The sequence below is a fragment of the Pseudomonas sp. MYb541 genome (genome assembly GCF_037479595.1).
GTDB lineage: Bacteria > Pseudomonadota > Gammaproteobacteria > Pseudomonadales > Pseudomonadaceae > Aquipseudomonas > Aquipseudomonas canadensis.
Genome location: NZ_JBBGYS010000006.1, coordinates 110,655 through 168,325 on the forward strand (window position 1 = coordinate 110,655; position 57,671 = coordinate 168,325).

Here is a 57,671-nt window from a genome sequence, read left to right on the forward strand (position 1 = left end):
TATTCCGACTGCTGGGTGGATGACGCCCGTCTCGTCGTGCTGAACGCCATGGCCGCCCGCGAAAAAGGCGCGCACATCCACACGCAGACCCGTTGCATCAGCGCCCACCGCAGCAACGGCATGTGGGAAATGAACATGGAACGCGCCGATGGCAGCCTGTTCTCGATCCGTGCTCGCGCACTGGTGAACGCCGCCGGCCCATGGGTCGCCAAGTTCATCAAGGACGACCTGAAGCTGGATTCGCCTTACGGCATCCGCCTGATCCAGGGCAGCCACCTGATCGTGCCGAAACTGTACGAAGGCGCTCACGCGCACATCCTGCAGAACGAAGACCAGCGCATCGTCTTCACCATCCCGTACCTGAACCACCTGACTATCATCGGCACCACCGACCGTGAATACACCGGTGATCCGGCTGCAGTTGCGATCACCGAAGGTGAAACGGACTACATGCTGAAAGTGGTCAACGCTCACTTCAAGAAGCAGCTGAGCCGCGACGACATCGTCCACACCTACTCCGGCGTGCGTCCGCTGTGCAATGACGAATCGGACAACCCGTCGGCCATCACCCGCGACTACACCCTGGCATTGTCCGGCGGCACGGGCGAGGCGCCGATCCTGTCGGTGTTCGGCGGCAAGCTGACCACGTATCGCAAGCTCGCTGAATCGGCGATGGCACAACTGGCGCCGTATTTCACTCAGATGCGCCCAAGCTGGACCGCCAAGGCCAGCCTGCCGGGCGGCGAAGACATGACCACGCCGCAAGCCCTGGCCGAGGCCATCCGCAGCAAGTTCGACTGGGTGCCGACTGAAATCGCACGCCGCTGGTCCACCACCTACGGCAGCCGTACCTGGCGCCTGCTGGAAGGCGTGCAGTCGCTGGCGGACCTGGGTGAGCACCTGGGCGGCGGCCTGTATACCCGCGAGGTTGATTATCTGTGCGCCGAGGAATGGGCGACGCAACCTCAGGACGTGCTGTGGCGTCGCACCAAGCTGGGTCTGTTCACTACTCCGGAAGAACAGGCCAACGTGCAGCGTTACCTGTCCACCGTTGAGCAGAACCGCAGCAAGATCGAAGCCGCCTGACGGACCAGTACTATAAAAGCCCCTGCGCCGAACGGCTCGGGGGCTTTTTTTCGCATTCGGTTTTCCGAACGCCACAGTGCCATCAATTCGGTTTGCCGGATCCAAGGCTTGAAAGAACGTCGTCATATAAAGTTAATTTTCTTACAAAACAAGCAGTTAACCTTTTATATCGAGCCTGGCACGACTCATGCTCTACACTCTTGGACGATTGCCTGGGACGCCTCAGGAGCCGTCATGGGCATTCGCTGTACAAGAGAGCCGTTTAGCCGGCTTCATAAAAAAAACAAATGTCGAGGAAGTATTGATGCGCATCGTTCCCCATATTCTGGGCGCAGCTATCGCTGCTGCTCTGATCAGCACTCCAGTTTTCGCCGCCGAACTCACCGGCACGCTGAAGAAGATCAACGAATCCGGCACCATCACTCTCGCTCACCGCGACAGCTCCATTCCCTTTTCCTACATCGCGGATGGTTCGGGCAAACCCGTGGGCTACTCCCACGACATTCAGTTGGCCGTCGTCGAACAACTGAAAAAAGACCTGAACAAACCCGATCTGAAGGCCAAGTACAACCTGGTGACTTCGCAAACCCGTATTCCGCTGATCCAGAACGGCACTGCGGACCTCGAGTGCGGTTCCACCACCAACAACGCCGAACGCGCCCAGCAAGTTGATTTCACCGTCAACATCTTCGAAATCGGCACCCGTCTGCTGGTCAAGAAAGACAAGGATGGCAAGCCGAGCTACGCCGACTTCGCTGACCTGAAAGGCAAGAACGTCGTGACCACCGCTGGCACCACGTCCGAGCGCATCATCAAAGCGATGAACGCCGACAAGCAAATGGGCATGAACGTCATCTCCGCCAAAGACCACGGCGAATCCTTCCAGATGCTGGAAAGCGGCCGCGCCGTTGCCTTCATGATGGACGACGCCCTGCTGGCCGGTGAAGAAGCCAAGGCCAAGAAGCCGGGCGACTGGGTCATCACTGGTACTCCGCAATCCTTCGAAGCCTACGCGTGCATGGTGCGTAAAGACGACCCAGCCTTCAAGAAAGCGGTCGATGACGCCATCGTTGCCCTGTACAAATCAGGCGAAATCAACAAGATCTACAGCAAGTGGTTCGAGAGCCCGATCCCACCAAAAGGCCTGAACCTGAACTTCCCGATGAGCGACAAGGTGAAGGAGCTGATCGCCAACCCAAGCGACAAGCCAGCGCCTGACGTAAAAATCTGATACCTGACTAAGCTTATCTCCTGAGGGAGCCACCCTCCCTCAGGCGTCTGTTACTACCTGCTGGCTTTATTTTGGAACACTCGACCTGGCGGTTTTCGAGCCGATCGCGTGTGCCTGGCGTTCTCCGTCAGGCGGGAAAGGATCTTCCCCAAGCGGGTGCTTGTACATCGATCGACTTCGAGGGGAGACCCTAATGAATTACAACTGGGACTGGGGCGTGTTCTTCAAGTCCACTGGCGTGGGCAGCGAGACTTATCTCGACTGGTACATCGCCGGCTTGGGCTGGACCATCGCCATCGCTGTCGTGGCATGGATTATCGCCTTGCTGCTGGGGTCCATTCTGGGCGTCATGCGCACCGTGCCAAACCGCATCGTATCGGGCATCGCGACCTGCTACGTGGAACTGTTTCGTAACGTGCCGCTGCTGGTTCAGCTGTTCATCTGGTACTTCCTGGTACCTGACATGCTGCCGCAGAACCTGCAGGACTGGTACAAACAAGACCTCAACCCGACCACCTCGGCCTACCTGAGCGTTGTCGTGTGCCTGGGCCTGTTCACCGCCGCCCGTGTGTGTGAGCAAGTGCGTACTGGCATCCAGGCGCTGCCACGCGGCCAGGAATCCGCCGCGCGCGCCATGGGCTTCAAGCTGCCACAGATCTACTGGAACGTGCTGCTGCCACAGGCCTACCGGATCATCATTCCGCCGCTCACCTCGGAATTCCTCAACGTCTTCAAGAACTCCTCCGTGGCGTCCTTGATCGGCCTGATGGAACTGCTGGCGCAAACCAAACAGACCGCCGAGTTCTCGGCCAACCTGTTTGAAGCCTTCACCCTGGCCACGTTGATCTACTTCACCCTGAACATGAGCCTGATGCTGCTTATGCGCCTGGTCGAGAAGAAAGTCGCAGTGCCCGGCCTGATCTCCGTGGGGGGTAAATAATGGACTTCGATTTCAGCGGCATCATCCCCGCTATCCCAGGCCTGTGGAACGGCATGGTCATGACCTTGCAGTTGATGGTCATGGGCGTGGTCGGCGGCATTGCGCTGGGTACGGTCCTGGCGCTGATGCGCCTGTCGTCCAGCAAACTGCTGTCGCGCGTTGCCGGCGCTTATGTGAACTACTTCCGCTCGATACCGCTGTTGCTGGTAATCACCTGGTTCTACCTGGCGGTACCGTTCGTGTTGCGCTGGATCACCGGCGAAGACACGCCGATCGGTGCGTTCACCTCGTGCGTCGTGGCCTTCATGATGTTCGAAGCCGCGTACTTCTGCGAAATCGTGCGGGCCGGCGTGCAGTCGATCCCCAAAGGCCAGATGGCGGCGGCACAGGCAATGGGCATGACCTATGGCCAGACCATGCGCCTGATCATCCTGCCCCAGGCGTTCCGCAAGATGACCCCGTTGCTGCTGCAACAGTCGATCATCCTGTTCCAGGATACCTCGCTGGTCTACACCGTGGGCCTGGTGGACTTCCTCAACTCCGCCCGCTCCAACGGCGACATCATCGGCCGCTCCAACGAGTTCCTGATCTTTGCCGGTGTCGTCTACTTCATCATCAGCTTTTCCGCCTCGCTGCTGGTCAAGCGTCTGCAAAAAAGGTTTGCCGTATGATCTCTATCAAGAACATCAACAAGTGGTATGGCGACTTCCAGGTGCTGACCGATTGCAGCACTGAGGTTAAAAAAGGCGAAGTGATCGTGGTGTGCGGGCCGTCCGGTTCGGGCAAATCCACCCTGATCAAGTGCGTCAACGCGCTGGAGCCGTTCCAGAAGGGCGACATCGTGGTCGACGGCACCTCCATCGCCGACCCGAAGACCAACCTGCCGAAACTGCGTTCGCGCGTGGGCATGGTGTTCCAGCACTTCGAGCTGTTCCCGCACCTGACCATCACCGAGAACCTGACCATCGCGCAGATCAAGGTGCTCGGCCGCAGCAAGGAAGAAGCCACCAAGAAAGGCCTGCAACTGCTCGACCGCGTCGGCCTGTCGGCACACGCCCACAAGCACCCTGGCCAACTCTCCGGCGGTCAGCAACAACGCGTGGCGATTGCCCGCGCCCTGGCCATGGACCCGATCGTCATGCTGTTCGATGAACCAACCTCGGCCCTCGACCCGGAAATGGTCAACGAAGTACTCGACGTGATGGTGCAACTGGCCCACGAAGGCATGACCATGATGTGCGTGACCCACGAAATGGGCTTCGCCCGCAAAGTGGCCGACCGCGTGATCTTCATGGACGCCGGCAAGATCATCGAAGACTGCCCGAAAGAAGAATTCTTCGGCGACATCAGCGCCCGCTCCGAACGCGCGCAGCACTTCCTTGAGAAAATCCTGCAGCACTAAGCACTACATAGCGCCAACTGTGGAAACCGGGCCAATGTGGCAGGGGCTTGCCCCCTCCCACATTGGACCGCACAGGCTGGCAGCTCTGGTTGACCCAAGGCATCTGTGATGAAATGCGACCCCAACCAATTTCGCGCCGCACCGCCATCACTTGCCGTGAAACCACGTCTGATCCGCCAACTGTTCCTGCCGCCGTTGATCATCGCCCTGATGATCGGCCTGGGTTATATCGGCTTCTGGATCAGTGAGTACTATGGCATCCGCACCCTCAGCGACACCGGCGAACGCCAGCTGGAGCTGCATGCCCGCACCGTCGAAAGTGAACTGAGCAAATACACCTACCTGCCCAGCCTGCTGGAACTGGAGTCCAGCGTCTCCACGCTGCTGGCCGACCCGAACCAGGAAACCCGCAAGACCGTCAACGATTACCTCGAAGGCCTGAACCGACGCAGTCGCAGTCGGGCCATCTACGTGATGGACACCACTGGCCGCGTGCTGGCCACCAGTAACTGGCGCGATGCTGACAGTTACCAGGGTGAAGACCTGTCCTTCCGTGCTTATTTCCAGAACGCCGTGCGTGGCCAGCCTGGCCGTTTCTACGGCATCGGCAGCACCAATGGCGAACCCGGCTACTACCTGGCACACGGCCTGGAAGAGCACGGCAAGATCATCGGCGTCGCCGTAGTCAAAGTGCGCCTCGAAGCCCTCGAAGAGCGCTGGCAGCGTGCACGCCTCGAAGCCTTTGTGAGCGACGAGAACGGCATCATCATCCTTTCCAGCGACCCGGCCCGCCGCCTCAAGGCCGTGCGCCCGCTGAGCGATGACACCAAGGACCGCCTGGCCCACAGCCTGCAATATTACTGGGCGACGTTGAACGAGCTGGAACCCCTGGCCCGCGAGCGTCTCAACGAAGGCACCGAGAAACTGACCTTCCCGGCCAACAGTGAAGTGGTCAACGACGAGCACGAAGTCAGCTACCTGGCGCAAACCCGCCCGCTGAATGACACACCGTGGAATTTTACCCTGCTCACGCCGCTCAACGACCTGCGCCGCGCCGCGATCAACCAGGGCATTCTGGTGGCCGTTGCGTTTGGCTTGGTCGCATTTTTGCTGATCGCCTGGAATGAGCGGCGCAAGGTCATCGCCACCCGCCTCGCCGCCCGTGAAGCCTTGCAAGAAGCCAACAGCCAGTTGGAACGGCGAATTGCCGAACGCACCGCCGACCTGCGCGCCAGCAACGAACGGCTCAAGGGCCAGATCCGTGAACGACGCCAGGCCGAAGAAACGCTGCGTCGCGCCCAGGATGAGCTGGTGCAGGCCGGCAAACTGGCCGCTATCGGCCAGATGTCCACCAGCATTGCCCATGAATTGAACCAACCACTGGCAGCGCTGCGCACCTTGTCCGGCAATACCGTGCGCTTCCTTGAGCGCGGTGCCCTGGACACCGCCAGCGCCAACCTCAAGACCATCAACGAACTGATCGACCGCATGGGCCGCATCACCGCCAGCCTGCGTTCCTTCGCCCGGCGCGGCGACGATCAGGGCGAAGCCAGCCTGGCCAAAGCGGTCGACGCGGCTTTCCAGGTTCTCGGCGCACGCATGGACAGCCTGCCACTGACCCTGCACCGCGACTTTTCCCACGCCCAATTGCAAATCGATCAGACGCGCCTGGAGCAGATCCTCGTCAACCTGATCGGCAATGCCCTCGACGCCATGCAAGCCCAACCGGCTCCCGAACTGTGGCTGGACGGCAGCAGCAGCGAGGGCAAATACCGCCTGCACGTGCGCGACAATGGCCACGGCATCGACCCCGAGGCGCGCAAGCATTTGTTCGAACCGTTCTTCACCACCAAGCCCGGCGAGCAAGGCCTGGGCCTGGGCCTGACGCTGTCCGCCAGCCTCGCGGCGGCCACCGGCGGCAACCTTGCCGTGGAGCACCCGGCCAGTGGTGGAACGGCCTTTGTCTTGTGCCTGCCGTTGGCGGGCGCTCAAAAAGCTGAGTCGACATGAATACAGACGCTAAAGCCATTAAAGACGAACTCACGGTGCTGATCGTCGAAGACGATCCTCATGTGCTGCTCGGCTGCCAGCAGGCGCTGGCCCTGGAAGACATTCCCAGCGTCGGCGTGGGCAGCGCCGAAGAGGCGTTGAAGCGCATCAGCGAGAACTTCGCCGGCATCGTGATCAGCGACATCCGCTTGCCAGGCATTGACGGCCTGGAGTTGCTCACCCGCCTCAAGGCCCTGGATAAAAGCCTGCCGGTGGTGCTGATCACCGGGCATGGCGATATCTCCATGGCTGTCGGCGCCATGCGCAACGGCGCCTATGACTTCATGGAAAAACCCTTCTCCCCCGAACGCCTGGTCGACGTGGCGCGCCGCGCCCTGGAACAGCGTGGGCTGGCGCGGGAAGTCTGGTCGCTGCGCCGCCAATTGGCCGAGCGCGATTCGCTGGAAGGCCGCATCATCGGCCGTTCGCCGGCCATGCAAAACCTGCGCGAGCTGATCGCCAATGTCGCCGACACCTCGGCCAACGTGCTGATCGAAGGCGAGACCGGCACCGGCAAGGAACTGGTTGCGCGCTGCCTGCATGATTTCAGCCGGCGCCACGCCCACCAGTTCGTTGCCCTGAACTGCGGCGGCCTGCCGGAGAACCTGTTCGAAAGCGAGATTTTCGGCCACGAAGCCAACGCCTTTACCGGTGCCGGCAAGCGTCGCATCGGCAAGATCGAACACGCCCACGAAGGCACGTTGTTCCTCGATGAAGTGGAAAGCATGCCGATCAACCTGCAGATCAAACTGTTACGGGTGTTGCAGGAACGCACTCTGGAGCGCCTGGGTTCGAACCAGAGCGTGGCCGTGGATTGCCGGGTGATCGCCGCCACCAAGTCGGACCTTGATGAACTGAGCCGTGCCAATCAGTTCCGTAGCGACTTGTACTATCGCCTCAACGTAGTGACGCTGGAACTGCCACCGTTGCGCGAGCGCCGCGAAGACATCCTGCAACTGTTCGAACACTTCCTGCAGCAGTCGTCGCTGCGTTTTGACCGCAGTGTTCCGGAGCTGGACAACCAGACCCTGTCGAGCCTGATGAGCCACGACTGGCCGGGCAACGTGCGTGAACTGCGCAATGTCGCCGAACGCTTCGCCTTGGGCCTGCCGGCCTTCAAGAAAAGCGGCTCCAGCAGCGGCAGCCAAGGCCTGGCCTTCACCGAAGCGGTGGAAGCATTCGAGCGCAACCTGCTCAATGATGCCTTGCAACGCAGCGGCGGCAACCTGACCCAGGCCAGCCAGGAACTGGGGATGGCCAAGACCACGCTGTTCGACAAAGTCAAAAAATACGGGTTGAGCCACTGATGGATCTGGTATTGAAGGCCGCCCTGGGCGCGGCCGTGGTGTTGATTCTGGCCGCGCTGGCCAAGACCAAGAATTATTACATCGCAGGCCTGGTGCCGTTGTTTCCGACCTTTGCGTTGATCGCCCACTACATCGTCGGCAAAGGCCGTTCGGTGGACGACTTGAAGACCACGATCCTGTTCGGAATGTGGTCGATCATTCCGTACTTCGTGTACCTGGCGACGTTGTATGTGATGGTGGATCGGATGCGGTTGGAGGCTTCGTTGGCTGTGGCGGCCGTAGCGTGGTTGATGGCCGCGACGGTGTTGGTCACGGTATGGGTGCGTCTTCATACCTGACACACCACAACTCAAATGTGGGAGGGGGCTTGCCCCCGATGGCGGTGTATCAGATACAGAAAAGCTGTCTGACCCACTGCAATCGGGGGCAAGCCCCCTCCCACATTTTTAATCCGAGTGGGGTCAGCGCACGATTTTGTCGACCTGGATACCCAGCTTTTTCAGGCGATACCAGAAGCTGCGCTCCGATATCCCGATCTTCGCTGCCGCCGCTGCCTGCACGCCGTTGCTCTCCTGCAACGCCGCGAGTATGTAGGCCTTCTCCACCTCCGCCAGCGCCGCATCCAGGTCCTGGGGAATACCCGGCCCGTCGCTGAGGATCGCCGTCACATCGCCTTCACTCGGCTTGGACGCAAACAGGTAACCCGGCAAGTCGATGTCTTCGATCACCGGCGACGCCGCCACGATGGTCGCGCGTTCTACGCAGTTCTGCAGTTCCCGGATGTTGCCCGGCCAGTGATACGCCGCCATGGCCTGCAACGCCTCTGGGCTGAAGCCAGTGATACGTTTGCCGGCCGTGGCGCTGAGTGTCTGGGCGAAGTGACGGGCCAGGGGTGCGATGTCTTCCACCCGTTCGCGCAAGGCCGGCAGGGGAATCGGGAACACGTTGAGGCGGTAGTACAGGTCTTCGCGAAATTCCTTGTTGGCGACTGCCTCCAGCAGGTTCTTGTTGGTGGCGGCGATCACTCGCACGTCCACTTTGCGTTCACGGGGATCGCCCACCGGTTCGATCACCCGTTCCTGCAACGCACGCAGGATCTTGGCCTGCAACGCCAGGGGCATATCACCCACTTCATCGAGAAACAGCGTGCCCTTGTCCGCCTGCTGGAAGCGCCCTACCCGGTCGGCCACGGCGCCGGTAAACGCGCCTTTGCGATGGCCGAACATTTCGCTTTCCAGCAACCCTTCCGGGATCGCCGCACAATTGACCGCCACGAAGGGTTTGTCAGCGCGGCTGCCATGCTTGTGGATGGCACGGGCGACCATTTCCTTGCCGGTGCCACTCTCGCCGGTCAGCAGGATGGTAGCGCTGCTGTCGCGCACCGAGTCCACCGCTTGCAGCACTTTGCGAAACGCCGGGCTGTCGCCCACCAGGCTGTCGAACTGGGCGTGTTCGTCCAGCTCGGCACGCATGCGCGCGTTGTCGCGCATGATGTCGCGAAATTGCAGGGCCTTGGCCACCGTGATGTCCAGCTCGTCGATATCAAACGGCTTGGCGATGTAGTCGTAGGCGCCGTTGCGCATCGACTGCACGGCGTTTTTCACCGTGCTGTAGGCGGTCATCACGATCACCGGCACATGGGGGTAGCGCACCTTGATCTCGGCCAGCAGCGCCGGCCCGTCCATGCCCGGCATGCGCCAATCACTGATCACCAGGTCGATGTCTTCCTGCTCCAGCACCTTGAGCGCGTGCAGGCCGTTGCCGGCGATAAACACCTGCACATCGTTCTGGCCCAGGGCCGACGCCAGCAGGTCGCAGAGCTTGGGTTCGTCGTCGACTACCAGAATGTTATGCGTCATGACTGTCCTCTTCGTCTTCGCCACTCGCCGGAATGTACAGGCTGAAGGTGGCGCCGGCATCTTTCTCACTGGCACATTCGATGCTGCCGTCGTGACTTTCCATGATCGAATAGACTTTGGCCAGGCCCAAGCCGGTGCCCGACGCCTTGGTGGTGACGAATGGCGTGAAGATACGTTCGACCATTTCCGCCGCAATGCCCTGGCCGGTGTCAGTGATGCTGATCAGCGTATTCTCGCCCACGGTACGAATGCCCAAGGTCAGGCGTCCGCCCTCGGGCATCGCGTCGATGGCGTTGAGAATCAGGTTCAGGCACGCCTGCTTGAGCTGCTTGGCATCCGCGTAGAGGGTCGCCCCCGGCGCCTGGTCATCGACGTGTGCGTCGATGTTATGGGTGGCCAATTCCGGTCCGCAGAAGCCGAGGATTTCCTCCACCAATGGGCGCGCAGGCTGCACCACGCGCAACGGAGGGTTGGGCTTGGCAAAGTCGAGAAATTCGGTGATCAGGTCGTTGATGCGGCTGACTTCGCTGATCACGTATTCCAGGTGACGCTTATCAGTTTCCGCCAGGTCAGCGCGACGATGCAGCAACTGTGTCGCCGTCTTGATGATCCCCAGCGGGTTGCGGATCTCGTGGGCCAGGCCCATGGCGACTTCACCCAGGGCGTGCAGGCGATCACGCCGGCGCAACTGGGCTTCGAGGTGATGCAACTCGCCCAGGCGTTCGGTCATATGGTTGAAGGTGCTGCTCAACTGCGCCAGTTCGTCGCCGCCGCTGACCACCACGCGGTGCGCGTAATCGCCGGAAATCACCGCATTTACGCCTTGGGACAGGTCGCGCAACGGCTTGGTCAGGCGCCGCGACACCAACACCCCCGCCGCCAACGACAGTGCTGAACTGAGCAGGAAGATCAGCACAAACAGATTGCTCTGGTTCACCAGCCCCACCAGGCTGGTATGGCGCAACAGGCCGCTGAAAATCACGCCTTGCAAGTCACCGGCATCGTTGAAGATCGGCCAGTACAAACCGCTGTAGTTGCTGGTGAACTGCTCGCTGGGCTGCTTGGTGGCGCGCATCGCGGTTTCGATGTTCTTGGGGATACGCGACGGGTGATCCTCGAAGCGTTGGGTCGAGAATATTTCGGAGAACCCGCCGGGATTGGCCAGGTACAGGCGCAGGTCGAGGGAGTGCACATCGGCCACGCTGGTGAGGAAACTGCTGTCCAGGTAAGTCCCGACCAGCAACTCGTAATCGACGCCGTCCTGTGAGGTCTCGAAGGTCGAGACCACAATGCCGGTGGACGCGCCCCCCACCTGTACGGTCTGCAACACGGTGTTTTTGGCCAAACTGATCTGCTTGACGATGTCGGCGGCGGCGGTACTGAACACGATTTTCTGGTCACTGGTGCGGATCAGCGCGACGACGTCGATATCGGTGGCATCGGCTATGTCGGCGGTCAGCCGGTCGTGTTTGGCCGCTTGCTTGCTCGCAGGCGGGCTGGTGTAGCGCAGAAACAACTTGGCCATGCGCGCGTTGTCGTGAAGGATGTCGCCAATCTCGTCCTTGACGATCTTGGTCGACTCTTGCAGCCAGATGCGCACGTTGCTGTCGAAGATCTGCGACAGCGTAGTGGCGGCCAACTCCGCCGCGATCATGGTCGGAATCACGCTGACCAACCAGAACGCCAGCACCAGCTTGCGCTGGACGCTCCAGCGCGAAATGGCAAAGGGGCGGGCTTTCTGGCGGGTCTTGGTGATCATCAGGTTTCGCTTATCGCAGCAGCCATGGCAGGGTCGGAACGATCCGGTCGAATAAACAGTTTTACAAGCTTGAGCAGGCCGTTGACCAGCCGGTTGCGGTGGCGGAAAAACACGCTGTTGCCCTGGAACTCGCAGCCCAGGCGCAGCTTACTGGCATACCCGGCCTGGCCGCACTCATACACGGCAATATTGTGTTGAATACAGTAGTCCACATTGGTCAGCCAGCTACGGAAGTACAGGTTGTAGTCGCGGGTGAACGCCACGTCATGCCCGAAAAACTTGTCCACCAGCCGGTGTTCGTCCACCAGGATCAGGTTGAACGCCACCAGTTGCTCGTCCACCCAGTAAAGAACACAGACCGCCCGCTCATCAAGCCGTTCCAGCACTCCGGTGAAGTAGCCGGCGGGCAGCCGCTCGAACTGCAGCTCGGCACGCGTGAGCGTGGCTTCGTACAGGCGCATGACCTCGGGCAGCACGTCGTCGATAGTGCGCCGCCACTCCACTCGCGGCCCCGGCGCGCGCAGTTTGCGGCGCAGGTCCTTGCGCGTGGATTTGCCCAGGGAGCCCAGGTAGGCGTCCACCGAGCCGTAGGGCAGCGGCAACACGCCCGTGGGCAAGCTCGGCATGCTCTGGAAGCCCGCCGCGCGGCAACTCTCGATCCAATGCGGGTCTTTGCTCGGCGCATCCTTGACCGCCACCAAGCCGATACCAAAGTCATCGGCATCCTGGCGCGCAGCTTCCAACAGGTGCTTGAGCAGCAGCGGGCGGCGCACATCCGCCACACCGCTGGCAAAGCCGACGTCGCAGCGTTCGGCCACCGGCGAACCGAGGGCGTACAGCCCCAGTTGCAAAAGCCCCGGCCACAGTCGTTCCACACGCTCGGTCAAGCGCTTGCCGGCGCCCGACACCGTGGTGTCGAGGCGATAATGGGTGATGAACGCCGCGGCCACAGCCACCAGCGTTCCATCTTCGTAAACCGCCAGGTAACGCCACTGGAAATCACTGATGGCGGCGTTTTCCACGGCGACGTAATAGTCCCAGTCCTCCAGGGCTCCCGGGAAACAGTCGTTCCAGGCACTGCGCTGGATGGCCCGGATGGTCGGGAAGGCTTGGGTGGTAATCACTTCGGTCCCTTATTTCTGTAGTGAGCGGGCTTGTCGAATCGTCGCACCGCCCGCGCTGGGGGGCGAAGCCGCCCCATTTCCGGAGCTGAGTTTTTCCAGTTAAACCGCAATTGCAGTTTTTAGGGCGGCTTCGCCACCCAGCGCGGGCGATGCGGCGACCCGACAAGCCCGCTCACTACATAGAGCTCGCTCGCTGATGAACTCCGCGCTCAACTCGATCACCCGGCGGTATTGCAAATCGACGGTGATCATGTGGTAGCAGTTGTCCAGCAGGATCTTGGTCACCGGGCCACCGAGGTGGCGTTCCACATAGTCAGCGTTCCAACGGCTGGTGATGTCGTCCTCGATGGAGTGCAACACCAGCGCCGGCACCTTGATCGACGGCATGCGTTTTTTGACCTCGGCGTTCATCCAGTGCAATTCGCGTACGGTCACGCCTTCCATCGTCAACAAGCCCGCTTCGCTGCTCTCACCTTCTTTCATCTGTCGTTCAACGATGGCGCGCAGGCGTTCGTTCTTGATGCCGTAAGGTGGTTTTTCGGTAAACCGGAACAGGCGCACGCCAAAAGGAATGCGGATCAGCAGCGGCGTGATGAACGCCATTTTGTTGATGCTCCAACCGTCGTACTTGAGCGTGGTGGAGTACATCAATAACCCGGCGACCTGGCCCGGATGCTCCGAGGCCAGGTACATCGACATCACCGCGCCCATGGACAAGCCACCGACGAACACCTGTTCGTGGCGCTGTTTCACACCGACGAAGGTCTTGCGCACGCCTTCGTACCAGTCGCGCCAGCCTGTGGCCTGCAGGTCGCTGTTGTCACCGCAGTGCCCGGCCAGGGTGGGCACGTACACCGTGCAATTGCCCACCTTGGCCAGGCCCTTGGCAACCTGGCGCAATTCCGTCGGGGTGCCGGTCAGGCCGTGGATCAACAGGATCCCGACCGGACCATCACCGAGAACGAAACCGGCAGTACCCTCACCGAGGTCGATCTCTGTTGTGTTCACCGGTTGGTCGCTCGCACCAGCAGTTGCTCAAGCAGCTTCAGGCCCAGTTCGATTTCCGGGTAGCTGATTTCCAGGGACGGTGCCAGGGTGATCACGTTCTTGTAGTAACCGCCCACGTCGAGGATCAGGCCGAGTTTCTGGCCGTCCACCACCATGTCGCCCTTCATGCCTTCTTCAACCATGTAGTCCAGGGTCGCCTTGTCCGGCGTGAAACCATCCGGGCCGCAGATTTCGCAGCGCAGGGCCAAGCCCAGGCCGTCGACGTCGCCGATGATCGGGAAACGTTTCTGCAGGTCTTGCAGGCCTTCGAGGAAAAACTTGCCCTTGGCCATGACCATCGCGCCGTAGTCGACTTCGTTGGTCATCTTGAACATTTCCAGGCCCACCGCCGTGCCCAACGGGTTGGAGGCGAAGGTGGAGTGAGTCGAGCCTGGCGGGAAGATCTTCGGGTTGATCAACTCTTCACGGGCCCAGATGCCGCCCAGTGGGTTGAGGCCGTTGGTCAGCGCCTTGCCGAAGACGATCACGTCCGGTTGCACGTCGAAGTGTTCGATCGACCATAGTTTGCCGGTACGATAGAAACCCATCTGGATTTCGTCGGAGACCATCAGGATGCCGTGCTGATCCAGTACGTGCTTCAACTCACGGTAGAAGTTCATCGGCGGGATCACATAGCCGCCGGTGCCCTGGATCGGCTCGACGTAGAACGCGGCGTATTCGCTGGAACCGACTTTCGGATCCCACACACCGTTGTACTCGGTCTCGAACAGGCGGGCGAATTGCTGCACGCAGTGGCTGCCGTACTCTTCCTTGGTCATGCCTTTAGGGCCACGGAAGTGGTACGGGAACGGGATGAACTGCGCGCGCTCGCCGAAGTGGCCATAACGACGACGGTAGCGGTAGCTGGAAGTGATCGACGACGCGCCGAGCGTACGCCCGTGATAGCCGCCTTCGAAGGCGAACATCAGGCTCTTGCCGTTGGTGGCGTTACGCACGACCTTCAGGGAGTCTTCGATGGACTGCGAACCGCCGACGTTGAAGTGCACGCGACCGTCGAGGCCGAATTTCTTCTTGGCGTCGACCGCGATCATTTCGGACAGCTCGATCTTGCCTTTGTGCAGGTACTGGCTGGCGATTTGCGGCAGGGTGTCGATCTGCTGTTTCAGTGCATTGTTCAGGCGTGGGTTGGCGTAGCCGAAGTTGACCGCCGAGTACCACATTTGCAGGTCGAGGTAGGCCTGGTCTTCGGTGTCCCACACGTAGGAGCCTTCGCAACGGCTGAAAATGCGCGGCGGCTCGATGTAGTGAACGGTGTCGCCGTAGGAGCAGTATTTGGCTTCTTTATCCAGAAGGATCTGGTCTTCGGCGGTAGCGATACGGATATCAGACATGGTGGAAGAGTTCCTGATTTTCGTTAGACAGGCTGTCAGCAGCAAAGGAGGTGGCGTTGGCGGCGATGCCTTGCGGCAGTCGGGCCAGCAGCGCAGGCAGTTCGGCAAAGGTGTCGAAACGTGCGTGAGGAATGTTGTTGGCTTCGCAGTACTTGGCGAGGCTGCCTTTGGCGAACACGAAGTCAGCGGTGGAAGCCACGCACATGTCGGACTTGCCGTCGCCGATCACCAGCACGCGCTTGTTGCGCGGCGTGGACTTGCACTTGCAGTTGCCGGAGGCGGCACGGCAGGCATCACTGGCGTACGGGAAGTCGATGCGCCAGCTGTTCTGGTCGACCTGGCGCAGGCGGTTGGCGAGGATCGGCAGCAAGGTCACGTAGTTGCGTGAAAGGATCCGCGCGATACCCTGCTCGATGCCGTCGCTGACCACTTCGATGGAAGCGCCCAGGCCGATTACGTGATCGACGAAGTCCGGGAAGTCCGGGTCGATCTCGACGCTGTCGAAATACGCCAGCAATTCGGAGGGAGTCGCCTTGATCAGCGCCAGTTGGCGGCTCAGGCATTCGCGTGAACCGATATGCCCATCCAGCCATTCCTGTTCGATGGTTTCCCACTCGGGGCCGGCGAAGCGTTGGAGGACGTTGTCGATGACATCGGTGGGGGTAATGGTCCCGTCGAAGTCACACACGATATGCCACTGGATCATCGTTGTTTACCTTGGAGGAGCGCGCTGTGTGCGCTTGCAACAAGGTGTAGAGCAGGGAGTGTGCCAACTGGCCACCGCCCAGCAGGGCTGGGGCTTTGCCTGGCACGGCCGGCGATTTGTGTCGCAGGAGCTACAATTTTTGTAGCTTGCTACAAACAAGATGAGTGCTTGCGTGGAAAGGATGCTTTGCGCGTTCATGCGCGCATATTCAATCAAGGAACTGTGACCATGTTGAGGATCACATGCGCTGCATTCGCCGGTTTGCTTGGCCTGTGGAGCTATTCAAACGCTGCCGTGGCCGAGGGCATCACCGGTGAAGTGGGCGCGGGCGTCAGCTACCAACCTCATGACCCTACCGGCAGCCGCTACGAAACGCGGCCCGTTCCCTATTTCGACCTGGACTGGGGCGATGTCAGCCTGAGCACCGATGACGGCTTGACCTGGAGCGCGCTCAGCACCCAAGGCCTGACCGCCGGCCCCTATATCAATTACCTGTCGGGGCGCACGTCGAATGGCGATCTGCAGGGCCTGCGCAATGTGTCGGACATGGCGGAAGTCGGTGGTTTCATCCAATACGCCCCGGCTGATTTCTGGCGGGTCTACGCGCAACTGGGTCAAGCCGTGGGCGGTGGGCATTCACAGAGCGGTACCCTGGGCAAAGTCGGCGGCGAACTGGGCTACCCCCTGGGGGGCGGGATCATCGGCAGCAGCGGCCTGGTCGCGCATTTCGCAGATGCGCGCCAGACCAACACGTTTTTCGGCGTAGACGACAACGAGGCCGCTGCCACGGGCTTTCGCCCCTACAACGCCAGCGGCGGCTTCCAGAACCTGACGCTGACCCAGAGTTTCGAGTTTCCCCTGGCGGCTAAATGGTCATTGCTGACCAGCGCCAGTTGGGTTCACCTGGTGGGCTCGGCGGCCGACAGCAGCATCGTCCGGCAGACCGGCGAAGTGAACCAGGGCCAGGTGCAAACAGCCATCAGCTACACGTTCGACTAGGTTGGTCTGGGGTTTGCAATGAGGCTCTGGAATCCATTTTTCCAGGACACTCTTCATGGCTCGCCCCGCTTACCGCCTGTTGCATCATTCGCTGTGGGACCTGATCCCCATCGCCCTGGGCCTGGCGCATTTCGCCTTTGTCATCTGGCTGGTCACCGCGTTCCACAGCCTGAGCTGGTGGGCGCTCGTGCCCCTGGCGCTGGTCTATGCGATCAGCCTGTCGTGGAGCATCAACAGCATCTCCCACAACCAGATCCACAACGCCTACTTCAGCCATCGTGCGATGAACCGGGCGTTCGATCTGCTGCTGTCGGTGACCATCGGCTTTTCCCAGACGCTCTACCGCGACATCCATAACCGCCATCACCGTGGCAACGCCGACCTGCCTGGCCCGGACGGTAAAACCATCGACCCGCTGTCGATCTACCAGCGCGGCCACAATGGCCAGCCGGAAAACCCGTGGGCTTACACTTTCCTGAGTTTTTTCCGCGACGATCCCAAGCCGTTCTACGACGAGATGAAGCGCAAGCGCCCGGCGGATGCGCGCTGGGTCAAGGTCGAGATCGGCGTGACGGTGGCGTTTTATATCGCCTTGGCCTTCTACAACTGGCAGGCGGTGCTGTGGCTGTTGCCGTTCTGGTACCTGGGCCAGTGCCTGTCATCGCTCAACGGCTACTACGAACATTTCGGCGGCAACCCGGACCTGCCGATTGCCTGGGGGGTGAGCTCCTACAGCGTGCTGTACAACCTGATCTGGATGAACAACGGCTACCACGCCGAGCACCACTACCGGCCCAAGATGCACTGGACCAAGGTAAAGGCGTTTCATCGGGAGATTGCCGAGCAACAGAGTGAGGCGGGGGTGAAGCAGCTTCCAGTGTCACACGGGTTGGGCTTTCTGGTGGCGCACAGAAAACCCTGACTCGCTACTAACCCCTGTGGTGAGCAGGCTTGCCCTGCGCGAGGCAAGCTCGCTCACCACAAAAATCAAACCAGACCAAAGTGATCAGTTTTCTTCGCCTTCGGCCAGCAGGGCGATGCCGCCGATAATCACCGCCACCCCCACCCAGTGCAGCGGGCTGATATGTTCCCCCAGCCCCAGCCACGACCCCAGCAACACCACCACAAACACCAGTGAACTCAGCGGAAACGCCAGGGACAGGCTGCTGCGTCGCAGGATCAGCATCCACACGAAAAACGCCCCGATGTAGCTGGCGATAGCCGCCAGAATCCCAGGGTTACGCGCCACGTCCGCCAGCCACTGCCAGCTCAAATCCATCTGCCCCAGTTGATCCCCGGCCACTTTGGTAAACAGTTGGCCGGCGCTTTCGGTACAGATCAACAAGGCCCACAGCACCACCGTGCCGAGGCGCCCGTGCAACCATCCGTTATTCATAATCTGCGTACTCATGCCTGACTCCCTGCAATCGCTACCAACATCACGCCTAAAGTAATCACCAGCGTGCCCAACCAACGGCGGCGGCTGACGGTTTCGCCCAGCACCACCTTGCCCGCCAGCACCACGCCGCAATAGGCCAGCGCGGCAGCCGGAAACAGCAGGCTCAACGGCGCACGGGACAAGGCTTCGAGCCATACGAAGAACTCGACCGCATAGGCGCCGATCCCGGCCCACAACAACGGCGCATTGAACACCTGGCCCCAGAACGCATTCAGGCGAAAACCACCGTCCAACTCGGGCAAACGGTCGAGGCCGATCTTGAAACACAACTGGCCGATCACATCGAGCACGATGGAAAACGCCACCAGCAACACCACGGTCAACGTCACGGGAACAGCTCCTCAAACAGGTCGATCAGGGCTTCATTGGTGGCGGCGTTGCGCTGCAGATCTTCGACGCTCCAGCGCTCGGGCGGCGGCTGGTCGGATTTAGCCTCCCAACGCTTGAACGCGTTGCTGAAGGCTGGCGTGGCGAACTCGCCGCACACGTCGATGCCGATGATGCGTTTACGCGCTGCCAAGGCCCGCAAGGCTTGCAGCAGATGGGTCAGGCGCATGCCGCCCTGGTCCCAGTTGGTGGCCGCGTCTTCGCTGGCGAGCACGTCTTTGTCGATGGTGATCCAGATCGCTTCGGTGGGCAGGCTGGTGATCATCTGCTCCAGGAAGGCCGCCCAGTCCAGCTCGGCCAGGTTGCGCCAATACAGGTGGTTTTCCTGCTGCTGGTGACCGGCGCCGTCCCCTACCCGGCCCCAGACTTTCGACGGCGGATGCTGCCAGGGGAACAACTGCAAGTGCCCGCGCTTGAGGGCACCGAGGTTGCCACCGCGCAACTGCGGATTGTGCAGGTCGTCGCTGCACGGGCCGAGGGTGACGATGCGCTTGATCGCCGGCATCTTCAGCGCGCGGTTGACCCACGAACCACAGTGGCGCTTGGGCGCAAAGCGTACCCAGTCGGGGTGGTTGTCGAAGTGGATCAGGCTGATGGGCTCTTTCAAATCGGCGAGAAAGGCCGGCGTGAGGTGGTGATAGTCGCCGGAGCCGACAAACAGGATTTCCGGCCGCGCATCGGTGGGCCGGGGCCGTTGGGCCAGGCGTTCGGCGAAGCGTTTCCAGGTTTTTTCGGTGGACCACAGGCGCAGCTTGGGGCCCAGGTCCAGCAGGTCGATACGCGTGGCACGGCCGCTGGCCAGACGCCGGGCAATCGGTGCCTGGCCGGTGAGGCTGTGGTCGAGGTCAAGAATGTTCAAGGCAGTGTCCCCTAAGGCTTTAGGGGGTCAATGCAAGGGACGGGCCAGCACTTATTTCAAGAACATTTTGACCTGCGTTCGGTTTTAATTTTTGGCGTCGCTGATGATCTGGCGGATCGCCCCTGCAAAGGCTTCCGCCGGCTGACCGCCGCTGACGGCGTACTGGTCGTTGAAGACGATGGTCGGCACCGAGGTCACGCCACGGGAGATCCACAGCTGCTCTTGCTCGCGTACTTCAGCGGCGTATTCATCGGAGGCGAGAATCTCGGCCGCACGCTTGATGTCCAGGCCGACGCTTTCGGCGATGATCGCCAGGGTGGCGTGGTCGGACGGGTCCTGCCCATCCGTGAAGTAGGCCTTGAACAGCGCTTCCTTGAGGTTGTACTGCAAGCCTTCCAGACCGGCCCAATGCAGCAGGCGGTGTGCGTCGAAGGTGTTGTAGATGCGGCTCTGGCCATCGGTGCGAAAGGCAAAGCCCAGCTCGGCGCCCATGTCGCGGATGCGCGCACGGTTGGCCTGGGATTCTTCAGCGGTGGAGCCGTATTTCTCGGTGATGTGCTCGACGATGTTCTGACCGATGGCAGGCATGTTCGGGTTCAGCTCGAACGGCTGGAAATGGATCTCGGCCTGCACTTCGGCGCCAAGCTGGTCGAGGGCTTCGGTCAGGCCGCGCAGGCCGATGATGCACCAGGGGCAGGACACGTCGCTGACGAAATCGATTTTCAGGGGAGTACTCATGACAGGCAACCTCGCAGGCGCAAATGGGCCACAAAGGTTGCACGATACACCAATGTCACAACACCTTCGAAGGCTCGCCCAGGTCAATCTGCGCCCAGTGCGCCGCGTCTTCACGATGGGCTTGCAGGTACGGCAGCACCGCCGTCAACAGCGGCGCCTTGAACGCTTCCTGGAAACGATGGGCCATGCCGGGGATCAGTTTCAACTGGCTGCCCTGGATATGCGCCGCCAGGTGTACACCGTGCATGACCGGCAACAGCGGGTCGGCGGTGCCGTGCACCACCAGAGTTGGCACGCGCAGTTGGTTGAGCAAGGGCACGCGGCTGGGTTCGGCGAGGATCGCCATGATCTGGCGCTTCACGCCGTCTGGGTTGAAGGCGCGGTCGTAGGACAGCGCCGCCTGGCGCAACAGCGCCTGGCGATCATCCGTCACATTCGGGCTGCCCAGGGCCGCCAGCAAATCGGCTTGCTGCTCCAGGGCCACTTCACGGTTCGGTGCGCTGCGCCGCGACAGCAGTTGTACCAACGCCGCATTCGGCGCCGGCAAGCCTTCGGCACCGGAGCTGGTCATGATCAGCGTAAGGCTCTCGACCCGCTGCGGCGCCATCGCCGCCAGGTGCTGGGCGATCATGCCGCCCATGCTCGCGCCCAGCACGTGAAATTGCTGGATCTGCAACGCGTCCATCAAGCCGATGGCGTCGTCGGCCATGTCGGTCAGCGTGTAGGGCGCCGCCACCGGCAGGCCGAGCTTGTAGCGCAGCACTTCAAAGGTCAGGTTGGCGTTGGCAGGCGCCTGGCGCCAGGTGGACAGGCCAACGTCACGGTTGTCGTAACGGATCACCCGGAAACCCTGTTGGCACAGGGCGACCACCACTTCATCCGGCCAGTGGATCAATTGCCCGCCCAGGCCCATCACCAGCAGCAACGCAGGATCAGACGCACGGCCGATGCTCTGGTAGGCAATGCTTACCTGAGCCAGGTCGACCGTTTGGGTCGGGACATTGACGTCACATCGAGAAGCCGCAAAGGACGGCAGGCCGAACAACAGAGCGGCCAGTAAAAACAACACGCGCATGAAAAACACCGAAACGCAGAACCCCAGTAGAGCGCGAGTCTGATGAAGTTTGTTCAAGCGCGCTGCCACAGTTGCATGACAGTTTGATGAAGAGTGCTCAGCGGTCATTGTCGACCTCCTTATCGACAGGCATGCCAACATGAGACAAACTCACGCCATTCGAATTCATCACAAATTGTATTCATGGAGAGCCCGTGCTCGAGATCCGTCACCTCAAGACCCTGCACGCCCTGCGCGAAGCCGACAGCCTGGTCGAAGCCGCCGAGCGCCTGCATTTGACGCAGTCGGCCCTGTCGCACCAGTTCAAAGAGCTGGAAGAGCGCTTGGGCATGCCGTTGTTCGTGCGCAAGACCAAGCCGCTGCGCTTCACCAGTGCCGGCCTGCGCCTGTTGCAACTGGCCGACGCCACCCTGCCGCTGCTGCGCGGCGCCGAGCGCGACATTGCAAGGTTGGCCGGCGGCACTGCCGGACGCTTGCACATGGCAATCGAATGCCATAGCTGCTTCCAGTGGCTGATGCCGACCATCGACCAGTTCCGCGATGCCTGGCCGGAAGTCGAATTGGACCTGGCCTCCGGTTTCGCCTTCGCCCCGCTGCCAGCGCTAGCCCGTGGCGACCTGGACCTGGTGGTGACCTCCGACCCGCTGGAACTGCCAGGCATCACCTATGTACCGCTGTTCACCTACGAAGCCATGCTCGCGGTCGCCAACCAGCATGCGCTGGCGAACAAGGCGTACATCGTGCCGGATGACTTGCTGACCGAAACCCTGATCACCTACCCGGTGGAACGCGACCGCCTGGACATTTTCACCCGCTTTCTCGAACCCGCCGATGTGGAACCGGCTCAAGTGCGCACGTCCGAGCTGTCGGTGATGATGATGCAACTGGTGGCCAGCGGCCGTGGCGTGTGCGGCATGCCCCATTGGGCGCTGCATGAGTACAGCTCGCGTGGCTACGTGAAGGCCAAGCGCCTGGGTGAGAAAGGTTTGTTTGCCACCTTGTACGCGGGTATTCGTGCGGACATGCTGGATGCGCCCTACATGCGTGACTTCCTGCTGACGGCCAAGGACACGTCGTTTTCCACCTTGGATGGGGTCAGCGCGGTGCGCTAAACCGCGACCTCGCGCCACATGTGGATCTTATCGAAGTAATCCACACCGACTCGCACCGCCAGCGGCTCCAGGCCGTACTGGATGAAGCCGCAGCGCTGGTACAGGGCAAACGCGGCTTCATTGCCGGCGGTGACCGTCAGCTGGATCACTTTGAGGCGCGGCTGTGTGCGCGCTTCGTCGAGTGCCGCTTCCACCAACTGACGGCCCAAGCCTTTTTGTTGGTGGTCCGCATTCACGTACATGCCGAACAGGGTCACCTTGTGCCGCGCTTTTTCTCGCGGCTCAAAGGCCAGACCGACAATGCCGGCCAACTCATCCCCGTCAAACGCACCGAGCAGGCAATCCAACGGGCTGCTCAAGCGTTTTTCCCACCAGCCCAGCGGCATCGCCGCACGCTCCGCCACGCTGGAGGTAAATGCCTGGGGATAGGCGCCATAGGCCTCCAGCATCAACGCCCGATACGCTTCGGCGTCGCTGGCCGCCAGCGTGCGAATGATCATGCCGTCAGCGAGGCGCGGTAAAACGGCAGGATCAGATCACGCGTCAGCGGGGCCAGTTGCAGGCCGCCATCTCCGGCCGGGTCGATCCAGCGCACTTCTTCAATCTCGGCGGCAGGCGTGACCGCTACATCGATCTGCACCTGGAACAGCTCGGCTTCCACGGTGAAACCTGGCTCGTTTACGGCCGGCGCAGAAAATTTTCCCAGGTAGACCGCAGCACTCGGCTCGATACGCAGGTTCAGTTCTTCGTGCAGCTCACGGGCCAAGGCCTCGGCAGGCTGCTCGCCAGCATCGATCTTGCCGCCAGGTTGCATGAAGGCCTGGGTGCCGCGCTTACGCACCAGCAAGGTTTGGCCGTCAGCGCCGATCAGGAGGGCGGCGGCGATGCGAATAGTGGAAATGCTCATGAAAGGTTCGCTGTCTCTTCGGGTAGTTTGATGAATATGGTGTATTTCGCGCCCTCCATCGACTCGAACGCAATCAGCTTGTCCACCAACGGCAGGTTCAGCACTTTGCCGGCGTTGAGCAGCAGCATGCCGTTATCGGCGTTGAGATTGCGCGCCAGGACCATGCCGGCTTCCAGTTCACGGGTGGTCAGGGCCTTGACCGAGGGATCACCCAGCGTCACATCACTGAGAAACGCGGCGCAGGCCTGGACAAAGTCTTCGACCAGCTCTGGATCATAGAGGCGCCCGGCGTACTTTCGGATGTACAGCAAAGCCTCGTCGCTGTTCATCTGCCGCTCAAGGATCAGGCCTTTTTGCAGTTCGATAAAGTCCACCGCCAACTTCAGCAGTCGCGAACCGAAGGGTATCGCATCGCCCTTGAGGTGATCGGGAAAACCGCTGCCATCCCAGCGTTCCTGGTGATGACGGATGATCCGCGCCGCGTCCTTCATCGGTTCCAGGGTCATCAGCAGGGATTCGCTCTGGCTCGGATAGCCTCGGTATTGTTCACGGTCACTGCTGTGCAACTTATCGGCGGCGGCAACCAACAGGCTGTCGCTCCAACTGAGCTTGCCGATGTTGTAGAGCGCGGCGGCCATGGTCAGGTCGCGCGTAGCGGCTTCGTCCATGGACTGGGCAGCACAATAGACGCGGACCAACTCGATCAATTGGCGGTTGGTCTGCTTGTTCTTGGGCAGGCGCAAGTTGGCCAGCAACGAAAAGACTTCGGTGCCTGTCACGTAGCTGCGTTTGAGTTCTTCGTAGGCCAGGTCGAGCATGTCGGCGGTTTGCTGCAACTCGGAGGTGCGCGCCACCACGCGTTTTTCCAGGGTGGTATTCAATATCTTGAGCTGATCGTTCTGCACCCGGGTCAGGCGTTCAAGCCGTTGGTGCTCAAGGGCCTGCTGCAGGATCAACTTGAGTTCGTCGTCATTCCAGGGCTTGCCGATGTAGCGGTGGATCTGCCCTTCGTTGATCGCCTTGATGATCGTCGGCAAGTCGGCATAACCGGTCAGCAGGATGCGGCTGGTGGTGGGGTACAGGCGGTGGACTTCGGCCAGTAACTGCGCCCCGTCCATACCCGGCATGCGCGCATCGCTCATGATCAGGTCGACGGGCTGCGCCGCCATGATTTCCAGCGCCTGGGCGCCACTACCGGCCAGCACCACATCAAAGGGCTGGCCGCGCAGCAAGCGGCGCAGGCTGTTGAGGATCGACTCTTCATCGTCGACCAGCAAAACGGTGGGTCTTGTCGCGGTATGTTCATCCATGCCTGCTGCGCCTTCAAATTAAACCAAATCGAGCTAAATTCAACCTCTGTGCCAAGCTGTCTTCCCTTGCTCAACGCGCGGGGTCGATTTGACGCCAACTGGCCCCCGATATCAAGGCCGCTCGACTATGCTGTCACATTAGGCTGTATCCGCCTCAGCAGTGGAATCAGGGAAGGAGTCGTTATGCCGTCGGACCTTTTATCGGTACGGAGCGCCCCATGAGTGCGGACTCGGCACGGGCCAACCGGCGCATTCTGATCGTCGATGACACGGCCTCGATCCACCAGGACTTTCGCAAGATCCTCTGCGCCGATCCCAATGGCGAACCGTCGCTGGAGAGCCTGGAAGAAACCCTGTTCGGCACCACCCCCAAAGCGCGCCAGGCCTACGAGCTGGACTCCGCCTACCAGGGCCAGGAAGCGTTGGCCCTAGTGAACAAGGCGCTGGCCGACCAGGCACCGTATGCCCTGGCCTTCATCGACATGCGCATGCCACCTGGCTGGGACGGCCTGCAAACCATCGAACAGTTGTGGGAGGTCGATCCCCGCCTGCAGATCGCGCTGTGCACGGCTTACTCCGATTACTCCTTCGAGGCCATCGAAGCGCGGCTCAAATACAACGACCAACTGCTGATCCTGAAAAAGCCCTTCGATCACCTGGAAATTCGCCAGATGGCCAGCGCCCTGACCTGGAAATGGCAGCTCGCCCAGGACATCGCGCTCAAAGTGATTGGCCTGGAACGAACCATCGAGGAGCGCGTGCAGGAGCTGCTCAAGGTCTCGCACCTGCTCCAGTATGACGCGTTGACAGAACTGCCCAACAGCACGCTGCTCGGCGACCGGCTGACCCAGGCAATTGCCCTGGGCCGACGGCATGACACCCAGTTGGCGGTGATATTCATCGGGCTGGACCGTTTCAAGCGTATCAACAATGCCTTGGGCTATCCGGTGGGCGACGAGGTGCTCCAGCAGGTCAGCCAAAGCCTGGTGGCGGCAGTGCGTAAATCGGACTCGGTATTTCGCTACGGTTCCGACGAATTCGTGATCCTGCTGCAGGATGTGCAGCATCCCCAACAATCCCAGCACGTTGCTCAAAAAATACTTAATGCCGTCAGCGCTACCCGCCATGTCGCAGGGCATGACCTGAGCATCACCGCCAGCCTGGGCATCAGTATTTACCCCAATGACAGTGGCACGGCGGTGGAGTTGATCAAACACGCCGAAACCGCCATGCACACCAGTAAAGAGCGGGGTTCCGACTGTTTCAGTTTTTACACCGATGACATGAACCACCGCGCCCAGCATCGACAAAACCTGGAAAGCGCGATACGCCAGGCCCTCGAGCGCGAGGAGTTTGAACTGCACTACCAGCCGAAGCTGGACTTGAAATCCGGGCGAATCGTCGGTGCGGAAGCCCTGATCCGCTGGTTCCAGCCGCGCTCGGGTTGGGTCAGCCCGGCCGACTTCATCCCGGTCGCCGAAGACAGTGGCTTGATTGTGCGCCTGACCCAATGGGTACTGCGCCAGGCCTGTGAACAGGCGCAAGCCTGGCGCGCCATGGGCCTGGCGCCGTTGTGCATATCGGTGAACATCTCGGCCATCGACTTTCGCCAGCGGGATTTTGTCGACAATCTTGCCACCCTCCTCAAGCAAACCGGTCTGCCGCCGACACAGTTGGAACTAGAGATCACCGAAAGCGTGCTGATGCAGAATGTCGACGAAACTGTCGAGATCCTTAACAGAATCAAGGCGATGGGCGTGCGGCTGGCCCTGGATGATTTCGGTACGGGTTACTCCAGCCTGAGTTATCTGCGCCGTTTTCCCATCGATGTGCTGAAAATCGACCAGTCATTCGTTCACGGCCTGAAGGTCAATAGCCAGGACGAACAACTGATCAGCGCTATCATCGGCATGGGCAAGAGCCTGGACCTGAATATCATCGCCGAAGGCGTGGAAACCGTCGAACAACTGAAATTCCTGCAAACCCAGCGGTGCGAAGAGGGCCAGGGCTATCTGTTCAGCAAGGCCGTGCCGTCGAAGGACTTCGCCCGGTTGCTGCAAGCGGGTAGCGCCACTCTGATGCCCGACCAGTAGCCTTATGCTTGCAAGGAGTGCTCGCTTGAATGAAGTACTGACCTGCCGTTTCGGCGTCGTGTTCATGTTGTGCCTGGGCTTGGGCATGCCTTTGATGGCCGCGCCGTTGGACGAAGCACTGAAACCTCTCCCCGCAGTTCCGATGTTGGACCCGGCCAAGGTTGAGCTGGGGCGCCAGCTGTTCAACGAGCCGCGTCTGTCGGTCAATAACACGCTGTCCTGCGCCAGCTGCCATCGTCTGGAATCGGGAGGTGCCGACAACAAGCCGTTTTCCATTGGCTTCGATGGCAAGCCCGTGGACATCAACACCCCGTCTGTCTTCAACGCCAGCCTGAACTTCAAGCAGTTCTGGAATGGCCGCGTCGATACGCTGGAGGCACAGATCCAACAGGTAGTCATCAGCCCGGTGGAAATGGGCAGCGACTGGAAAACCGTGGTGCAGAACCTTTCCGCCCTGCCCGCCTACCAAGCGGCGTTCCAGCAGGCCTACCCCGATGGCGTCACCGCCGCCAACGTACAAAACGCCCTGGCCACTTATGAACGTACATTGCTGACGCCCAATTCGCGGTTCGACCAGTACCTGCTTGGCAACACCGAGATTTTCACGATCCAGGAAAAATACGGCTACCAGCGCTTCAAGGACTATGGCTGCATCGCCTGCCACCAAGGTATCAATATCGGCGGCAATATGTTCCAGAAGTTCGGTGTGATGGGCGACTACTTCAAGGCGCGCGGCAAAACGGTCGAGTCGGACCTAGGCCGCTATCTGCTGACCCAGGACGAAGAAGACCGACATGTGTTCAAGGTACCCAGCCTGCGCAACGTCGCCGCGACCGCGCCGTACTTCCACGATGCCTCGGCCAAGACCCTTGAGGAAGCGGTCGACGTCATGTTCAAGTATCAGTTGGGGCGCAATCCGTCCCAGGAGGACAAGGACCTGATCATCCAGTTTCTCAAGACCCTGAGCGGCGAATGGGCGGGCAAGCCATTATGAGCATACCCTCATGACCCTTTCCCGCCGCCGTGCCGGCCAAGTGTTGCTGGGCCTGATGACCCTGCTGCTGGCGTCCACCCTGGTGTTTCTGTACCTCAAGTCTTCCCGTGACCAGACGGCTACCTATACCCAATCACGGGACCTGATCCGCCAGCTCCAGCAGCTCAATGCCCAATGGGACAGTGAAGTACTCAAGGCCAGGATCGCCCTCACCCACAATTACGACCCCCTGGTGGCACCGCTGCAGGAAATGACCCGGATCTGGGCCGATCTGGAAAACCGCGACTTCTACCACGACCCTGCCGACCTGCCTGGTTGGCAGGCCAATCTGGAAGCTTACCAAGCCGCGATCCAGGAAAAAGCCCGGTTGGTGGACCAGTTCAAATCCCACAACGCCGTGCTGCGCAACTCCCTGGCCTTTCTGCCGACCGCCGAAGATGACATCCAGGCCCAGTTCAATCGCTACGGCGATGAAGGCCGCCTGCAACTGCACGATGTCGCCACCGATACCTACGACCTGTTGCTCAGCAGCCTGGAATTCGCCCAGGTCACCAGCGACGACCGCGCCGCCGATATCCTGGTGGGCCTGGGCAAATTGGCGATCAACAAGGAGCGCCTGCCCCCTGAGTTTCAGGGGCCTGTCGAGATCCTCAGCAACCATATTTCGCTGATCCTGCGCGAGCAGCCGGTGGTCAACGGCCTGGTCGACCGGATTGCCGCCGTGCCGGTCGCCGAGCGTCTGGACGACTTGACGACCCACCTCAACCAGGATCAGCAAGCCGCCGACCTTGTCGATCGCCAATACCATCGCTACCTGCTGATTTTCTCCATCCTGCTGGTGGGTTTGCTGCTTTACCTGGCGATGCGCCTGCTGCGCAGTTTCGCCGAGATCAACCGGGTCAACCGTGCCCTGCAAGCGGCGAACGAAACCCTGGAGCAACGGGTGGAACGCCGCACCCAACAACTCAAGGATGCCCAGAGCGAACTGCTCGACAGTGCTCGCCAGGCGGGCATGGCGGAGATCGCCACCAACGTGCTGCACAATGTGGGCAACGTACTCAACAGCGTGAATACCTCCGCCGATCTGGTCACTCGAAAGCTGCGCAGCAGCAAGGCACTGGGCCTGGGCCGGGCCATGCAGTTGATCAACGAGCGCCAAGGTGACCTGGGCACCTTCTTCACCGAGGATGAAAAGGGCAAGCTCTTGCCGGGTTACTTGAATCAACTGGTCGACGCCATTGCGCTGGAACAACAAGGCATGACTGATGAACTGGCGCAATTGAGCAAGAGCGTCGACCACATCAAGGACATTGTCGCTACCCAACAACACTATGCCGGTGCCTCCGCGCTGAAGGAGCCGGTGCACATCAGCGCCCTGATGGACGATGCCTTGCGCATGAACGCAGGGGCGCTGAGCCGGCACAACGTCACGGTGGTAAAACACTATGCCCAGGTGCCGGAGATCCTGGCGGATAAACACCGGTTGCTGCTGATCATGGTCAACCTGATCAGCAATGCCAAGTACGCGATGTCCAACCTTGTCGACCGGCCGCGGCAAATGACGCTTACGGTCCAACCACGCGATGACGCAACCTTGCAGATCAGCGTGAAAGACGACGGCGAAGGCATACCGGCGGAAAACATGACCCGGATCTTCACCCACGGCTTTACCACCCGCAAGGAAGGCCACGGCTTCGGCCTGCACAGTTGCGCCCTGGCAGCGGTGGAGATGAATGGCCAACTGACCGCCCATAGCGACGGACCGGGCCTGGGCGCCATGTTCACCTTGACTATCCCTATGGTCCTTGCCGGAGACCCCACATGAACCAACCTCCTAACCGGCGTCTATTACTGATCGACGACACACCGTCGATTCACGATGATTTTCGCAAGATCCTGATGCCTGTCGTTGAAACCAACCAGGCGCTGGACGCTATGGAGTCGGCGCTGTTCGGCGACACGACAAAAGCCCGTGCCCCGGTGTTCGAACTGCATTCGGCCTATGGCGGAGAAGAAGGCCTGCAGTTGCTCGTCACGGCCATGGAGCGCAAACAGCCGTATGCCCTGGCCTTTGTCGACATGCGCATGCCCCAAGGCTGGGACGGCGCGAAAACCATAGAAGAACTGTGGAAAGTCGCTCCCGACCTGCAAGTGGTGATCTGTACCGCGTATTCGGACTATTCCTGGGAAGACCTGCTGGAGCGGCTGCACGCCCATGATCGGTTGCTGATCCTGAAAAAACCCTTCGACAACATCGAAGTCCAGCAGATGGCCAACACCCTGGCCAACAAATGGGACATGGCCCGCCGCGCCTCACTGCAAACCACCCACCTGGAGCAGTTGGTGGAACAGCGCACCCAAGCGCTGCAAATGGAGATTGACGAACGCAAGCATCTGGAAAGCCAATTGGTCCAGTCGGAGAAACTTGCGTCGCTGGGGCAGCTGGCAGCCGGTGTGGCCCATGAGATCAACAACCCGGTGGGGTTTATCTCGTCCAACCTCAGCACCCTGGACGGCTACTTCAACCAGCTGCAACAGATGCTGGATGCCTATCAACGTGCTGAAGTCTTGGTGACGCCACCGGAACAAAGCGAGCAGCTCAAGGCCATGCGCGTCGGCCTGGAACTGGACTTTCTCAAGGAAGACATTCCGGTCCTGATCAAGGAGTCCAAGGAAGGCATTGGTCGCGTGGTGCAGATCGTCAAGGACTTGAAAAACTTCTCGCGGGTGGACAACGAGCAGACCTGGCAATTTGCCAACCTGCAACAGGGCATCGATTCGACATTGAACATCGTCGCCAGCGAACTCAAGTACAAAGCCGATGTAGTCAAACACTACGGCGCATTGCCAGAAATCGAATGCCTGGCCTCACAGCTCAACCAAGTGGTGATGAATCTGGTGATCAACGCGGCGCAAGCCATGGGGCCAGAGCGCGGCACCATTACCATCAGCACTGGCGTGGACAGCGAGAACGTGTGGTTGGAAGTGGCAGACAACGGCTATGGGATCGCGCCGCAAACCCTGCAGAAAATCTTCGATCCGTTCTTCACCACCAAACCGGTGGGCGAAGGAACAGGGTTGGGGCTTTCGCTCTCTTACGGCATCGTTAAGAAACACCGTGGCGACATCTCCGTCAGCAGCGAGCTGGGCAAAGGGACAACGTTTCGGGTGGTGTTGCCGATTAGGCAAACGGCGGCGTAGGACACGCCGCCGAGTCGCGCTCATGCGTCGGCTTTTTTGGGGCTCGAACCGAACGAAGCGAAACGCTTGTTGAAGCCGGCAATCCGGCCTTCGGCCTGGGTCTTGCGCTGTTGGCCGGTGTAGATCGGGTGCGAGGCACTGGACACGTCCAGCGGGATGTAGGGGTAAGTGTTGCCATCACTGTGCTTGTGGGTGCGGTCGCTGTCGGCAGTGGAGCCGATCAGGAAGAACACGTCGGCGGCAGTGTCGTGAAACAGCACGGTGCGGTAGTCGGGATGGATACCAGCTTTCATAAGGCCTCCGGGGCGTTTGGATGCATTTGATGTGTTATACAGTAACACAAATAGTGCACCCAAACGAGAACCGATTGCAATAAGAATAGGCCGGCAGCTTCTATGCGGCTTCCTGGAAGTCCATTTCCGGTGGCTGTCGGGAGAAGCCACGCGTGAGCACGCTCAGGTAAACCAGGCCGATCGCCAACCACACCAGACCCAGGTAGATCGCCAAGTGATCGAGGCTGACCATCAGCCACAGGTCCGCCAGCAGGCCGATGAACGGGAACACCAGGAACAGGATCAATTCGCGCACGCCACGCTGCTTGGCGCCGATCCAGTAGTGGAAGATCACCGACAGGTTGACCAGGCTAAACGCCAGGAATGCGCCGAAATTGATGAATGAAGTGGAGGTGGTCACGTCCAGCTTCAACGCCAGCAGCGCCACCACTGCACACAACAGGATGCTGTTGACTGGAGTGCCGAAGCGCGCATGCAGGCTGCCGAAGAACGACTTGGGCAACACACCGTCGCGGCCCATGGCAAACAACAGGCGCGAACCGCTGGCCTGGGCCGACAGCCCCGAGGCGAACTGGCCGACAATCAGGCCAATCAGGAAGATCGACACAAACAAGTCGCCACCGATATTGCGCGCGATTTCATACGCCGCCGAATCCACATTGCTGAACTCGAACGACGGATGGGCCACCTGCACAAAGTAGGACACCGCCACGAAGATCAGCCCGCCGATCAAAGTGATCAACATGATCGCCCGTGGGATGGTGCGACGTGGGTCGCGGGTTTCTTCGGTCAGCGTACTCACCGCGTCAAAGCCCAGGAACGAATAGCAGGCGATGGCCGCGCCGCTCATGATCAATGGCATATGCATCTGGCCGTTGAAGAAGGGGGCGATGGTCCACAGCGGCTTGCTCGCATCTCCACCGATGTAGTGAATGCACAGCGCCACAAAGGCAATCAGCACCAGGAATTGCACCAGCATCAGCAAGGCGTTGATGCCGTTGGCCAGTTTGAGGCCGACGATGTTAATGGCGCTGGTAACCCCGATGAATGCCAGCACCCAAACCCATTGCGGCACCGCCGGGAAGGCTGAGTTCAGGTACGCCGCACCAATCAGCCAGATGGCCATGGGCAAGAACAGATAGTCGAGCAATACCGCCCAACCGGCGATAAAGCCGAGCTTGGGGCTGATGGCCTTGCGCACGTAGCTGTAGGCGGAACCGGCCACCGGAAACGCCGACGCCATGCGCCCGTAGCTCATGGCGGTGAAAAACATCGCCACCAGCGCAGCCAGGTAAGCGGCGGGGACCATGCCCGCGGTGGATTGAGCCAGGATGCCGAAGGTGCCGAGCACAATGATCGGCGTCATATAGGCGATGCCAAACAGCACCACCGACCCTAACGACAGGGTGCGTTGCAAACGAGCCATGGGTGATTCTCCGCGCAATTATTAGATTTATGGCAGAACTGAAGTCGGTGTTGCACACACTGTTTTTTAGAGTTATTACCCGTGGCGGGGGGGCTCGCCCCCCCGCCACAGGGGCTAGCGTTGAGCTTGTGGGATCAACAGCTCGCGCGCGCCATCGCTGCGCTCAATCACCTCACCCGGCAATTTCATGCGCTGGTCATCCAGGTAGCGGTAGTCCTTGCGAGCCGCCGCCAATTGGTCGAGATCCAGCTCAACCGCGAATTGCCCCTCCTCACGCCCCGCTTCAAACAGCAGCGTGCCAAACGGGTCCACCAACGCACTGCCGCCGGCAAACACCAGGTCGCCATCGCCCGCTTCCACCCGGTTGACCATCAGCGCAAACGCCTGGTTTTCCTGGGCACGGGCCATGATCGCGGTGCGGTGGGTGGGACCGTACGGGTCCATGTTGCCGTTGGTGACGATCAGCAACTCAGCGCCCAATTGCGCCAGGGCACGGGCGGTTTCCGGGAACTCGATGTCGTAGCAGATCAACAGGCCTACGCGCAGACCGTTCCACATGCAGGTGGGGTAACGGTCGCCGGGATTGAAGACGCCTCGTTCCAGCGGCCACAAGTGGGTCTTGCGGTACCGTAGGGCGATACCTTCGGGGGTGATCAGCAAAGTGGTGTTGTAAAACTGGCCGCCATCGTGTTCGGCAATGCCAATGACCACGGCGATATCACGCGCACGGGCGGCCTCGATAATGGCCTGCACGGTGGGCCCCTCCAGCGGTTCGGCGATGCCGGCGACGGTCTCGGCCGTGGGGAAACCGGTCAGGTGAGTTTCCGGAAATACGATCAGTTGCGTATCGTCGGCGCACGCAGCAATCGCCGCCAAGGCGCGTTCAAGGTTGTAAGCTGTATCGTTATCACGACCGGCCAACTGGGCAAATTCGACCTTCATGGGTATTCCTTGTTCTTTATCTGTGCCGCAGTATGCGCAGCCACAACCCCCCAGGGAATCACGCGGCGGGGGTAACCCGATAGGGGTAGATCGATGACCATGTCGCTGCAAGACATCGCCTGGCACCGTGCGGTGGGGCAAATGATAGACGCGCTGGACCAGCCCAATTTCTGGACCCAGCTTGTCCGATTGCTCGACCAGTACGTGCCGTCCGACAGCTGGGTGGCTCTGCTGTTCAGCAGCGAACACCGCCCGCTGGTGTTTGCCGAATGCCCAGGCGCCGATGGCACGCCGGACCAGCTGTTCCAGGACTACCTGAACGGCCTGTACCTGCTCGACCCCTTCTACATCGCCAGCCGCGAACACGCGCGCACGGGGCTTTTGCGCCTGGCCGAAGTCGCGCCCGAGCACTTCGAACTCACCGAGTACTATCAGCGCTACTTCCGCCTGAACGTGGTCGCCGATGAAATCCAATTTAATTGCCATCTGCCGGATGGGCGTACCCTGTGCCTGTCGCTGGGCTCGAAGCAACGCTTCAATCCGCAGCAGATTGCCCTGCTGTCGCTGATTCAACCCTGGGTACTGAGCCTGCTGCGCCAACGCCTGCCCCATGAACTCAAGCAGGTCAGCACGCCGCAACCGATCCAGAATGATGACTGGGGCGCGCAACTCACTGCCCGCGAACTGGATGTAGGCCGCTTGATGCTCAGCGGTTGCTCCAGCAAGGAAATCGCTCGTAAGCTGCAAATCTCTGTTGAAACCGTGAAAGTCCATAAGAAACACATCTACAGCAAGCTAGGGATCAAATCCCAGTCAGAGCTGTTCTCGATCTTTCTACAGGCGCAAAACGCCTAGCCGATGAGTCCGAACCAAGGAAAACCGTATGAGCCTGTCGTTACTAAGCCGTTACGCCTTCTTTGCCGTGTGCGTCATTTTCACCCTCGCAAGCCTTCCCTTTATCGAACATGAATGGCTGTGGCCGATCACCGTGGTCACGGGTGTGCTGAGCCTGATCGGTATCTTCGACCTGCTGCAAAGCCCCCACGCCGTGCGCCGCAACTACCCGATCCTGGGCAATATCCGTTACCTGGTGGAAGCCATCCGCCCGGAAATCCGCCAGTACCTGCTGGAGTCCGACAGCGACGCCCTGCCCTTCTCCCGCGCCCAGCGTTCACTGGTGTATTCACGCGCCAAGAATGAAACCGCCGACAAACCCTTCGGCACCCTGATCGACGTGTACCAGTCGGGCTTCGAATTTATCGGCCACTCCATGCGCCCGGCGCCGTTGAGCGACCCCAGCGCATTTCGCGTGATGGTCGGCGGCCCGCAATGCACGCAGCCATACTCGGCATCGGTGTTCAATATCTCGGCGATGAGCTTTGGCTCGTTGAGCGCCAACGCGATTCGCGCGTTGAACCAAGGCGCCAAACTGGGCAACTTCGCCCACGACACCGGCGAAGGCAGTATCAGCCCCTACCACCGCGAAAACGGCGGCGACCTGACCTGGGAATTGGGCAGCGGCTACTTCGGCTGCCGCACCAGCGACGGCCGTTTTGACCCGGAACGTTTCGCCGTGCAGGCGCAGAACCCGCAAGTGCGCATGATCGAAATCAAGATGAGCCAGGGTGCCAAACCCGGCCATGGCGGGATTTTGCCCAAGCACAAAGTCACCCAGGAAATCGCCGATACACGCGGCATTATGATGGGCGAAGATTGCATCTCGCCGTCACGCCACAGCGCGTTTTCTACGCCGCTGGAACTGATGCAGTTCATCGCGCAACTGCGTGAGCTGTCCGGCGGCAAACCGGTGGGCTTCAAGTTCTGCCTGGGTCACCCATGGGAATTCATGGGCATCGCCAAGGCCATGCTCGAAACCGGCATCCTCCCGGACTTTATCGTGGTGGACGGCAAGGAAGGCGGCACCGGCGCAGCGCCCGTGGAGTTTACCGACCATATCGGCGTGCCACTGCGCGAAGGCCTGCTGTTTGTGCACAACACCCTGGTGGGCCTGAACCTGCGCGACAAGATCAAGCTCGGCGCCAGCGGCAAGATCGTCAGCGCATTCGATATCGCCAGCGTGCTGGCCATCGGCGCCGACTGGGCCAACTCGGCGCGCGGCTTTATGTTTGCCATCGGCTGCATTCAATCCCAGAGCTGCCACACCAATAAATGCCCGACCGGCGTCGCGACCCAAGACCCACTGCGCCAACGCGCCCTGGTGGTGCCGGACAAAGCCCAGCGCGTGTTCAACTTCCACCGCAACACACTCAAGGCCTTGGCGGAAATGCTCGCCGCCGCCGGTCTCGATCATCCATCGCAGTTATCGGCCAAACACTTGGTACGGCGCATGTCGGCAACCGAGATCAAGCTGTTTTCGCAACTGCATGTGTTCCTCAAACCCGGTGAGTTGCTGACCGGTGAAGTGAACGGTGAGTTTTACTCGCGCATGTGGCAGATGGCGCGAGCCGATAGTTTTGAACCCCATGAAGTGGCTGCCGCCTGATAAATTAACGATTCCTACCTGCTGAACCGGACCACCGACGGCATTGTTGAAACAAGGAGATTCACATGCCGCTACTCGACTTCGCCGCCATCGCTGGGCAACTGCCCGCCACGTGGAAATCAACGCGCCTGGGCCAGGTCGGCCCGGCGCGGATCAAGGTGTTGCGCATGGATGAGCAGGCCTACGAAGAAGAAACCCACGACTACAACGAAGGTTTGCTGGTGATCAACGGATGCTTGCGCCTGAGCATTGGTGATGCAGAAATCAGGGTGGACGCGGGCCAGATGTATCTTGTCGAAGCGGGTATCGCCCATGCCGTACTTGCAGGCAGCCATGGCACTTTGGTTATCCTGGATGTATAGAGACATTCAGTAATACCCAACCTTTGCAATTACTTACAAATACCGCCAACCTGCGCCCGCCCGACGTGCGGCGTACGACAACACCCGCGTTCGCCTGTCATTACTAAACCTTTCGTACAAGAGCCCGCTGCCATGCTGAACGGACGCGACCCACGCATCGATTTTTTTCGGGGCCTGGCGTTGATCTTCATTTTCTGGGATCACGTCCCCCACAACCCCCTCGGCCAGATCACCCTGCGCAACATAGGTTTCAGCGATGCGGCGGAGGTGTTTGTGTTCCTCGCCGGTTACGCCGCCGTACTGGCCTACGGCAAGATCCTGCAACGCGACGGCTACTGGATTGCCTCGCTGAAAATCCTGCGTCGTACCTGGGTGTTGTACGTGGTGCATATCTTCTTGCTGGCGATGCTGATGGGCATCGTGTTCTTCGCCAATAGCCATGTCGAAACCCGCGACCTTGTCGAGGAGATGGGACTGACGCACTTCGTTACCCATCCGCAACAGGCCCTGACAGATGAGTTGCTGCTGCGCTTCAAGCCCAACCTGATGGACCCGTTGCCGCTGTATATCGTGCTGCTGGCCGGCTTGCCGCTGGTGTTGCCACTGATGCTGCGCAAGACCTGGACGGTAGTGGTCGGGTCAGCAACGATTTACCTGTTGGCCCCCTGGATGGGCTGGAACTTAAGGGCCATTGCCGATGGCGTGTGGTACTTCAACCCGGTCACCTGGCAATTTTTGTTTGTGCTGGGCGGCGCGGCGGCTATCCATGCGGGGAAGACACGTCCTGTGGACACCCGCCCGCTCCTGCACCGCCCCCTGTTCGTGGTGGCGGCCCTGTACGTGATGGCCGCGGGGATCCTGACGCTATCGTGGCGCTGGCCCGAGGTGCATGACGCTTGGATGCCCGCGCAGCTCAGCGACTTGCTCTACCCCATCAGCAAGACTGACCTGTCACCCGTGCGCCTGCTGCATTTCCTCGCGTTGGCCTATGTGACGGCGAAGTTGCTGCCGAGTCGTGCGTGGACCGAAAACGGGTTGGCGCAGCACACCTGTCGCATGGGCCGTTATTCGCTGGAAGTGTTTTGCCTTGGCGTGGTGCTCGCGCCACTCGCGGACATGATCAATGCCTTGGCAGGCGATGCATTCGCCATGCAAATACTGACGGCAGTTGCTGGCGCGGCATTGATGGTGATGCTGGCGGTGTGGCTGGAATTCAACAAACGACTGGATCAGTCGCTTAAATTGGCGGCACAGCCGCAGTAGGCAGCATGGCCCGTTGCGCGCAACGGGCCATTTCCAGTATCAGGCCGAACGCGCCGAAGGCGAGGCCAGGTTGGTGGGTTGCAGCTTGAACACGTAGAACAACACCGTCAGCAGCACCAGGAACGCAGGCCCCACATACAGCGCCACTCGGGTATCCGGGAAGTACGCCATCAGGCCAACTACCAGCACCAGGAATGCCAGCGCCAGGTAGGAACTGACCGGGAACAACCACATGCGGTACTTGAGCCCTGCCCGTTCGGCCGGGCTCAGGCCCTTACGGAACTTGAGCTGGGCCAGCAGGATCATCAGCCAGGTCCAGATTGCGCCGAAGGTGGCGATGGACGTCACCCATACGAAGACTTTCTCCGGCACCCAGTAGTTGAGCAACACGCCCAGCAGCAACGCAAAGATCGACAGCAGCAGTGCCTTGCGCGGTACGCCGTTGCGCGACGTCTTGGCGAAGGTCGCTGGTGCCTGGCCGTTCTGCGCCAGGCTGTAGAGCATGCGCCCGGTGCTGAAGATGCCGCCGTTGCAGGACGACAGTGCCGCAGTGATCACCACAAAGTTGATGATACCGGCGGCGGTCTTGATGCCCAGGCGCTCGAACGTCATCACGAATGGGCTGCCCTGGGTGCCGATTTCATTCCAGGGATAGATCGACAGAATCACGAACAATGCGCCCACGTAGAACAGCAGAATGCGCCAGAACACCGAGCCGATGGCACTCGGAATGGTCTTCTGCGGGTTCTTCGCTTCACCGGCAGTGAGGCCGATCATCTCCACACCCAGGTAGGCGAACATCACCATTTGCAAGGACATCAACACGCCTTGCACGCCATTGGGCATAAAGCCGCCATGGGCCCACAAGTTGGAAATACCCAGCGCCACGCCGTCATTGCCAAAGCCGAACGCAATAATGCCGACGCCGCCGATCACCATCGCAATGATGGTGACGATCTTGATCAGCGCGAACCAGAACTCGAACTCACCAAAGGCCTTGACCGCGATCAGGTTGATGCTGCCCATACTGATCAGCGCCGCCAGGGCCCAGATCCAGCGCGGCGTGTCGGGGAACCACACGCCCATGTACACGGCCACGGCGGTGATTTCCGCCACGCAGGTCACCAGCCACAGGAACCAATAGTTCCAGCCGGTCAGAAAGCCCGCCAACGGGCCGAGATAGTCTTGGGCGTAACGGCTGAACGAGCCGGCGACGGGGTTGTGCACCGCCATTTCGCCAAGGGCGCGCATGATCACCAGGATCGCCAGGCCGCCAATGATGTAGGAAAGCATGATCGCCGGGCCGGCCATTTCAATGGCCTTGGCCGAGCCCAGGAACAGGCCGACACCGATGCAGGCGCCGAGCGCCATCAGGCGAATATGCCGTTCGCCCAGTTCACGTTTCAGCGGGCCGCCCTGAGCGGTCTCGCCATGGGGCAGGTGGTTGCCAACGGGCATAAGGGTACAACCTCGTCTTGTTATTGGATTGAGCCACTGGGTGCCGGAAGTCATGACGGGTCGGCCATGACGTCCTCGCACCGGGCTGGCCTCTTGGGCCAGATCAGCGGGGGTGCAGTATAAAAAGCTCAACCCAGGGATTTTCACTCAATAAACGGCAAGATTCAGCGAGAAGTCTCGGCAAAAGCCGCTTTTGCGGAGGAGCTTTACCTGGACAGCGTAGGAATCGTCGCCGATAAACGGGCGCCGAGTATTGCACAGCGAGGGTGCAGCGTCATTGCACCGGCTGCCACGTCTCACAGCGCCGAGAAAATCAGCCGTCTTCGCCACAAAGTCAGCGCTCTGGCTCCCCTCAAACAACGAGCTTGAGATCAAGCTGCTCGAGTGGGACCTTGAAGGCATATTCGTATTTCTCAATGATCAGGGTCAGCACTGCTGGGCACAGGCCAACGACGTGCGCTGGCGCAGCTTGCTCAACCAAAGCCTCAAACAGCAGAACCGCTAGGCGCCAGACAAATTCCTTGACCACGCCCAGCAGCGTCTAAGCTTTCACATACGTCCGATCAATCTGCGTGAATGGATCAATCGACTATGGGCGCTTTATGGCAAACCGATTCGAACAGGGCTGCGTTAGCAACCGACAGCCCGGATCAACCGCCATTGCCACAAAGCCCCCGCTCGCGAAGGCTGTGGTGGCGGCTGGTGTGGCTGATACTGTTGATCGCCCTGGCAGCGCTGTGCTGGGCCGCCAGCCAGGAAATGCGCACCTCCCGCCTGCAGGCCGAGTACCTCAGCCCGTTGGCGGCGGCGCTGAGCTATGAGGTCACACCCGGCACCAGCGAGGCCGTGGTTTATCCGGGCGATGGTCCCTTCGACAAGCGCCTGGGCTACAGCGACCTGGATGAGTTCCTGCCGCGCCTGCTCAAGCGCAACTACTTGGTCCAGGCACAGGCGCGCTTCTCACCGGCGTTGATGGATTACGCGCAGCGGGGGCTGTTCGTGCCCTACGCAGAAAAAGTCCAGGCCGGCCTCAGCATCACCGATTGCCGCGCTACGCCGCTGTACAGTTTCACCTACCCGCAACAGCTCTATGCCAACTTCGCCGCGATCCCGCCGCTGGTGGTGCAAAGCCTGCTGTTTATCGAAGACCGCGACCTGTTGGACCCCAAGCAACCCCTGGCCAACCCGGCGGTCGACTGGCCGCGCTTTGCCAAAGCGGCCTGGTCGCAGGTGGCCAAACTGCTGCATTTGCCCGGGCAAACCGCCGGTGGCAGTACCCTGGCCACGCAGCTCGAAAAGTACCGCCATTCACCCGATGGCCTGACGCTGTCCGGTGGCGAAAAAATCCGCCAGATGCTTTCCGCCAGCGTCAGGGCTTACCAGGCCGGGCCGAATACCTTGGGCAGCCGGGAGAATATCCTGCGCGATTACCTCAACAGCGTGCCGCTGTCGGCGGTGCCGGGGCATGGTGAAGTGCACGGCCTGGCCGAGGGGTTGCGGGTGTGGTTCGGCGCAGACTTCAATCAGGTCAACCGCGCCTTGAGTGACACCGAGCAAGACCCGAAGCGCCTGGCCGAACGCGGCCTGGCACTGCGCCAAGTGTTGGCGTTGATGATCGCCCAGCGTCGCCCCTCCCACTACCTGAACAAGGGCCGCGACGAGCTGGCGCAACTGACCGACAGCCATATCCGCCTGCTGACGCAGAACGGCATCCTCCCGGCCGCTTTATCCTCCGCAGCCCTCGCCAGCCACCTGGGCTACCGCGATTGGCAGCAGCAGCCGACGATCCAACCGGTGGAAACAGACAAGGCGATCAACGTCGCCCGCAGCCGCCTGGCCAGCCTGCTGAACCGCTCGCTGTATGACCTCGACCGCCTCGACCTGTCGGCCACCAGCACCCTGCAATCGGCGCTGCAACGCCAGACTACCGATTACCTCAAGCACCTCGCCGACCCGACGTTCGCCGCAAAAATGGGCCTGCTCGGCCCGCGCCTGCTCACGCCGCAAAGCACGCCTCAGGTGCGTTATAGCTTCACCCTGTTCGAACTCACGCCCGACGGCGCACGCGTGCGGGTGCAAACCGACAACACCGACCAGCCGTTCGATATCAACGAAGGCAGCAAGCTAGAACTGGGTTCCACCGCCAAGCTGCGGGTGCTGACCACTTACCTGCAAATCATCAACGAACTGCATGAGCGCTACAGTGCAAAAACACCCGCCGAGTTGAAAAGAGTCGAAGTGCCCGAGCAGGACCCGCTGTCGCGCTGGGCGCTGGATTATCTGCTGCGCAGCAGCGACCGCGACCTGTCGAAGATGCTCGATGCTGCTCTCGATCGCACGTATTCCGCCAGCCCCGGCGAAGCATTTTTCACCGGCGGCGGTCTGCACCGTTTTCATAACTTTCGCAACGAAGACAACGGCCGCAACCCGACCCTGCGCGATGCCCTGCGCGAGTCGATCAACCTGCCGTTCATTCGCCTGATGCGCGACCTGGTGCGCTACACCACCTACTCCGGCGAAGACAACAGCGCGCGCCTGCTCAAGGACGACAACGACCCGCGCCGCCAGGAATACCTGGCTAAATTCGCCGACCACGAAGGCACCGCGTTCCTGCTCAAATTCTGGAAAAAATACCGCAACAAGGACACCCAGACGCGCCTCGACACGTTCATGGACAGCCTGCACCCCACCGCGATTCGCCTGGCGGCGGTGCACCGCTACCTGTTGCCCCAGGCCAGCCAGGAGAGTTTCAATCGCTTCGTACGTTCACACCTGAAGAACGCCGAAAAACTCACCGATGCACGTCTGCAAACGCTCTACCAAAGCTACGGCCCCGGTGCCTACGACCTGCCGGACCAAGGCTATATCGCCAAGGTGCATCCGCTGGACCTGTGGCTGCTGGGCTATTTGCTCAACCACCCTGAAGCGACCTTTGGCGAGGTGGTCAAGGCCAGCGAATTCGAACGCCAGGAAGTCTACAGTTGGCTGTTCAAGAGTCGCCATCAGAGCGCCCGTGACAGCCGGATTCGCACCATGCTGGAGATCGAAGCGTTCCTGGAAATCCATGACCGCTGGAAGGCCGTGGGTTACCCGTTCGACCATTTGGTACCGTCACTGGCCACTGCCATCGGCAGCTCCGGCGACCGCCCCGCTGCGCTCGCCGAACTGATGGGGATTATCCTCAACGATGGTGTGCGCCTGCCGGTACTGCGTATCGACAGCCTGCTGTTTGCCGAGGGCACCCCCTATGAAACGCGTGTGATCAACGCCCCGAATCTCGGCAAACGCGTGATCTCCAGCGAAGTCGCCAGCGCCTTGCGCGGCGCGCTGTCGCAAGTCGTGGACGCGGGCACGGCCAAACGCGTGGCCGGCAGCTTCACGCTGGCGGACGGCACACCGCTGGCCATGGGCGGTAAAACCGGCACCGGCGATAACCGCATCCAAGCCATGAGTACCGGCGGGCACATTCTCAATTCCAAATCCATCAACCGCACGGCAACCTTTGTGTTCTACATCGGCGAACACCACTTCGGCACACTGACCGCCTTTGTGCCGGGCACCTCCGCCCAGCACTTCACCTTCACGTCGGCGTTGCCGGTACAGGTGCTCAAAGGCATGGCTCCGATTCTCTACCCGCTACTGCAACCTCGGGGTTCCGCCACGTGCCTGCGGTAAGAGGAAGGGATCACGTAGTGCTTATTTAGACCTGCCGCTCGCTCGACGCCCATTAGTCTGGGCATCAGCGTGCAGCCCCTTCCCTGACACCGGCCTGCACGATTCCCCCTATCGCGACAGGAAACCCGCGCTATGCCTTCACAACCCCAACCTTCTACCGAAGACCTGATACGCCGTGCGTCAGTGTGTATCACCGCCATCGAGCACCTACTGGACGCACAGCCAGACCTGACGACGGTCATGGCCACAGAACTGCGCCAGGCATTGGCAAAACATTTGCCTGCCAGTACACCGAACCCGGATACGGTTTATCTCAACGAGTACGTTTACGACACTGCGTCGCAGGCAGATCAAGACAGCACCGCACGGACACCCCGCATCACCCGCGCACGCAACCTGACCCAGGTGCTTCAAGAGACGATTGCCACCCAAAACATGCCGACCGCGCTGACCAAGGAGCCGGAAACCGGCGCCATCAACCAGGCAGTCGGATTCTATGCAAATGCCAACGGCGCCGGCCGCAGCAATGAGATGGCGCGGTTGGAAGTCGCAGCAGTCAATCAGTTGATCAGTGATCTGCAACTCAACTGCCAGACGCTGTACTTGAACAGTCTCAGGGCGTTCTGGTCATCGCCCCACGCGAGTACGGGTGCAGTGAGTGTCCTGGAGGCTGTGAGTCAAAAGCAGCGTGAGGTATTTACGCTCGAGGCGGACCTGAAACTGCAGGATGCTCGGCAACAGCTCAGCCAAGCCGAGCAAACCCAAAAGAAAACGCCTGAAGATACCCACGCGCAAGCGGCCGTCACCACGGCCCAGTCACACCTTGAGGTGTTGATCGAAGGCCGACAATTGATCGAAAACTGCGTGCTCCATGAGACCACGAACAACGCCACACCGCCGCTCATACTCGGCCTCACGCTGGAATTGACCGACCAGCCTGAATGGGCCGCACCACTCAATGGCTGCTTCGTACTCACCGAACGCATGCATGGGATACGACCGACCGTCCTGTATACCCCGCAATTCGGCGTTGAGTTCTTCATGAGTTTCTCCACCATGGAAAATACCTTGCGCCTACGCCTGGTGAGAAGCGACGAAAGAACCCTGCTGCTCGCCAACATCGTCGCCAGCGAACGCTCCGCTGCCACCGACGCGTTAAGAAGTCGGCAGGCACTCACCTATCCCTCGATCACCGGGCCGGTATTCAGTGCATGCCTGCACGCCCAACGTCGCCAGCAAGAGGCCGATATCGAACAGGCCTTCGGTGCGTCCCACGCCACGTTCGAAGCCCTGGCAGTCAGCGTACAAACCACCCTGGCACTGCCCCTCAAGGGCAACCCTGGGCTGATCGCCCGCATGCCCGAATCGCCGGACCTGACACGCGCCTCTCCCGTCCCACTGACCTTGCCGGACGTAGGGCAACAAACGCACCTGATACAACAGTGGAACTCTCTTAACCAACAACTCGACCAGGTACTGGAAAAGGACAAACACCCCTCGCTGGACGGTGTGCTGACATCGCTGCTCAAAGAAACCTACCCACATCTGCCACCCGACACCGGGCTGCACAGCCTGTATGTCAACCGCTACCTCATTGACAGCGATGGCCTGCGCCATTTTGAATCTTCCCGCCCATTGCTCGAGGCGGTGTGTGCCTTGTTGCTTTGGGACAACCCCGCAGAGCAAACGCACGAGGATCAAACAGCACAAGAAGAGGGCACCGCCACGCTCGACACGTTCGCCGAAAGCGTCTTCAGCAGCCCGACCGCTATCAACGAGGTCGACGAGCTGGCCCAGACCGATACACTGCTGGACCTGGCGCACACCCTACAGACACGACTGGCCGAGCAGATCACCACCTATTGGCGTACGCCGATAGCGCCGGAATTGGTTTGCCCACAGGTTCGGCTGATCGATGTCCAGCGCCAGGTCCTGGAGATACAGGCACGCCTGCGCGTGGCCGACAATACCCTGAGCCCACAAGCCAAATTGCTGATTGATCGCGCAATGCGTTACCCGACCCAGGCCCGACGTGAAGCACGCTTCAGCCATGGCAACCGCCCCGGTGTGTATCAGTTGACCGTCGACACTGGCCCCGCCGCGCGTGCGCGCATGGCCGCCAGCTTCGTCCTGACCCTTGATGACGGCTCCAGCCCCGTCGCTCCCCATTGGCCCCATGGGCACAAAAACCTCAGTACTCACACGGCCGGGGTTGGTGCGGTAGTGCTCTATACCCCGGACATGGGGTTTGAAGAATGTGCGTCCCTGCAAGCCCTGCATGACACGCTGAAAGCCCGCATCAATGCTGGCGAAGACGCCGGCAGGTTGTGTATCAGCGGCTTGCCGCTGGCGGTTCAGCATGGCAAAACCGGGCTGTGGGGCAACGACCTGAGTACCACTTATGCGCCGATAACCGACGACTTCGTGGCTGACGGCATCCAGGCGCTGCTCGACAAACAGCAGTCCGACATCGAGACCATTCTGGGCCTGACCGAGGGCGAATCGGACAATGAAAAAAATGGCCGCGTGGAACTGGCCGAACTGTTGGATTTGGCCGGGCCGTTTATGGCGCGCAACCGACTGCTGAAGGATCACTGGCGGCCAGACTGGGAAAAGCGCTTGAGCTCGGCGGACCAGAAGGCTCTGCAAGACCAGGCCGACACTACCCAGGGCAAACAGGATGAACTGACAAAGCAATGGCAAGCGCTTATCCCAACATTGGCCGAGTATGCAAAGCAACAGGTACTGACAAAGATTCGTGCCTTCCTGGCTGAAAAAGGCCAGGACTATCCCGTAGAGGGCATCGACCCGGACAAGACGATAGTCACCCATATCACCCGAACACGGGTCGTAGCCGGTGGAGGCGGTTTTGGAACTACGCATACCAGCTCCAAGAGCAAGCCGATGAGCCTGACCAACCTGCTGTTGAAAAACACCAAACCCTGGGAAAAGAGCCTCACCTGGGTCGAAAACGACGATCTGGATGCCACACTGACCACCCCCCAAGGGAACTGGGTGCGCGATACACGTGGACGCCCCATCACCGTGGACAAACAACGCCTTGAGCTGTGGGTCAAGGACCTGAATGTTGCCCACCAGTACACGCAAAACGTGCTCGATAAATACCTCGCCCCGCAGGCTACGGCAACCGAGGCCCGCCCCTTGAGACAGGCGTGGCGCGCGACCCAGGCATCCGTTATTGACTATGCGGCCCTTTCGGCCCGGTTGAATCCTGATATCTACCTCAGGGAAACACACAGTGCCCCCAAGCAAAAGAAAGCAGCCGCTTGGATGGCGGCGGTGCAGGCCGCTCCAAACCCCGCGACACGCCCACTGGTCGACGGGCACGCAGTGATCGCCAATGCACTGATGTTCAACCCTGCCAACAACGCCCCCGAAGGCCATGGTGGACAAACCGTGAATGGCGTTCTGATTCTCTCCACCGCTGCCGATGACATGCGCGTACTGTATACCCCGCATGCGCCCGACGGTTTGGAGCTAAGGGAACTGGCCAACGAGGCTGAACTGATCCGGCTGATGCAGGGCTCCGCCTGGTTGGATTATCTTCGCGCACGCTTACCGGCCGATACACGCTTACTCAATCCGCGCCTGGTCGCACACTCAGGCGATGTCTGGACCGGGCTGTACCGGCAAAACTATCTATACCTGCTGAACAAAGCCGACGAGCAGAGCGTGACTAACGAAGAGCTGAACGCCCAGTCCACCCTCAATAAGGTGCTGTTCGGCATTGAAGTGGTAGCAACCGTGCTGGGCGGTCTTCCCTGGAGCGGGCAACTGGCCTCTTCGGCCGCCAGGTTCGTCGGCCGGGTCGGGCGCACCACGGTCCATGCCTTGCGCAGCCTGGGGCAAAGCGCGGTGGGGCTTGTCGTACGTCGCGGGCCACGCGCACTCATGCTGTTTGAACTTGCAAAGGTCACCACCACGGTCGCCGGAGTGACGCGCACGACCAGCCTGGGTATCAAGCCACTGCCCATGCTACTGAGGCCCGCGAGAAACATACGGCGACCGAACCTGGCGAAATACCAGAAAGACTTCCAGCAGGAAAGCTCCCGCCTGCTGGTAAAAAATGGCATCCCGCCCGGAGCGGAACTGGCGGAAGGTACAGGCATTTATCGAGTCCCCGGCTCGCCACCCACCTATCTGGTACGCGGCGTCGGTGAAAAGGGCAAAGAGCCGGTGTTTCGCATTCAGAACTCTTTCAACGTCTATGACCGCAATGGCTTGGTCGCCCCCGTGCTCACTCCCTCTGGAGGCTTGACCCCATTCCGGTTGCGGCGCCTGCCGAACAAACGGTGGGAATTGGACACATGGCAACGCGCGTCCGGCGGCGGACCAAGAAGCGACAACAAAGTAACCGTAGCACTTAGAGAATGGGACGCACACGTCAAAGCCAACGCGGCGTTGCCCAACCCGGCCACCACGCTGGACCCCGCCGCTTTTTTCAAGAGTCGCAATCTCACGTACTACTCGTGGAACAAGTTTGTAAAGTCAGGCGGCGAAATTTCCGAACTGGGCAAGGCGCGGCTCAATCCTGAGACGTTTACACACCTGTCAAACAAACTGTTCATGAAATGGGTAAACATGAAGCAACCGAACAAAGCAGCTGCAGTTGCATTTGCGAAATTACATAACATTCGTCCAGAGCGTATAACCTTGTTCTTGGACGCGAAGAAAGGGACGTTGAACAAACTTGGCAAAGCCCGTTTGGCCAAACTGACAAAACCCGCCGACGCATCTTTCGCCCACTTCACCGACAAGCATTATCAAGACTGGTATCAGTTGTCCCTTCGACCGGAGAACCAGAACATGCGCGCGGTCTGGAAATTTGCCACTGATCATGGCCTCCACCCCTCTTCCTGGAGCAAATACGTGAAGTCCGACGGCACCTTCAATATGGCTATTCCTACTGTTGCGGCCCGCGTCAACCGACTGGGACTTTTCTTCCCCATAGACTTGACGCTTCCGGGCCCGTCCCAGCCTCCCGTCTGACCCACAAGGCTGTTGATTGCAGGAGCGAGCTTGCTCGCTCCACGCTGGAAAATCCGAGCTTCACCCTCAAGGATGAAGGGCCGCAAACGGCCATGCGCACCTACACACCTCGCAGGTTTGACCTGATCATTGATGATGAAACGGCGATCCGGCCATCTCGCGCCGGCTACACCTCGCAGTCCCAGATCACCGTGACATTGCCCTCGTAGGTGCTGGCGACGCCCGGTTGCAGCATGCCTTCGCCCAACCGTGTGTTCATGTCCGCCAGCGAACTGAACGACTCGAACCCACGGTGTGGCGTGAACAACACGACGTAGCCGACATCAGTAGCGGGAGGTAGCTGCGAGACCTCAGGGATTTTTTTCGGTCAGCACAAAGGCGCCGGCAAATTCGACGGTGTGTGCCTGATAGCTGAACGTCAGCGCATAGACGCCAGGTCGGAAGGCCGGGCCTAACCCGAGGTTCTCCACCAGCAGCGCTTCTTCACGGTGCAGCAGATAGTCCTGGACGTTGAGTTTGGCTTCCAGTTCCAGCGCGACCAGGCCGGCATCATTTGCCATGAAGGCGTGCAGGCTCTTGCTGTCGAGTAGGCTGACTTCATCGAGCGCCTGCAACTGTTGCGTGAGGTCACGCTTGAGGTTCGTCAGCAGTTGCTTACCGGCGTCGCTCTGCAAGTCGGCGGCTGCAACACTGGCGTACAACGCGCGACTTTTACCGAGGTGCGATTGCTGATGCGCCGTGAGCGTCTGGTTGAGCTTTTCGAGCTTCTGCAACTCGACTGGGAGCGGCCACTAGGACAGCAACGGCGTGTCGATGCCCTGCTACTGGTGGCCGATCTGATTCAGGTAACTCTGTATTTCCAGGGGTGTAGGTGAGTAAGAGGGAGAGTTCAGGGTGCTCATCGCACTGGCTCCATGCGCATGGGAAGGGTCATCAGCATGGTGGGGGCGTCACGGCACGCCCATCACCAGCACACCGCTGCCACTGATGGGCCCGGCGGCAGGTAGGGACCCGGCGCGCCGAACAAGCGTAAACGTCACATCGTCGCCCCCCACGCTGTTGGTAATACGGGTCAGGAACGAACCGTTGACTTGAACCGCAGACCCCGCACGAACAAGCGCCGTGCCTATGTCCGGGTTGGTCATCGTCAACAGGTGAGTGTTGAAGGATGACGGGGTGCCTTTATAGGAGATGGTTATCGGTGTACTGATCCCGCCGTCCGGGCATGAGTAAGTGAGCCTGCGGTCGCTGCGGATGGACGTTGTCAAAGGATCGGTGCCTATTGCACGCTGGTGGACGTTACCGAAGTTGATGTCGATAGGGTTGTTGTTGTTGATCGTGCAGGTTGAAGGGGAAATGGAGAAGTTATTGGCGGCGGTGTACGTAATCATGAGCCCCCTCCTCTCGCTATTATAATTGTTTGTCTGGTTGAGCCGTAACACACCAAGAACGTCACCTATTCGAACGTCGATAGGGTTCGTCGGGTTGTTGTTTACCAAAATGTAGGGCGTTACATCGATTGGGTAAGCCGCGCCGTTATTGGCTAAGGTCGATATCCGAATGTTATACGGAACAGGGGTGTTGTAATACGCTCCGTTTATTCGTAAGCCGGTGCCTTGGCTGGCGAATTTGGGGCCGGCTGTCCAAGGAGCACCGGATATAGCCGCAGTTCCCCAATAGTCCTGAAATGTCGGATACGGCTGGCCAGGTGTGAACCGGCACTCCAATCTCACCCCTTCAAGGATAATGCGGGTTGTGTCCGAACCAAGCCGGACAGTGACGGGAACCTGTAGAGGCAGGGTTCCGTCAACCGCTATCCACGGTCCACCGTTCACACGGCAATCAGCCGCTCGGACGGTCGTAGCAATCCCCATTACGACGAGAAGCACCATGATTCCATCATAAAGTCGTTTCATTTTTTTCTCTCATTGCGACGCTACCCAGACCTTGCCCTGCGAGCAGCCTGGATAGAGTTGAGGTTTGTCTGCGGCGTTTACGGATAGTCCAACGTAAACGTGGAGGTCACCGTAAAGGCGCCGTGCCCGATGGTTTGATCGTTGATGGCCCGCGGCTCGCCCTGCACGTAGGCCTTGAGCTCGACCACATTGCTGCCATTGCTCAACACCTGTTCATCGCTGACGGTATTGAGGGGGAGTGGTTTGTTGCTTGGCGTCTCCAGGCCAACTCCGATCCCCGAGGCGCCACTGCCACCATCCAGCGCGAACAGCCCCGGTAGTGCGGTGTTTTCCCGGCCACCGAACTGGATGGTGACCGTGTTGCCAATCGTGGTGTCGCAGTCCTCCAGGTGCACCTTGAAACCCTTACCCTGCGTGCGCGTGTTGATGTAGAGGTGCTTGCTGGTAACGTCCCAGAGTTCCAGGGTGATGGCCTCGTCGCCAGGGCGAATCGTGCAGGCCTCTTCAACCAGGTTGCCCTTGAACACCAGGTTGTCCGCCGCCGGCACCTTGGGGATCAGGCCAAGGCCAAGCAGTAAAACCAGGCCAGCCCTTGGCCACTCCATACGCAGCCTTTCATGTTGCATAGACTCTGCTCCTACTGGTATTCGGCCAACAGCGTGGCCACCGCCGTAAACCGCGCGGGGGCCAGAACTGCACCTGGCTGTTTGACGGGCACCACTTCCAACGTCGGCGGTGACGACAGGGTGATGTCCAGTGGCGTATTGAGTAGAAACGGCAGGTTATTCTGAAACAGCCGAATGCCCAGCTCTGGCACACTGGTCTGCACCGCCGAGCCGTCAAACGAAGTTGCCGTGCCGTTAACGCTCAATTTCAGTTGCCACGGCAGCGTGGCGGGGCCACAACTGATGGTGTACGCGAGCGCCCTGCGGTATTTCACACCGTCGACTCGCTTGACCCCGACATCGCCAAAATCGACCTCGATCGTGTTGCCCGCCTCAATCGTGCAAGGCGGGGGCTCGTTCAGCGTTCCGCTGAACGTCAAGTTGGCCGAGGCACCACTACAGAGGCCGATGGAACACAAGGCGAGCAATGCTCGCTGCTGCCAACAGGTCATTGATCGTTTCTCTTCATGGGTCATCATTGGTATTCGACCACCAGCGTCGCGGCGGCATCAAAGGCGCCTCCCGTCAATTGGCTGCCCACGCGTTTGACAGGCACCGCCTGCACGGACGGAAAGGTGGGATGGGTAAAATTCACGGCGGTGTTCAGCGGCCAATCCGCGCCGTTGACGAACAGCTTGACGCCAAGATCCGGCTTGCGAGTCAGCAGCACATTACGATCGAATGAGGCGCCGGTGCCTTTGAGTTCCAGGGTCATTGCGTTGTTGAAGGGCGAATCACAGGTGACGGTATAGGGTACGCCGCGGCGGTAATTCACCCCGTCGACCCGTGACGTCAGCAGGTCATTGCCAAACGGCACATCCAGCGTGGTGCCGTTGTTAATGACGCACGGGGGCGGCGCGATGATGACCGCGCGGATGGTCAGATTGGTGTCGGCCTGCACACCTTGGCTGACCGCCCATAGCAGGCCGCCACCGAGGAGCACGGCCCGTGAGCCGGTTGACTTAGCCATTGTTCTGCCCTCACTCATAATTGAGCCTGAAATCCACCACGGCCCGAAATGCCCCACTGGTCAAAGGTGCAGAGGTGCGCGTGGGTTGAACATTCCAAGTCTGGGTGCTGCCGCCCAAGGGCAAAAACAACGGTTCGCCCCTTGAGCCAAGACGGACATCGCGGCCCTGTGCATCAGTCAGGCGCAGGCCCATCCCGGTGACACCGCGCACTTTGACCAGCCGGGGATCGTCGGCATCGGCCGGGGCAAGAAATGCCACCGAGAGCACGGGTTGGTAGGCGCTCCATGTCAGGTTCCCGGTTCGCTCACTACGAATGCTGCCGGCGGTGCGTTGGCAATCGGCAAACCGCAGCTGAAAGGCCACAGGTGTTGCCTGATCACCGGGCCGTTGCAATCGGCTGGTCGACACGGCGCCCAGGTCAATCGTTTGATGCAGTGAGGTCATCTCCAGACTGCACGGGATTTCGTGCATGGACCCGGTGACGTTCAACATCCCATTCATGCCCTCCACATCCTCGCCATCCTGAGCCTGTAAGCCGCCTGCCAAGGCCAGTAACAGGCCGCCCACGACTTTCACGTTGTGCGACTTCATGATTTTCTCCGGCAACAGGCGCTACTCATTGGCCGCGGATGCTTGCGCGTTCACTTTGCAAGCGTTGCCACTGCAGATGAAAGCCATCAGCGGGCGTCCGCCGTAATCATTCACGTAGGCCAGATAGGGGGTAGTGCCGAGTGCCTTGGCCGTCGGCCCCAAGGTCAGCGAGCTCTTGGGAGGGACCATCAGCGGCTCGAAGCCCGGCACGGTTTTGCCGTCCTTACTGCTGCGTGCATCCACCAGGGTCACGTAGTAAGGCGTTGGGTTGTTCACCCGATAGCGCTCGCCCTCAAGGCTGAGGGTGAGTTTTTCCTGCCAGGGGTTGGACAAGTCTTGCTGACTGGGCGTGATGGCTTGCGGTCGGTAGAACAACTTGATGCGGGTTTGCAACGCAATTTGCAGGGTGTTGGCTTTATCGCTGCGCGGCGGAATCTCCCTCAAGTTGAAGTAATAGACCGTCTCTCGATCCTGGGGCAACAATTTGGCCGCCGGCAGCGCCTGAACTTTCACCTGGCTTTGTTTGCCAGGTTCCAAGCGCTGAACCGGTGGAAGCACGATCAAGGGCGAGGTGATCTTTTGACCGGTTTCATCCTCAATCCAACCCTGAGCCAAATACGGCAACTGGGTGTTGTTATTGGTGATGTTCACGCTGGTGGCCTCTTTGCCGCCATCAAAAATCACGCGGGTACGATCCAGCCCAACTGCGGCATAAGCGCCCTGGCTCAAACCTAGAACCAGCAGTGCAAATGCCTGCACGGTGAGGGGTGTATTCAGCGTCATGAGGATGTTGTCTCCGTATCGAGTGGCTTGCCGGTCAGCACTGCCGGGGCGGGCGAGGATGGGTCAGCGGCTATCCGCTGACAGTTCAATTGCAGGGCATCGGTCAGGCCATCAGCGGGCAAAATGACAGGGAGCGTGAACCTGCATCGCTCGGCACCGCCCCAACTGACGACCATCTGCTCGCCGGCCTGAATGCCGCTCAGGTAGACGCTGCCAGCGTCATTCACAATCCCGGTGTCCTGGTGCTTCATGTTTTTCACGATCGCGCCGAAGGGCGGCGTGCTGCCATCGTTTAGTTGCAGAACAGCCATCGCCTTCTCGCCGGCAATCACCTCCAGCGAGCGATAACCAATAGCCCCCTCGGTGAGTGTCAGTTGCGTGACGGACTGAGTGGCCTCGACGTTGCTCGGCAAGCTCTCCAGGTCGACACTGGCCGCCGTGCGCTGATAGCTGCTGATATCGGCAATGACCGCCTTGCCGAAGGCGTTGCTGCGCGTCGGTGTGCCGTAACCGCGCACGGGTACATCGGGCACTCCGGCGGTATCCACCATCAGACGGGTGCCGCCGGTACTGGTAGTACGATGCAGTGCTGCACCGTAAGGCGTGAGCGTGCCACCGCCGCGGGCAGACATGCTCAGGGTGCTGTAATTGCCTTCTTGCTGGCTGGCGCTGAGGTTGATGTCAGCCTGATCGCCCACATGACTCAAGTAACCGCTGGCAGCGTTGTCGCTTGCACTGAGCTGGTAGCTGCTACGCTCATCGATTCGATCGCTGTAGCGCGTTGAAAAACGGTTGGTCCCTGCAGCTCTATTGGCATCCAGCGACAATGTGCCAGTGGGCCCCAACGGCAAGCTCACCGTCAGCGATACGCCGTTATCCTTATAGTTGTAATCCTGCGTCCGATAGGTGTTGAGGGACAGGCTCAGGTTCCTGACAGTGCCTACATTAAAGTAGCGCGACACCGACAGGTTCCAGCGATGAGTGTCTGGCCGGTCCCAGTAAGTCTGCTTGTTGTAACTGGCATAGACGGTGGCTCCCAGGTCACGAAACTGTTTATTGACCGTCACCGTATAAAGGGCCTTGCTGCCGCCAATTGGCTTCCCACTCTCGCTGTAGTGGCCATATTGGTCGTAGCCCTCGCCGCGGCGCTCGCCGTTCCTGCCGAAATGCCGAGCATCCAGGTACTCACTCATGCTCAGAAAGTTTTTCTCGGAGAACCGGTAACCCGCGAAGGTCACTTGGCTGTCGTACTCTTGAAAGTGCTTGGAATATTGAAGGCGGTAGGATTTACCCGAGAGCGACTCGTTCCACACGTTGGCGTGGGATTGCGTGACATCCAACGATACGGCCCCGAACGCCAGCAAGTCGCGCCCCCCCCAACGGAGAGCGCCCGATAGTTGTTATCGCTGATGCCGCCGCCAAACAGAGACCAGCCATTACTGACGCCCCAAGAGAACTCACCCGTGCCAAAAAAGTCACCTTCGGCGCCGTACTGGAGATTGGACGGTCGCCCGCTTGCCAGCTTGTAACGCACTCGCCCCGGGCGCGTCAGGTAGGGAACGCCTGCCGTATCGACTTGGGAAATGTGTATCGAACCGTCCTGCTCTTCCACCCGCACATCCAGCCTGCCACTGACGGCGTCATTGAGGTCCTGAATGCGAAAAGGGCCCGCCGCCACAAGCGTTTCATACAGCACACGCCCCTGTTGGCTGATGACAACTTTCGCATTGGTTTTGGCCACGCCAACCACTTCCGGGGCATAACCGCGCAGGTTAGGTGGCAGCTGGCTTTCATCCGAGTTGAGCGCCGCACCTGTAAAGCGGAAGCTGTCAAACAGGTCCGAATACAGATAGTCCTCGCCCACAACCAAGCGCGCCCTCAGCGCTGGAATGGCGCGATAAGCGTAGTAACGGCTCCACTCCAGCCGCTGAGGACTGGGCGCCCCGTCGCGGCCTTTTTCGACACGTCCCTGCCAGTCTGCCCGCAGGCGCCAGGCCCCGGCATTGGCGCCGAGCGTTCCGTTACCCGTGAGGTTATTACGAGCCCCGTCGTTCTTTCGGTAGCTGGACAGCGCGGTCAGGTTGTAGTCAACGAGCAATCCCGGCACCCCTTCATCCCAACGCGAGGGCGGGTCCCAGTTAATGTCGCTGTACTCGAGGTAAGCTTGGGGCAGGCTGATGCTCAGCGTGGCGGTAGCCAGGTCGCCACTGACCTCCATGCCTGGCAAGCCTTGAATATCCAGGCACTGCCCGCCTTTCCACCAGGTAAGGCTGGCCGCGCCGGACGCCTTGAGGCCCAACTGTTCCACCAGGCCTGGTGATAAGCAGGCTTGACTGCCTTTGGGATCATTATCCGGTGGGTAAAACGCCACCGACTGCTCAGACAGAGGCTGAGTATTGATCTGCACGACCATCGAGTAAGTACCCGGCAGAATGAACCCGCTGCGCGCAAACTGAGACAGGTCAATATTGGAACGATCACTCAGATCAAGAACGTCGGTATTGAACTCGATATCCCCGGCACCCAATGCCGTACCCGCCAGTGATATCAACCCGCCAAAAAGGCTTGGGCGCAGCGTATTTCTGACCTTCGATGTATTCAACATGCAAGCAGCCCATCAATGTTCAAAAGTATTCCAACTTGAACCGCACTGCGGCGTTGTGAGGCCCGGCTGCCAGCGGTAATCCATTGCCAACCAGGCGCAGCGTGTAGTGAAGTGTCATATCGCCCTCCACCAACGGAAGCAGCGCCATCGGCACACCCGGGACACCCTCCTGGCCCGCAGCGTCCTCGATATGCAGGGCCACTCCCTGCGAGCTGCCGAAGAGAGCAAACGAGCGCCCTTCTCTGTCGGTGGGCGCATCAAACGTCACACGCATGTGCTGCCAGTCCGGCAGGTTCGCACCGGGCCGTGAGGGGTCAGGACGCGTTAATGAGCAATTGACCAGGCGCAACTGGAAGGGATGGATGTCCCCCCGCGCGTTTCGCAAGAGCCGACCGATGGGCTCGGGGTTCATCTCGATGACTTGATCGACACTGGCCAGTTCCAGCCCACAGGCTGAGTCGACAACTTCACCTGCGAGCGTGACCACACCCTCGCCTTGCGCAGGCGCCTGGGCGACAGCGCAAGGGCTGATGAGCATCGTCAATGAAGAGGCAATAGCGAGACTTATAACTGTGTTCACCTTTATCTCCCGCCAAGTTCCCCCCACCACCGCAGTGGCGGGGGTAAAACTTACTGATAAGCCAAGGTGAAGTTGGTGACTGCGCTGAATTCACCAGGGACGATTGGCGCGGTCGCGGCGCCTTGTACATAGGCACCGAATTCCAACGTGTTATTACCGGTGGAAATAGCTTGCGGGGTGGTAGCGACACCCAGCCCGATAGGTTTACTGCCATGGGTCATCATGATGCCCACGTTGCCCGCGCCTCCCACCGTGCCGATTGCACCGGGGACGGTGCTTGATGGCGCAGCGGTGAAGGTCGTGGTGACGGTGTTATCGGTGAGGCCGCTCAAATCGCACCCTTCAAGCTCGATCAGCACGCGCCGTGCTTCAGACTTGCCTCCCTTTTCCAACTGGTGTTTGGCAATCGCACCAAGGTTGACTGTCTGATCGACAGAGTCAGGCTTGATCGAGCAAGCACCCGAGTGGACCGACCCCATGAACGTCACCGTTCCATCGGCGGCATGAGCAACGGAAGCCGAACCCACCAGCAACCCGATAGACAACAGCGCAGTGTTCATTTTGGTTTTCATTTGCACGTACTCACACAGTATTGAATGTCATATAGAAACCCTTCCGCAGGAGTGCGTAGGACTCAGTCAGCATCGATCGAGATATGGCGTCTGATTTGATACAGATAAAAGTGCGAATCACGTCATTAAGCGCGAAGCAACTTTTCCAACTATTTGTATTGCAGATCAGCATCCGTTCGAAGCGATGTAAGTTTCCATCTGATACGTTGAGTACGTAAGCCGGGTAATTCAGACAGCGGCGTAGTCTTGTTATACCGAGAGATATAGGAAAAGTGTGGCAATTTGCCAAAACATGGGAAATGCCTGTAAGAAGCGAACTACACGAACGTTAATCATAAAGACTTAGTGCAGTACCTGTATGTAAGAACCGGATTACAAGGAGATTCTGTAAAATACTTCCTGAGTTGGCAAAATCTTCGGATACCAGTCGCCGTGCCTTTAGATGATGAATCTGGCCTGGTGCATAGCATGGTCGTCACGGTAGCCAATGTTGCGGACGCCACGCGAAGAGCATGCAGGGCGCGAGGTCATCTGGCAGATTGCAGCCCGTCGCAGTACTTACAAAAAGCACGGAAAACGCAGTGCCATATACAAAGCGATACGCAAGATCGAGAAGGCTAAGGCTCAGGTTCGCACCAAGGTCGAGCCCCCGTTTCGGGTGATCAAACGCCAGTTCGATTATGCGAAGGCGCGCTTCCGAGGCTTGGTGAAAACACTGCACCGATGGTGACGCTGTTCGCCCTGTCGAACCAGTGGATGGCGCGTCAACATGTGTTGGCGAACGCAGGAGAGGTGTCCGTGTGATACAGGAAATAGCTGCTGCGCAGAGGCTTACTGTGCCCAATGGGCCTGAAAAACCGAAGAGCATTGATCAAATTCTGATGTGCGTCGTTTTTTTGAAGTGCTGACCGCTCGATAGCCGGAAAATACCTGGCTATTTCAGACCATCCTTAAGCAATGCTCGATAAGAAATGTCAGCGGTGGCGAGGGGCGACATCCAGCCCGGATGCCGCTTCCAGGCTCGCCAACAACACACCCGTCAAGGCCGTGTAATCAGAAT

The 57,671-nt window shown here is 60.0% G+C and carries 50 protein-coding genes and 2 pseudogenes (1 of these 52 only partly in view); 22 read left to right on the forward strand and 30 right to left on the reverse strand.

Features of this window, described 5'->3' with window-relative positions; all coding sequences use genetic code 11:
* From glpD to WH299_RS05830, 8 genes are all read left to right on the forward strand, one after another.
* Nucleotides 1–1,086, forward strand: partial view of a glycerol-3-phosphate dehydrogenase gene (gene glpD, locus WH299_RS05795; protein ID WP_122724038.1) — the 3' portion only. It extends 453 nt beyond the left edge of the window; the window shows 1,086 of its 1,539 coding nt (coding positions 454–1,539); its start codon lies off the left edge, out of view; its stop codon occupies nucleotides 1,084–1,086.
* Nucleotides 1,087–1,390: 304 nt separating this feature from the next.
* Nucleotides 1,391–2,317 carry a glutamate/aspartate ABC transporter substrate-binding protein gene (locus WH299_RS05800; protein ID WP_122724036.1) on the forward strand — a complete coding sequence of 309 codons (927 nt, stop codon included), beginning with the start codon at nucleotides 1,391–1,393 and terminating at the stop codon, nucleotides 2,315–2,317.
* A gap of 193 nt (nucleotides 2,318–2,510) precedes the next feature.
* Nucleotides 2,511–3,257, forward strand: coding sequence for an amino acid ABC transporter permease (locus tag WH299_RS05805; protein ID WP_010212762.1), 747 nt, complete (start codon nucleotides 2,511–2,513; stop codon nucleotides 3,255–3,257).
* Nucleotides 3,257–3,928 (forward strand): amino acid ABC transporter permease, encoded by a 672-nt coding sequence (locus WH299_RS05810; RefSeq protein WP_010212763.1) that lies wholly within the window; start codon nucleotides 3,257–3,259, stop codon nucleotides 3,926–3,928. Before WH299_RS05805 ends, WH299_RS05810 begins: the two co-directional genes overlap by 1 nt.
* Nucleotides 3,925–4,659, forward strand: coding sequence for an amino acid ABC transporter ATP-binding protein (locus tag WH299_RS05815; protein ID WP_003188952.1), 735 nt, complete (start codon nucleotides 3,925–3,927; stop codon nucleotides 4,657–4,659). Before WH299_RS05810 ends, WH299_RS05815 begins: the two co-directional genes overlap by 4 nt.
* A 108-nt stretch (nucleotides 4,660–4,767) precedes the next feature.
* Nucleotides 4,768–6,669, forward strand: a complete 1,902-nt coding sequence (locus WH299_RS05820) for a sensor histidine kinase (RefSeq protein ID WP_339549833.1) — start codon at nucleotides 4,768–4,770, stop codon at nucleotides 6,667–6,669.
* Nucleotides 6,666–8,015: a sigma-54-dependent transcriptional regulator gene (locus tag WH299_RS05825; protein WP_032864516.1), complete on the forward strand. Its 1,350-nt coding sequence runs from the start codon at nucleotides 6,666–6,668 to the stop codon at nucleotides 8,013–8,015. The genes WH299_RS05820 and WH299_RS05825 overlap by 4 nt, the downstream gene beginning before the upstream one ends.
* Entirely contained in the window at nucleotides 8,015–8,353 is a 339-nt protein-coding gene (locus WH299_RS05830) for a GlpM family protein (protein ID WP_122724032.1), read from the forward strand. The genes WH299_RS05825 and WH299_RS05830 overlap by 1 nt, the downstream gene beginning before the upstream one ends.
* A gap of 123 nt (nucleotides 8,354–8,476) precedes the next feature.
* Here WH299_RS05830 and WH299_RS05835 read toward each other — a convergent pair whose 3' ends face one another.
* The 6 genes from WH299_RS05835 to WH299_RS05860 all read right to left on the reverse strand — a co-directional run bounded on the left by WH299_RS05835 (nucleotide 8,477) and on the right by WH299_RS05860 (nucleotide 15,862).
* Entirely contained in the window at nucleotides 8,477–9,874 is a 1,398-nt protein-coding gene (locus WH299_RS05835) for a sigma-54-dependent transcriptional regulator (RefSeq protein ID WP_126569898.1), read from the reverse strand.
* The gene (locus tag WH299_RS05840; protein WP_123474691.1) at nucleotides 9,864–11,633 is read right to left on the reverse strand and encodes a sensor histidine kinase; all 1,770 of its coding nucleotides are present in this window, start codon (nucleotides 11,631–11,633) and stop codon (nucleotides 9,864–9,866) included. The genes WH299_RS05835 and WH299_RS05840 overlap by 11 nt, the downstream gene beginning before the upstream one ends.
* Entirely contained in the window at nucleotides 11,633–12,757 is a 1,125-nt protein-coding gene (locus WH299_RS05845; RefSeq protein ID WP_122724027.1) for a GNAT family N-acetyltransferase, read from the reverse strand. The genes WH299_RS05840 and WH299_RS05845 overlap by 1 nt, the downstream gene beginning before the upstream one ends.
* A gap of 99 nt (nucleotides 12,758–12,856) precedes the next feature.
* Entirely contained in the window at nucleotides 12,857–13,765 is a 909-nt protein-coding gene (locus tag WH299_RS05850) for an alpha/beta hydrolase (RefSeq protein ID WP_339549834.1), read from the reverse strand.
* Nucleotides 13,762–15,156 (reverse strand): aspartate aminotransferase family protein, encoded by a 1,395-nt coding sequence (locus tag WH299_RS05855; RefSeq protein ID WP_016977483.1) that lies wholly within the window; start codon nucleotides 15,154–15,156, stop codon nucleotides 13,762–13,764. The genes WH299_RS05850 and WH299_RS05855 overlap by 4 nt, the downstream gene beginning before the upstream one ends.
* Nucleotides 15,149–15,862 (reverse strand): MtnX-like HAD-IB family phosphatase, encoded by a 714-nt coding sequence (locus WH299_RS05860; RefSeq protein ID WP_122724023.1) that lies wholly within the window; start codon nucleotides 15,860–15,862, stop codon nucleotides 15,149–15,151. The genes WH299_RS05855 and WH299_RS05860 overlap by 8 nt, the downstream gene beginning before the upstream one ends.
* A gap of 228 nt (nucleotides 15,863–16,090) precedes the next feature.
* Between WH299_RS05860 and WH299_RS05865 the strand changes: the two genes are divergently transcribed.
* Complete coding sequence (locus WH299_RS05865; RefSeq protein WP_123474695.1) at nucleotides 16,091–16,861, forward strand: MipA/OmpV family protein; 771 nt, start codon at nucleotides 16,091–16,093, stop codon at nucleotides 16,859–16,861.
* Between the two features lie 55 nt (nucleotides 16,862–16,916).
* Nucleotides 16,917–17,783 carry a fatty acid desaturase family protein gene (locus WH299_RS05870; RefSeq protein WP_339549836.1) on the forward strand — a complete coding sequence of 289 codons (867 nt, stop codon included), beginning with the start codon at nucleotides 16,917–16,919 and terminating at the stop codon, nucleotides 17,781–17,783.
* Between the two features lie 84 nt (nucleotides 17,784–17,867).
* Here WH299_RS05870 and WH299_RS05875 read toward each other — a convergent pair whose 3' ends face one another.
* The 5 genes from WH299_RS05875 to WH299_RS05895 all read right to left on the reverse strand — a co-directional run bounded on the left by WH299_RS05875 (nucleotide 17,868) and on the right by WH299_RS05895 (nucleotide 21,379).
* Complete coding sequence (locus WH299_RS05875; RefSeq protein WP_126569885.1) at nucleotides 17,868–18,272, reverse strand: EamA family transporter; 405 nt, start codon at nucleotides 18,270–18,272, stop codon at nucleotides 17,868–17,870.
* On the reverse strand, nucleotides 18,269–18,649 hold the full coding sequence (locus tag WH299_RS05880) for a transporter (protein WP_016977488.1): 381 nt from the start codon (nucleotides 18,647–18,649) through the stop codon (nucleotides 18,269–18,271). The genes WH299_RS05875 and WH299_RS05880 overlap by 4 nt, the downstream gene beginning before the upstream one ends.
* A complete protein-coding gene (locus WH299_RS05885; protein ID WP_123474697.1) occupies nucleotides 18,646–19,566 on the reverse strand; it encodes an arginase in 921 nt (306 codons plus the stop codon). The genes WH299_RS05880 and WH299_RS05885 overlap by 4 nt, the downstream gene beginning before the upstream one ends.
* Before the next feature lie 84 nt (nucleotides 19,567–19,650).
* On the reverse strand, nucleotides 19,651–20,304 hold the full coding sequence (locus tag WH299_RS05890) for a DsbA family oxidoreductase (RefSeq protein WP_339549837.1): 654 nt from the start codon (nucleotides 20,302–20,304) through the stop codon (nucleotides 19,651–19,653).
* Nucleotides 20,305–20,359: 55 nt separating this feature from the next.
* Nucleotides 20,360–21,379: an alpha/beta fold hydrolase gene (locus tag WH299_RS05895; protein ID WP_339549862.1), complete on the reverse strand. Its 1,020-nt coding sequence runs from the start codon at nucleotides 21,377–21,379 to the stop codon at nucleotides 20,360–20,362.
* Nucleotides 21,380–21,573: 194 nt separating this feature from the next.
* On the opposite strand from WH299_RS05895, the gene metR reads away from it, so the two are divergent.
* On the forward strand, nucleotides 21,574–22,491 hold the full coding sequence (gene metR, locus WH299_RS05900; protein ID WP_028619038.1) for a transcriptional regulator MetR: 918 nt from the start codon (nucleotides 21,574–21,576) through the stop codon (nucleotides 22,489–22,491).
* Here metR and WH299_RS05905 read toward each other — a convergent pair.
* Genes WH299_RS05905 through WH299_RS05915 form a run of 3 tightly spaced genes read right to left on the reverse strand, consistent with a single transcriptional unit; the run spans nucleotide 22,488 to nucleotide 24,708 of the window.
* On the reverse strand, nucleotides 22,488–22,991 hold the full coding sequence (locus WH299_RS05905; protein WP_068936993.1) for a GNAT family N-acetyltransferase: 504 nt from the start codon (nucleotides 22,989–22,991) through the stop codon (nucleotides 22,488–22,490). The two genes, metR and WH299_RS05905, sit on opposite strands and share 4 nt — an antisense overlap.
* The gene (locus tag WH299_RS05910; RefSeq protein ID WP_122724009.1) at nucleotides 22,988–23,398 is read right to left on the reverse strand and encodes an NUDIX hydrolase; all 411 of its coding nucleotides are present in this window, start codon (nucleotides 23,396–23,398) and stop codon (nucleotides 22,988–22,990) included. The genes WH299_RS05905 and WH299_RS05910 overlap by 4 nt, the downstream gene beginning before the upstream one ends.
* Nucleotides 23,395–24,708 carry an HD domain-containing phosphohydrolase gene (locus WH299_RS05915; RefSeq protein WP_339499220.1) on the reverse strand — a complete coding sequence of 438 codons (1,314 nt, stop codon included), beginning with the start codon at nucleotides 24,706–24,708 and terminating at the stop codon, nucleotides 23,395–23,397. The genes WH299_RS05910 and WH299_RS05915 overlap by 4 nt, the downstream gene beginning before the upstream one ends.
* Nucleotides 24,709–24,926: 218 nt before the next feature.
* Here WH299_RS05915 and WH299_RS05920 point away from each other — a divergent pair, with 218 nt between their 5' ends.
* From WH299_RS05920 to WH299_RS05935, 4 genes are all read left to right on the forward strand, one after another.
* The gene (locus WH299_RS05920) at nucleotides 24,927–26,801 is read left to right on the forward strand and encodes a putative bifunctional diguanylate cyclase/phosphodiesterase (RefSeq protein WP_339549838.1); all 1,875 of its coding nucleotides are present in this window, start codon (nucleotides 24,927–24,929) and stop codon (nucleotides 26,799–26,801) included.
* Between the two features lie 64 nt (nucleotides 26,802–26,865).
* Nucleotides 26,866–27,795, forward strand: coding sequence for a cytochrome-c peroxidase (locus WH299_RS05925; protein WP_421557153.1), 930 nt, complete (start codon nucleotides 26,866–26,868; stop codon nucleotides 27,793–27,795).
* Between the two features lie 10 nt (nucleotides 27,796–27,805).
* Nucleotides 27,806–29,620 (forward strand): DAHL domain-containing protein, encoded by a 1,815-nt coding sequence (locus WH299_RS05930; protein WP_122724000.1) that lies wholly within the window; start codon nucleotides 27,806–27,808, stop codon nucleotides 29,618–29,620.
* Nucleotides 29,617–30,996 carry an ATP-binding protein gene (locus WH299_RS05935; protein ID WP_126569874.1) on the forward strand — a complete coding sequence of 460 codons (1,380 nt, stop codon included), beginning with the start codon at nucleotides 29,617–29,619 and terminating at the stop codon, nucleotides 30,994–30,996. Before WH299_RS05930 ends, WH299_RS05935 begins: the two co-directional genes overlap by 4 nt.
* 20 nt (nucleotides 30,997–31,016) lie before the next feature.
* On the opposite strand, the gene WH299_RS05940 is transcribed toward WH299_RS05935, so the two are convergent.
* From WH299_RS05940 to WH299_RS05950, 3 genes are all read right to left on the reverse strand, one after another.
* Nucleotides 31,017–31,289 (reverse strand): type B 50S ribosomal protein L31, encoded by a 273-nt coding sequence (locus WH299_RS05940; RefSeq protein WP_016970719.1) that lies wholly within the window; start codon nucleotides 31,287–31,289, stop codon nucleotides 31,017–31,019.
* A 100-nt stretch (nucleotides 31,290–31,389) separates the two neighbouring features.
* Entirely contained in the window at nucleotides 31,390–32,715 is a 1,326-nt protein-coding gene (locus WH299_RS05945) for an APC family permease (protein WP_068936997.1), read from the reverse strand.
* Nucleotides 32,716–32,829: 114 nt separating this feature from the next.
* Complete coding sequence (locus WH299_RS05950; protein WP_339549840.1) at nucleotides 32,830–33,657, reverse strand: carbon-nitrogen hydrolase family protein; 828 nt, start codon at nucleotides 33,655–33,657, stop codon at nucleotides 32,830–32,832.
* Nucleotides 33,658–33,750: 93 nt separating this feature from the next.
* On the opposite strand from WH299_RS05950, the gene WH299_RS05955 reads away from it, so the two are divergent.
* From WH299_RS05955 to WH299_RS05970, 4 genes are all read left to right on the forward strand, one after another.
* Nucleotides 33,751–34,512, forward strand: a complete 762-nt coding sequence (locus WH299_RS05955; protein ID WP_122723992.1) for a helix-turn-helix transcriptional regulator — start codon at nucleotides 33,751–33,753, stop codon at nucleotides 34,510–34,512.
* A gap of 28 nt (nucleotides 34,513–34,540) precedes the next feature.
* Nucleotides 34,541–36,160: an FMN-binding glutamate synthase family protein gene (locus WH299_RS05960; protein WP_028619027.1), complete on the forward strand. Its 1,620-nt coding sequence runs from the start codon at nucleotides 34,541–34,543 to the stop codon at nucleotides 36,158–36,160.
* A gap of 65 nt (nucleotides 36,161–36,225) precedes the next feature.
* Nucleotides 36,226–36,522 carry a cupin domain-containing protein gene (locus tag WH299_RS05965; RefSeq protein ID WP_122723990.1) on the forward strand — a complete coding sequence of 99 codons (297 nt, stop codon included), beginning with the start codon at nucleotides 36,226–36,228 and terminating at the stop codon, nucleotides 36,520–36,522.
* Nucleotides 36,523–36,654: 132 nt separating this feature from the next.
* A complete protein-coding gene (locus tag WH299_RS05970) occupies nucleotides 36,655–37,785 on the forward strand; it encodes an OpgC family protein (RefSeq protein ID WP_339549841.1) in 1,131 nt (376 codons plus the stop codon).
* A 39-nt stretch (nucleotides 37,786–37,824) separates the two neighbouring features.
* Here the strand turns inward: WH299_RS05970 and WH299_RS05975 are convergent, their stop codons facing one another.
* A complete protein-coding gene (locus WH299_RS05975; RefSeq protein WP_339549842.1) occupies nucleotides 37,825–39,243 on the reverse strand; it encodes an amino acid permease in 1,419 nt (472 codons plus the stop codon).
* Nucleotides 39,244–39,595: 352 nt separating this feature from the next.
* The gene (locus WH299_RS05980; RefSeq protein ID WP_339549843.1) at nucleotides 39,596–39,772 is read right to left on the reverse strand and encodes a hypothetical protein; all 177 of its coding nucleotides are present in this window, start codon (nucleotides 39,770–39,772) and stop codon (nucleotides 39,596–39,598) included.
* Nucleotides 39,773–39,834: 62 nt separating this feature from the next.
* Between WH299_RS05980 and WH299_RS05985 the strand changes: the two genes are divergently transcribed.
* Together WH299_RS05985 and WH299_RS05990 are read left to right on the forward strand one after the other, a co-directional pair.
* Complete coding sequence (locus WH299_RS05985) at nucleotides 39,835–42,918, forward strand: transglycosylase domain-containing protein (protein WP_339549844.1); 3,084 nt, start codon at nucleotides 39,835–39,837, stop codon at nucleotides 42,916–42,918.
* 132 nt (nucleotides 42,919–43,050) lie between these two features.
* Nucleotides 43,051–47,928: a dermonecrotic toxin domain-containing protein gene (locus tag WH299_RS05990; protein ID WP_339549845.1), complete on the forward strand. Its 4,878-nt coding sequence runs from the start codon at nucleotides 43,051–43,053 to the stop codon at nucleotides 47,926–47,928.
* Nucleotides 47,929–48,094: 166 nt separating this feature from the next.
* Here WH299_RS05990 and WH299_RS05995 read toward each other — a convergent pair whose 3' ends face one another.
* The 11 genes and pseudogenes from WH299_RS05995 to WH299_RS06050 form a co-directional block, all read right to left on the reverse strand.
* Nucleotides 48,095–48,238, reverse strand: a complete 144-nt coding sequence (locus WH299_RS05995; RefSeq protein ID WP_158628943.1) for a hypothetical protein — start codon at nucleotides 48,236–48,238, stop codon at nucleotides 48,095–48,097.
* Between the two features lie 40 nt (nucleotides 48,239–48,278).
* On the reverse strand, nucleotides 48,279–48,701 hold the full coding sequence (locus tag WH299_RS06000; protein WP_339549846.1) for a hypothetical protein: 423 nt from the start codon (nucleotides 48,699–48,701) through the stop codon (nucleotides 48,279–48,281).
* 177 nt (nucleotides 48,702–48,878) lie between these two features.
* Nucleotides 48,879–49,844: a fimbrial protein gene (locus WH299_RS06005; protein ID WP_339549847.1), complete on the reverse strand. Its 966-nt coding sequence runs from the start codon at nucleotides 49,842–49,844 to the stop codon at nucleotides 48,879–48,881.
* Between the two features lie 77 nt (nucleotides 49,845–49,921).
* On the reverse strand, nucleotides 49,922–50,470 hold the full coding sequence (locus tag WH299_RS06010; RefSeq protein WP_339549848.1) for a fimbrial protein: 549 nt from the start codon (nucleotides 50,468–50,470) through the stop codon (nucleotides 49,922–49,924).
* An 11-nt stretch (nucleotides 50,471–50,481) separates the two neighbouring features.
* A complete protein-coding gene (locus WH299_RS06015; protein WP_339549863.1) occupies nucleotides 50,482–50,961 on the reverse strand; it encodes a fimbrial protein in 480 nt (159 codons plus the stop codon).
* 23 nt (nucleotides 50,962–50,984) lie between these two features.
* Nucleotides 50,985–51,479: a fimbrial protein gene (locus WH299_RS06020; protein ID WP_339549849.1), complete on the reverse strand. Its 495-nt coding sequence runs from the start codon at nucleotides 51,477–51,479 to the stop codon at nucleotides 50,985–50,987.
* Between the two features lie 10 nt (nucleotides 51,480–51,489).
* Nucleotides 51,490–52,071: a fimbrial protein gene (locus WH299_RS06025; RefSeq protein WP_123474712.1), complete on the reverse strand. Its 582-nt coding sequence runs from the start codon at nucleotides 52,069–52,071 to the stop codon at nucleotides 51,490–51,492.
* 21 nt (nucleotides 52,072–52,092) lie between these two features.
* Nucleotides 52,093–52,854 (reverse strand): fimbria/pilus periplasmic chaperone, encoded by a 762-nt coding sequence (locus WH299_RS06030; protein WP_339549850.1) that lies wholly within the window; start codon nucleotides 52,852–52,854, stop codon nucleotides 52,093–52,095.
* Nucleotides 52,851–55,459 (reverse strand): annotated as a pseudogene (locus WH299_RS29600) (outer membrane usher protein). The gene WH299_RS06030 and the pseudogene WH299_RS29600 overlap by 4 nt, the downstream one beginning before the upstream one ends.
* Nucleotides 55,460–55,478: 19 nt before the next feature.
* Nucleotides 55,479–56,039 carry a fimbrial protein gene (locus WH299_RS06045; RefSeq protein ID WP_122723982.1) on the reverse strand — a complete coding sequence of 187 codons (561 nt, stop codon included), beginning with the start codon at nucleotides 56,037–56,039 and terminating at the stop codon, nucleotides 55,479–55,481.
* Between the two features lie 50 nt (nucleotides 56,040–56,089).
* Entirely contained in the window at nucleotides 56,090–56,599 is a 510-nt protein-coding gene (locus WH299_RS06050; RefSeq protein WP_122723980.1) for a fimbrial protein, read from the reverse strand.
* 444 nt (nucleotides 56,600–57,043) lie between these two features.
* Here WH299_RS06050 and WH299_RS06055 point away from each other — a divergent pair.
* Nucleotides 57,044–57,415, forward strand: a pseudogene (locus WH299_RS06055) (transposase); the annotation flags it as partial.
* Nucleotides 57,416–57,671: the final 256 nt, after the last annotated feature.

What these genes read in the sequence shown, in the direction of transcription:
- WH299_RS05905 (WP_068936993.1), bottom strand. Translation starts at nt 22,991, where the DNA reads ATGATCATTCGCACGCTGGCGGCCAGCGACGCCGAAGCGTATCGGGCG.
- WH299_RS05870 (WP_339549836.1), top strand. Translation starts at nt 16,917, where the DNA reads ATGGCTCGCCCCGCTTACCGCCTGTTGCATCATTCGCTGTGGGACCTG.
- WH299_RS05875 (WP_126569885.1), bottom strand. Translation starts at nt 18,272, where the DNA reads ATGAGTACGCAGATTATGAATAACGGATGGTTGCACGGGCGCCTCGGC.
- WH299_RS05810 (WP_010212763.1), top strand. Translation starts at nt 3,257, where the DNA reads ATGGACTTCGATTTCAGCGGCATCATCCCCGCTATCCCAGGCCTGTGG.
- WH299_RS05940 (WP_016970719.1), bottom strand. Translation starts at nt 31,289, where the DNA reads ATGAAAGCTGGTATCCATCCCGACTACCGCACCGTGCTGTTTCACGAC.
- WH299_RS05990 (WP_339549845.1), top strand. Translation starts at nt 43,051, where the DNA reads ATGCCTTCACAACCCCAACCTTCTACCGAAGACCTGATACGCCGTGCG.
- WH299_RS05830 (WP_122724032.1), top strand. Translation starts at nt 8,015, where the DNA reads ATGGATCTGGTATTGAAGGCCGCCCTGGGCGCGGCCGTGGTGTTGATT.
- WH299_RS05855 (WP_016977483.1), bottom strand. Translation starts at nt 15,156, where the DNA reads ATGTCTGATATCCGTATCGCTACCGCCGAAGACCAGATCCTTCTGGAT.
- WH299_RS05970 (WP_339549841.1), top strand. Translation starts at nt 36,655, where the DNA reads ATGCTGAACGGACGCGACCCACGCATCGATTTTTTTCGGGGCCTGGCG.
- WH299_RS05960 (WP_028619027.1), top strand. Translation starts at nt 34,541, where the DNA reads ATGAGCCTGTCGTTACTAAGCCGTTACGCCTTCTTTGCCGTGTGCGTC.
- WH299_RS05945 (WP_068936997.1), bottom strand. Translation starts at nt 32,715, where the DNA reads ATGGCTCGTTTGCAACGCACCCTGTCGTTAGGGTCGGTGGTGCTGTTT.
- WH299_RS05820 (WP_339549833.1), top strand. Translation starts at nt 4,768, where the DNA reads ATGAAATGCGACCCCAACCAATTTCGCGCCGCACCGCCATCACTTGCC.
- WH299_RS05890 (WP_339549837.1), bottom strand. Translation starts at nt 20,304, where the DNA reads ATGAGTACTCCCCTGAAAATCGATTTCGTCAGCGACGTGTCCTGCCCC.
- WH299_RS05865 (WP_123474695.1), top strand. Translation starts at nt 16,091, where the DNA reads ATGTTGAGGATCACATGCGCTGCATTCGCCGGTTTGCTTGGCCTGTGG.
- WH299_RS06005 (WP_339549847.1), bottom strand. Translation starts at nt 49,844, where the DNA reads ATGAAACGACTTTATGATGGAATCATGGTGCTTCTCGTCGTAATGGGG.
- WH299_RS05915 (WP_339499220.1), bottom strand. Translation starts at nt 24,708, where the DNA reads ATGGATGAACATACCGCGACAAGACCCACCGTTTTGCTGGTCGACGAT.
- WH299_RS06015 (WP_339549863.1), bottom strand. Translation starts at nt 50,961, where the DNA reads ATGACCTGTTGGCAGCAGCGAGCATTGCTCGCCTTGTGTTCCATCGGC.
- WH299_RS06025 (WP_123474712.1), bottom strand. Translation starts at nt 52,071, where the DNA reads ATGAAGTCGCACAACGTGAAAGTCGTGGGCGGCCTGTTACTGGCCTTG.
- WH299_RS05930 (WP_122724000.1), top strand. Translation starts at nt 27,806, where the DNA reads ATGACCCTTTCCCGCCGCCGTGCCGGCCAAGTGTTGCTGGGCCTGATG.
- WH299_RS05950 (WP_339549840.1), bottom strand. Translation starts at nt 33,657, where the DNA reads ATGAAGGTCGAATTTGCCCAGTTGGCCGGTCGTGATAACGATACAGCT.
- WH299_RS05840 (WP_123474691.1), bottom strand. Translation starts at nt 11,633, where the DNA reads ATGATCACCAAGACCCGCCAGAAAGCCCGCCCCTTTGCCATTTCGCGC.
- WH299_RS05985 (WP_339549844.1), top strand. Translation starts at nt 39,835, where the DNA reads ATGGGCGCTTTATGGCAAACCGATTCGAACAGGGCTGCGTTAGCAACC.
- WH299_RS05800 (WP_122724036.1), top strand. Translation starts at nt 1,391, where the DNA reads ATGCGCATCGTTCCCCATATTCTGGGCGCAGCTATCGCTGCTGCTCTG.
- WH299_RS05975 (WP_339549842.1), bottom strand. Translation starts at nt 39,243, where the DNA reads ATGCCCGTTGGCAACCACCTGCCCCATGGCGAGACCGCTCAGGGCGGC.
- WH299_RS05835 (WP_126569898.1), bottom strand. Translation starts at nt 9,874, where the DNA reads ATGACGCATAACATTCTGGTAGTCGACGACGAACCCAAGCTCTGCGAC.
- WH299_RS06010 (WP_339549848.1), bottom strand. Translation starts at nt 50,470, where the DNA reads ATGCAACATGAAAGGCTGCGTATGGAGTGGCCAAGGGCTGGCCTGGTT.
- WH299_RS06020 (WP_339549849.1), bottom strand. Translation starts at nt 51,479, where the DNA reads ATGGCTAAGTCAACCGGCTCACGGGCCGTGCTCCTCGGTGGCGGCCTG.
- WH299_RS05910 (WP_122724009.1), bottom strand. Translation starts at nt 23,398, where the DNA reads ATGAGCATTTCCACTATTCGCATCGCCGCCGCCCTCCTGATCGGCGCT.
- WH299_RS05965 (WP_122723990.1), top strand. Translation starts at nt 36,226, where the DNA reads ATGCCGCTACTCGACTTCGCCGCCATCGCTGGGCAACTGCCCGCCACG.
- WH299_RS05925 (WP_421557153.1), top strand. Translation starts at nt 26,866, where the DNA reads ATGTTGTGCCTGGGCTTGGGCATGCCTTTGATGGCCGCGCCGTTGGAC.
- WH299_RS05955 (WP_122723992.1), top strand. Translation starts at nt 33,751, where the DNA reads ATGACCATGTCGCTGCAAGACATCGCCTGGCACCGTGCGGTGGGGCAA.
- WH299_RS05815 (WP_003188952.1), top strand. Translation starts at nt 3,925, where the DNA reads ATGATCTCTATCAAGAACATCAACAAGTGGTATGGCGACTTCCAGGTG.
- WH299_RS06030 (WP_339549850.1), bottom strand. Translation starts at nt 52,854, where the DNA reads ATGACGCTGAATACACCCCTCACCGTGCAGGCATTTGCACTGCTGGTT.
- WH299_RS06050 (WP_122723980.1), bottom strand. Translation starts at nt 56,599, where the DNA reads ATGAACACTGCGCTGTTGTCTATCGGGTTGCTGGTGGGTTCGGCTTCC.
- WH299_RS05895 (WP_339549862.1), bottom strand. Translation starts at nt 21,379, where the DNA reads ATGCGCGTGTTGTTTTTACTGGCCGCTCTGTTGTTCGGCCTGCCGTCC.
- WH299_RS05860 (WP_122724023.1), bottom strand. Translation starts at nt 15,862, where the DNA reads ATGATCCAGTGGCATATCGTGTGTGACTTCGACGGGACCATTACCCCC.
- WH299_RS05935 (WP_126569874.1), top strand. Translation starts at nt 29,617, where the DNA reads ATGAACCAACCTCCTAACCGGCGTCTATTACTGATCGACGACACACCG.
- WH299_RS05805 (WP_010212762.1), top strand. Translation starts at nt 2,511, where the DNA reads ATGAATTACAACTGGGACTGGGGCGTGTTCTTCAAGTCCACTGGCGTG.
- WH299_RS05920 (WP_339549838.1), top strand. Translation starts at nt 24,927, where the DNA reads ATGAGTGCGGACTCGGCACGGGCCAACCGGCGCATTCTGATCGTCGAT.
- WH299_RS05825 (WP_032864516.1), top strand. Translation starts at nt 6,666, where the DNA reads ATGAATACAGACGCTAAAGCCATTAAAGACGAACTCACGGTGCTGATC.